This window comes from Streptomyces sp. NPDC032091, assembly GCF_055580265.1.
In genome coordinates this window covers 56,028-105,159 of record NZ_JBVILR010000008.1, presented here as the reverse complement: position 1 = coordinate 105,159, position 49,132 = coordinate 56,028, and the positions used below count along the sequence as shown (strand labels likewise).

Sequence of the window (49,132 nt, the reverse complement as noted above, 5' to 3'; positions counted from 1 at the left end):
GTGGCCTAAAGAAAATTGTCTTGTTTGTTGTCTCGCACACCGGAGACATCCTTTCCCGCAGGGAAGGAAAAAAGGGGGGGCCCCACCCCCTTTGGGGGGGGGGCGGCCCACCGCCGTGTGGAGACGGCTACCAGCGATACCAGCGGCCGCTGCCGCCCTTGGGACGGGCGACGAAACCGACCAGCCACAGCACCAGCACCGCGATGGCGACCCACCAGAGGATCTTCACCGCGAAGCCGGCACCGAAGAGGATCAGAGCGAGCAGAAGAACGAGAAGCAGGGGAACCATGGTTATCAACCTCCGAGCCGTCATGTGCCCGTCCGCCTGCCGTCCATGCGCGCGAATTTTATGCGTTTCTTACGGCCGTCACAGGGCAGTCGAGACGGCCGCTTCGGCCGCGGGTACGACACCCGCCGGTATGCACCGGCTGCCGTCGCGCCCAGCCGCTGAAGTGGGGATACTGCCGCTCGTGTTGATGCCAGGCCGACGGCCGACTGGCGGAGGGGTCCGGACGTGCGGGAGCGGCTCGACGCCGTCCGGCACCACCAGCTGTTCTTCGGCGGGATGCACTACCGCAGAAGACCGACGCCCCCGGCCCGGCAGTGGGGAGGACGGCGATGTTGATGTGGGACCGCGGCCGGTTCGGGCCGGCCAGCCGCCTGGAGTACGAGTCGGCCGACGGGCACGTCGGCGAGGTCGGCGGGTTCGTGTGGCGGGGCGACGTGCCGTAGCCCACTCCTGCGTGCTGTGCGGGACACATCGGCGCTTGACCTCAAGCGAGCTTGAGTTTCCAGGCTCCTTTCAGGGCTGCGGGAACCGAGATCGACATCGGACGGTCGGTGCTGATGCTGGGCGAGGCCGGCGTCGACGAGGCGGAGACCGCTTCCTTCGCCGCGCCGCGGTGGCGGCCGGTCGCTCGCACCGACGAGGCCCCGCTCCAGCGCAACGACGCCCTGCGGGCCCTGTCCGCCCTGCCCGCCGACCCCGCGCACCCCGCGCGCTGGTCCTGCCCGACCGCGGGCTGCGGACAGGGCGTTAGCCCTTCTTCTTCAGGTTCTCCAGGAGATCCTGGGCCTTGTCGACGGCCGTGTCGATCGTGGCGCTGTGCTTGCCGTCGGTCTTCTGGTCGACGATGTCGCCGACCTTCTCCAGTCCGGCGGCGATCGCGTCGCCGTGCGACTGGGCGATTTCCTCGGCCTTGTCCTTGAGGTTTTTCAAGGCGTCGAACATGGTGGACCCGTCCCCTCCGGTGGATTGCTGTAAGGGCATGATTCCACGTCCCGTCCGGAAGCGGGCAGCCAGGGAGCATCCGGACATAGGCCCGAAAGGCGACGACGGACGGCCCGCCGCGCGCACGGGAGTGCGCGCGTTCAGCAGTCTCGAATGGCGCAGGGGACCTTCGTAGGCGCCAGGCAGGTAACCGGCCTTGTGGCGGATCGCCAAGCGCCCGGGGGTGTCCCCGCGGACCGCCCGGAGGGTGGCCACCGAGCTGATGGACCGGCTGAGCGCCTGCAGCCGCTTCGAGTTCGGCGTCCGCGCGGTCCAGAAGGGCTGGCTGGCAGGCCGCGCAGCTCTGGCCCGTTGTCGCACTCCCGCCCCTTGGCGGCGATGCCGGGCGCGCCGAGCGAACACTTTTTTGTACAGGCCGGGTTCGGGCGCCCGGATGGCGTGGTCGCAGCCATCGCAGTGTTGCAGCGGATCGCCGATCAGTGCGGCGGCGCGAACTCGCCCGCCTGGGCCGCTGGAACCCCTACCAGCCCTGACCACCTCCGGGACCGGTGAACTGCCGGGCCTTCTCCGTACGGGTGTGGGCGAAAGGGCAGAGGTCCGGGGGTGGTCAGAGCCGTGTCAGACGGCCGGAGCATCAGCGATGCGGTAGCCCACCCCGGGCGTCGTCGCGATGACCGGCGGGCTGCCCAGCTTGCGGCGCAACCGGCTGACGGTGACGGTCACCGTGTTGGTGAAAGGGTCGGCGTTCTCGTCCCACACCTGTTCCAGGAGGGTCTCGGTGCTCAGGAATCCGGGACTGGCGCGCAGCAGCGCCTCCAGCACGGCGAACTCCTTGACGGACAGCTCCAGCGGACGGCCGTCCCGCAGGGCGGTCCGGCGTACGGGGTCGAGTTCGAGGCCGGCGGCACGCAGTGCGCGGGCCCGGGCGGCCGGCCTGCGGCGGCCGAGGGACCGGATGCGCAGGACCAGCTCGGGGAAGTGGAAGGGCTTGCCGAGGTAGTCGTCGGCGCCGAGGGTCAGCCCGCTGACCCGGTCGCCGGGAGCCCCAGCCGCGGTCAGCATCAGCACCATCGCGCGGTCGTCCCGCTCGGTGATCATCTGGCAGAGCGTGTCGCCGTGAACGCCGGGCAGGTCGCGGTCGAGCACCACCACGTCGTACGCGTTCAGATCGAGCTTCGCCGCGGCGACCAGCCCATCGTGCGCGACGTCGACGGCCATCCCCTGATCCCGCAGTCCCTCGGCCACGACCTCGGCCAGCGACCGCGCGTCCTCCACCACCAGAACTCTCACCGCGTCACCGTTTCGAACCCACAGTCGGCAGCCGACGGCAGCGCCACCGCGACGCGCAGACCACCCTCCGGCCGGGCCACGAGGGCCAAGTGGCCGCCGTGCGCCTCGACTATCGCCGCGACGATCGACAACCCCAGGCCGGAACTCCCCTCCGACGCCGTCCGGTCGGCGCCGAGCCGCTCGAACGGCAGCGTCAGCCGATCCACCCGGTCCTGGTCGAGGACAGGTCCACCGGTCTCGACGACCACAAGCGCCTCCGCGGCAGTGGGTTCGGCGGAGATCCGGATCCAGCCGTTCTCCTCGTTGTGCATGATCGCGTTGTCGACCACGTTCTCCACCATCCGGGACAGCAGCGCCGCGCTGCCCCGCGTCCAGACGTCCGCCCGCACCTCGTCCTCGACGGTCAGCCCCTTGGCGGCGATGCCGGCGGCCCGGACGGACAGCGCCTCGCGCGCCAGCACGCCGAGCGGTACGGGGGCCCGGTCGGGCAGGGTGCCGTGCTGCGCCCGGGCGAGGACGAGGAGGCCGTCGAGCAGGTGGTCCACCCGGTCGAGCTCGGGCCGCAGTCGGCCGGCGAGCGCGATCGTCTGGGCCGCCGGCTCCGGTTTGGCCACGGCGACGTCCAGCGACGCCCGTATCGTCGCCAGCGGCGTGCGCAGTTCGTGCGAGGCGTTGCCGACGAACCGGCGCTGAGCGACGAACGAGGCTTCGAGACGTCCGAGGAGACCGTCGACCGTGTCGGCGAGCTCCTTGACCTCGTCGGCGGGGCCGGCCACGGCCAGCCGCTGGTGCAGGTTCTCGGCGGAGATCCGCCGTGTCGCCGCGGTGATCAGCCGCAACGGGCGCAGGACTCGGCCGGCCAGGACCCTGCCGAGCAGGACCGAGACGCCGGCCATCACCACCAGCGCCGTCAACGAACCGACCGGCAGCCGATGGTTCTGCTGCGCCTGCACGTCCGAGAGCTGCCTCGTCAGGTCCCGGATCCGCTGCTCGGCGGAGGCGAGGCCGCCGGGTCCGTTCGTCGGGTCCTGTTCCGGGGCGAGCGCGGTCACCCGGGTGCCGGACATCAGGTAGGTCAGGGCGAGCAGCACGGTTCCGGACGCGAGGAACCCCGCAGCGTACAAGATCGTGAACCGGCGGCGGACGGTCCCGCCCCGCAGTCTGCCCCTGCCCATGGTCAACCACCCTTTCGTGTGCGGCCGGACCCAGCATGCCCGGCGGTACCTAACAGCGATGTGACGGCCGCCGTTCGGACCCTGTCATGGCCGGGCCCGTAGACCGGAAGCATGTTTCCGACCAACGAACAACTCCGATACGAGTGGAACGAGTTCCGGCGCGTGGGCCGACTGGCCGCGATGGCCGTCGCGGCCCTGGCCGTTGTCGCCCTGGGCCTGCTCTACGCATGCGGCAACCACGCCTCGTGCGGCGGCCCCTGCCCGGCCGAACCGACCGGGCCGGAGGGCTCCCTCGTCAACGACCGGTTCTCCTTTCTGCACCGTGACATGAGCGCCGACGGCAGCATCACGGTGCGGCTGACGTCCATGGCGGGGACGATCACCTACCCGCCGCCGAACCACGATCAGATCGTCCCGGGTCTGGTGCCGTGGGCGAAGGCCGGGATCATCATCAAGGACGGTGTCCGCCCCGGCTCCTCCTACGCGGCGCTGATGGCCACCGGCGGCCACGGCGTGCGGATGCAGTACGACTACCGCCACGACATCGCCGGCAGCGGCAGCCGCAGCGGCAGTGGCAGGGGAAGCGCGGGAGAGCCGCCGCGCTGGCTGCGGCTGACCCGCTCGGGCGACATCGTCACCGGCCACGAGTCCGCCGACGGCAGGAAATGGACGAAGGTCGCCACCGTGCGGCTGTCCGGGCTTCCCGAGACCGTGCAGGTGGGTCTGTTCGCCACTTCCCCCGGTGACCTGACCCTGCGGCGGACCGGCCTGGGCGGCGACACGGAACAGGTGCGCTGGACGCAGGCCGGCGGCACCTTCGACCACGTCGCCCTCCAGGGCACAGCACCCGGGGGCTGGAGCGACGACGGCGTCGGCGAGCGGAACCGGACGGACTGGGAGAAGTACCACCTGGCGTCCGGGGCGGTGGAGAAGAACGGCACGATCACCGTCACCGGTACCGGCGACATCGGGCCGGCGGGCGCCGAGGGCGGCGCCCGCCCGGTGGAGGCCACCCTGGGTGGCCTGCCACTGGCGCTGGTCGTCGTACTCGTGGTCGCGGTCCGGTTCGCCACCACCGGCCACCGGGCCGGCCCCGCGCGCGGCGCACCCGTCACCCGCCGCCGACTCGCTGCGAAGGCGGTCGTCGTGGCAGCCGCCACGTTCGTGACCGCTCTCCTCTCCATCGGCGTGGTGATCCCGGTGGGCGTGACGATCCTCAAGGGCAACGGGATTCCCGTCATCGGGATGTCCGCCCTCACGGGAACACGGGTCGTCGTCGGTACGGCCGCCGCCCTCGCCCTCGCCGCCGTGCTCGCCCTCGCGCTCGGCTCCCTCCTACGGCGCGCCTGGCTCGCGACGCCCGTCGCCGTCCTGTCGATCGCGGTCCCTTACGTCGTGACTTCCGTCCCGCTGCTGGCTGACGGCCTGTCGCAGTGGCTCCTGCGGCTCACTCCCGCCGCCGGCTTCGCCGTTCAACAGACCCTCGCCGAATACCCGCAGGTCATCGCGCATTACGTCCCCTCCGCGGGATACTTCCCGCTTCCGTGGTGGGCCGGGTCCGCCGTGCTGTGCGCGTATGTGGCCCTGCTCCTGGGGCTCGCTCTGAACCGCCTGCCGCGCGACGAAGGGACCGGCCGGCCGGTGGACTGGAGGTGACCCCTGACGGCGCGAGAGATCCATCGAACGGTTGACTGTGCTCAAGGTTTCCCCGGTCACAGCCGCCGCACAGGCTCTCTCGGAGCTGCGCACGGTTCTCGAACGCGACCGGATCGGCACGCCCTCCGGTTGAGGCGTCTTTCCGACGGCAAGGTACGGGGGCGTGAACCGGTGGATCCGACGTGGGAGGACACGTTCCCATCGACCGGCCCACGGCTTTCACCGGGCGGGGGCGGGGGCGGGGTCCGGCCGGGATGTCACGTCGAGGTCGCCCTCGGCGTCAGCCTGGGCCTGCAGAGCGGTGGAAACCCCCTCCCCGGTGCCTTCAGCAACCCACTCCCGCAGCCGACTGTGGGCACCCTGCCAACAGGTGTGGGAACACGTGCACCGGAGAAGGAGCGCGGATACGCTGACCGCTTGGCGCTCACCGTACTCGGGTCCTGCCAGAGACCGGGCCCGCAGTCCTGGGCATCCTCCCAGCGGCGGTGAGGGCAACCCCCGGGACGGTCGGGGGGTGGGGCGGATGGTCCGGGGCGTACCCGCGCGACGACAGTGGGCCCCATGAACATGCACAAGGCCCTGCTCGCCGTTCTGCTTCTCCCGTTCGGCGCCACTCTGGCCGCCGCCCCGGCTGTCTCCGCCGCCCCCCTGCCCACTGCCGCCACCGTTTCGGCTCCAGCCGGCAACGCATCATCCGCCGACCTGCAGGAGGTCGCGGCCGCCACGTTCCGCTCACCCGAGGCAGCCCTCGGCCGGGTGGCCCACCCCCTGAACAGCACCGAGCCCCGGAGCGACCTGTCCGACCTCCGCCCGTTCGGCCGGATGGTCGGCGACGCCCGAGTGGTGGGCGTGGGCGAGGCCACACACAGCTCGCACGAGTTCCTCACCGTCAAGCACCGCCTTTTCCGCCACCTGGTGGAGGAGAAGGGCTTCAGGGCCTTCGCGCTCGAAGCCCCGTGGAGCACCGGACTGCGGCTCGACGCCTACCTCCTGCGCGGCGAGGGCGACCTGAAGCGGATCATGGACGAGGAGTTCCAGGGCACCTACCGTTTCTGGAACAACGCCGAGTACCGCGATCTGCTCCAGTGGATGCGCGCCTACAACGTCAAGCACCCGAAGGATCCGGTCCGCTTCGTCGGCGACGACGGCGGGTTCGCCGGCGCCGAGCTGTACGACAAGGTGAACGCCTACGCGGCCGTGGCCCGCCCCGAACTCGCTCCCCAGCTCACCGAGCTGTACCGGGGCCTGAGGCCCGCCATCGACGCGGAAACGTACGTCAACGACTACCTGGCCAAGCCGCTGGCAGAACGCAAGGAACTGGCGAAGCGGACCGGCCGGGCCGTGGAACTGCTCACGCAACGGCCCAGCACGGGCGCCGACGCCGACGTGCACGCCTGGGCCGTCCAGCACGCCAGCGCCATCCACCAGATGACCACGCTCTACGCCTTCGACTGGGACGACCCCCAGGACATCACCAACGCCATGCTCCACCGCGACCGGATCATGGCCGACAACGTCACCTGGTGGCAGCAGCGGACCGGTGACAGGATCATGCTCGCCGCCCACAACAGCCACATCGCCCTCACCACCTACGTCCCCGACAGGTACCCGACAGTCCAAGGCGGTTTCCTCCGCCGGCAGCTGGGCGCCGGCTACCTCAGCGTCGGCCTCACCTTCGGCCAGGGCTCGTTCAACGCCTTCGGCCACGACGGCGAAGTCCACCGCTACACCACCGGCCCGGCCGCACCCGGCACTGCCGAGCACACCCTCGACCGGGTCCGCTACCGCGACTTCATGGTCGACCTGCGCAACGCTCCGGCACCGGCCGGCACCTGGCTCGCCGAACCCCGCACCGTCAAGAACATCGGCGCCACCTACCCAGGGATCGCCGACACCCCAAAGATCCGGCTCGCGCAGACGCACGACATCGTGATCCACCTCCAGCAGATCCAAGCGGCCCGCCTGCTCAAGTAGACCGCGCCTCGCGCGCCTCACCCGGTTCGCCACAACTGTCAGCCGACGCGGCAGGACATACGCGGGCCCCGGGCGCACGGTGACAACAGCGCGACCGCAGCGGGGATCCATCTCACACGTGGGGTGTCTCATGTGGCTCTGGACGTGACATATACCTCGCGTGGGGGATGGCACGCGGGGCAGGCCTTGACCGGGGTGGTCGTGGGTGTGCGACGCTCGATGGACGAAGAGACGGCCGGTGCCTGCTGCCCGCGGGTGCCGGTCCGGGTTCCGGGCATCGCCCCCATCACGGGCATTCGGTCCCCGCCATCGCTGCCGGGCATCCGTTGTGACGGATGCTTCGGCTGCCTTCGGGCTCATGACCCCCTGGATTGGGGGCGCCCCCCATGACCACCGCCAGCACCCGCATCGACGGCGACACGGCCGTCATCACACCCACCGGCGACATCGACTTCCACACCCTGCCGGCTCTGCTGTCCGCAGGCCGACACCTGCCCGCCTCCATCACCCGCGTCGAGTGGGACTTCCAGCACGTGTCGTTCATGGCCGTCGCCGGACTGCACCTCCTGCACCACCAGCGCACGTCATGCCGCGAGCTGCAGCGGACCTTGACCGTGACCGGTATGAACAGCCAGCTCCACCGCCTGCTGATGACGGCCGTGGACGCGATCCCCGAGGAATCCTGGAGCGACTTCCTTGCGGCCCCATGCCTCGCGACCGACTGAACCAGCACCTGGAGACGTCCCGCTCAACTGCTGGCCGAGACGAGCAACGCCAGCGACGCGAGACCTACGACGCCCCTCCGGCCGCTCAGCTCCTGAGCCACGCCACAGACGCTTGAGGAGTGGGCACAGCGGCCGCCCCGCTGCGCGGGCTGCGCACCGGGAACCGGACCGGTCCCGTGGGACCCCACGGTCCTTTCGCGGGCGCCGGCCCGGGGCCCAACCGCCACCTGTCCGCCTACCGGGACGACTGCGCCGCAGCGCTGCGTTCGGGACTACCGGCGCATCGTCCGCGGCGACTCCGACTACCGCAGCCAAGTCCGCCGCTACACCTGATCGGAGTCGAGGCGACAGCGCCCCGGTGCCGTTCATGCCCGCGCGCTGTCAGGAAAGTCCCGACCATACCGCGGTACGGCGCTTGGTGAAGTAGTCCGCGTCCCTGGGCCGGCCCGGGTCGTGGCCCAGGGGACGGGGGGCCGGTTCCAGGTGGGGTATGTACTTCGAGCAGTGGATGTACGCCTCCTGGACCGTGAGGTGAACCCACAGCTGGGGCCCCCGCCCCGGTGCGACGTCGGTGGGCAGGCCGGGATGGACCCGGCGCAGCTCCACGTCGTCGTAGAGCCGGGCGACGCCGTTGACGTGCAGTCCCACGTGGTGGTGGGTGAAGTCCACGAAGAGCATGCCCAGGTGCGGGTTCTCGCTGACGTTGCCGGCGCTGGCGAGCACACCGTTCCCACGGAACTCGGGGTAGGCGAGCGTCCGGTAGTCGATGACGTGGACGAATCCCGGCGGCCCGGCGCGGAAACTGGCGTCGCACTCGCCGCGGGCATCGGCGGTCGCCAGGAACACCATGCTCTGGTCGCCGATGAACTCCCGCATCTCGTCCGTCAGATGGGAGCGTACCTGCTGGTCGTAGAAGCGGGCGGCGCGTTCGGCCGTACCCAGCTGCTGCTGCAACCGGCGCTCACCGGCCGAACCGGACGACGGTGGAGGGAAGATCACGGGGCTGCTCCTGGGGGAATGACGGGGATCCGGCTCAGCGGGCGGACAGGACGGGGGTCTCGAACGGGTCGTGATGGATACGGTCGGGCAACGTACCGTGGCGGGTCAGCGTTTCGCTGGCGGATGTGACCATTGCCGCCGGTCCGCTGAGGAACACGTCGTGCTGGTACCACGGCCCGTACTCGGCCAGCACCTTCGGAAGCGATCCCCGGATGCCGGGGATGTGTTCGTGGGAGACCGCGCCCCGCAGGGTCAGCCAGTGGTGCCGCTGGACCATCCGCAGCATGTCGTCCACCCCGTACAGTTCGTCGCCGGTGCGGGCGCCGAGGAACAGGCTCACCTCGTGGTGTCCTCCGCGACGGGCGACCTCCTGGATGAGGGCGCGGATCGGGGCGAGCCCCGTACCGCCGGCGACGCAGAGCAGGTCCTTGTGTACGGCCGCGTCCAGGACCATGTCGCCCATCGGGGGGCCCAGTCGCAGCACGTCGCCCACCGCGGCCCGGTGTACCAGCGCCTCGCTGACCGAGCCGCCGGGCACCGCGCGGACATGGAAGGTCAGGGTGCCGTCGGCGCGGGGGGCGTTGGCGGGGGAGTAGTAGCGCCACAGCTTCGGCCACCATGGCGTCTCCATGCTCACGTACTGCCCGGCCTGGTACGCGTAGGGCAGGTGGGGGCGCACGGTGATCTCGGCGATGCCGTGTCCGCGGGGGAGGTGGTGCACCACCGTGGCGGGCCAGACGGCGGGCCGTACGGCCTCGTCCTCCTCGGCGGCGCTGATCATTACCTGGGAGACCACGCCGTACGCCTTCGTCCACGCGTCGGCGATGTCCTGCGTCCAGGCGGGGCCCGCATAGCGGGCGAGAGAGTCCAGGAGGCACTCGCCCACCGCCGGGAAGTGCGCCGCCAGGGTGCCGAACTTGCGGTGGTCGCGGCCGAGGTGCCCGCAGAAGCGGATGAGGTTCGCCGGGTCGTCGACCACGTCGACGATGTGCAGGAGCGCGCGCAGGAGGCGACCGCGCTGGGCGTCCATCCCGGGCGGGAACAGCGGACGTACTTGCGGATAGCGGGCGAACAGGATGGCGTAGAAGTAGACCGTCATCTCTGCGGCCACGGGGGCGACCGCTGCCGCCGAAGCCTTCACCAGGTGTATCTCGTGTTCCGACAAAGGCGGTTCGGATACCCGGGGCGGCGCAGCGGCGGGGGCGCGATCGTGGGCCGGTTCTTCCATGGGCTCGTGGGCGGGCGGATTGCTGGGGCGGCCGATCCGGAACCTCAAGGGACGAGCGCTCCTCCGCTCGCTCGCCGAACGGGTCTCCATATCGGGACGGAAGGGTGGGTGTCGTGTCGGGAGAGCATGAGTCCTCATCGGGTAGGGGCGTCGGTCATAGAAGCGGATGGAATGCTTCCGGACCGCCCATGATCTTTGAACAGATTGCCGATCGGGGGAAGGGTCGTATCCGCTAGAACTCGTGCCCAGATCTTGTCGCATCATGTGGGCGGGTCATGGGGTTCGGGCGAGGAATTCGGGGAATACGAGGTGGCCGCCGCCGGGGAGTAGGGAGTGCAGGGCCTTCTCTGCCGTGATCTCCGGCTCCAGACCCCGTGCGGGCGTGTCCGGGCGCCCCGCCATCCGACCGCCAGGCCTCGAACGCCGCGTTGGTCGCCGTGACGACGGCCGCCCCTCACGTCGCTGACCTCATGCATGCCCAGGGGTGAGCACTTCCTGAGCCGGCCGAGCCGGACGAGGGGTCACGACAGTGATGTCACGCGTCCACAGCACGTACCTGCGGTGTCTGGCGGCCCACCCGTTGGGTGGGCGGCGAGTGCTGCTGTGGCTGCGGATCCAGAGGCTCTCCTGCGACAACGGCTCGTGCTCCCGCCGGACCACGGCCGAGCAGGTGCCGGGCCCGACCGCGCGGTACAGGCGTCGAACCCCGGTGCTTGGTCTCCTGGCTCGCCGAGCAACCCAGGATCAAGGTCATCTGCCGGGACCGCTGCAGCACCTTCAGTCAGGCCGCCGCCCGCGCGGCGCCCGACGCGATCGAGGGAGCAGATCGCTGCGGCGTTGCCGGTAGGCGAGGGGCCGGAATGCGCGTGACGAAAAGCACGAGGTATCACCGCAAAGCTCGCAGCCACGCAACGCTCGCAGTCAGGGTTTGAGGAAGTGGCGGGCGTCTTCCGGACTGGATCGACAATCTTCAACCCTGGTGGTCGAATGGCCAAACGATTTCCCTTGCCGCGTTCGAGTGAATGGGGTGTCGAGAGCAGAGCTGACATGTAAACGTTGAGCCGCCCGAACATCCTTCATGAGGAGCGGATGCCTCTATGAAAACCAGCAACGTGCTCTCAGGCTTCGCCAGGATCGCCCTCAGCGTCGGCACAGCGGCCGTACTCGCCACCGGTTTGGCCACCAACGCGCAGGCCGCCACGGGGACTATCCGATATTTCGACGTCAATCAAAACGAGTTCCGGATTGCCAATCCGCCGGACAACGTCTGTCTCGCCCTCCAGGTCCGGGCGGACCTGATCGAAAACGAGACAAACAAGAGGATGACCATCTACCTCGGCACGACCTGCGCGACCCGTGTCACCACGATCGGCCCCGGTGAGGGGCGGGCCCACATCGGCGGCCCGCAGTCGGTCCGGATCATCGGTTGAACTGACACATGCAGGCGGCTGCTCGCACGTGGCCACGGCATCCCCATCCCGAACAAGGTGCGATGTGCGGGTCCGTGGCAGCGGCTGGGGTCAGTGACAGCGAGTCAGGCACAGAAGTTTTCGCCGGCGGAGCGACCAGGCCTGTTGCGCCCACCGACAGGAAGACGGTACCTGGCTACGCTGCACTGACTTCGAGTGGCGTGTGTCTTTGACGGGTGGTGCCACGCTGCCCCCCACACACCGGCACACGAATGAAGGCCCCGGGGTCACGACGTCCTGGGGCCTCCACTTCGCTGACTTCCCAGCTCAACGACGGGTGCGGTGGCGCGTATCACGCCCAGCTCCGGGAGCGAGGCGAGCTGTCGCCTCGGCTCCTGGTGTGGGAGACGCGCCGGGCTTCGCGATCACCCGATCCGCTTCGCCGTCGACCGTGATCTCCTCCCCGTGCGCGCGGGGCACACAGGTCCGCGCCTCCCCGCGCGACCCACTGTCTACTGCCCGAGGTGTCCCTGCGAGACCTGCCGGAGGGCCGGAACATCGTCCGCTTCGTGCTGCAGCGCCGCCGGGCTGCCGACTTCCGCGCCGCAGCCCCTGCACCCAGCTGCGCACGACCTCGGCCTCGACCTGCGCGGCCCCGACGCGCAGTTCGTCAACCGCACCCGCGCCCACTGGCACCACCGCATCCGACGGGTGCCGCGCGTGGTGGCCGCTGCCCGCCACCTGGCCGCCCACCTGCCCCTCGCCATCGCCACCGCCAACGACGGCCGCCTCGTCCGCACCGCACTCTCCCTCACCGGCCTCGGCGGGTTGCTCTTCCCCACCGCTATGACGCCTACCACCACGCTGCCCAAGGCACGCTGTGGGGCCGGTGCTTAAGGGCGCAGGCCTGCCTGTCTGAGCGCCACCCGGGACAGGTCGTCGATGACCTGCTCGTCCCGCTGGCGCCAGCCATCGGCGAGGCCCCCCGGCGGGAGGGAGACCGCGGCGAGGGCTTTTACCGGCCCGGTCAGAGCACGGAGGGCAAGCAGGTCGGCACCGCCGGGAGAGTCGCGGAGGCCTTGGAGGAGAGCGCTGCGCCGGATCCAGCGCACCCGTGGGGGGAGCCACATCACCAGCACGAACAGCACCGAGATGACGATCAGGGCGAACGCGGTGAGGTTGGCCATCCGTCCTGCGACGTCCTGCATGGACTGCCCGGCATCGGAGAGTCCGCTGCTGGCCTCGGCTGCCGACTGGAGCGGCTTCTTGAGGATGCCGCCGACCAGCGGAACGTTCGAGGCCGCGTTCCCTGCATCGCCGAGGCCGGAAGCCAGACTGCCGCCCGCGTCCTTCACCTGCCGCCCCGGCTCGGCCAGCAGCATGATCCCGTCGTGGACGACCAGAGCGAACCTCACCGCGGCCGCCAACAGGACCACAGCGATGAGATCGGCGAGGATCTGCCGGCAGCGACGTGCTCGTGTCTGGGCGTAAAGGCGCATCAGGGCTCTCCTGTTCCGGCGGCATCGAAGGACAAGACCGGTCTCCAACCGGGTGGGGCCATCCGTCCCGGACGGCAAGCCACAACCCGCCACCCGACCGTACGCGGGCACCCTCCGATCCATAACCTGCGGCACACCGGCGCGACTTAGTGGCCGGATCGCGACGGTGTCGGGCTTCCGGGGGCATCCGGCGCAGGTGGCCGTGCCGGCTCATCGTGGACAGCTGCCCGTGTCGGCCCAGTGCTTATCGCTCGGCCCGGACCGGGGCCGCGCGAATTTCGGACATCCGTGCGATGTGCCGGTGGGGAATCTACCTACCCATCTACCACTTCCGAGGCGGTACGCAAGCCGGAGCACCCTGGCGGGGCAGGCAGTACTCCGCCTGGAGTTCGTCCACGCCGATCGCGCGGGCGCGCACACGATGGCCGCCGCCGTCGACCTTGCCCCCCTGCGCCTATGACGTACCTCACCTTCGCCGCTGTCACAGTCGGCAGGGCTCCGGTGTCTTAAGGACACCAGCAGGCAATGACAAAGACAAAGGAATCCCCGATGAACGCTCGTCTGAACGTCTTCACCAGTCCGGTCGCCGCCAAGGCGTGGAAGCACATCATCGCGGCGGGCAAGGCCCTCGGTGACTCGACCCTGCCGGCCGCGACGCGCGAACTCGTAATGCTCCGCGCCAGCCAGATCAACGGCTGCGCCGGATGCATCGACATGCACACCAAGGACGCCACCGCCGCCGGGGAGACCCCCGTACGCCTCCACCTGGTCGCAGCCTGGCGGGAGGCCACCGTCTTCACCGAAGCCGAACGCGCCGCTCTCGAACTGGCCGAAGAGGCCACCCGCATCGCCGACGCCGCCGGGGGCGTCCCCGACGAGGTCTGGGCGAACGCCGCCAAGCACTACGACGAAGACCAGCTCGCCGCCCTGGTGACCCTGATAGCCGTCATCAACGCCTTCAACCGCCTGAACGTCACCGTTCAGCAGCCCGCCGGCCACTACCAGCCCGGCCAGCACTGAAGACTGCCGCCCCGAGGGCGGGTTCCACTGCATGCAGCGTGCCGCGTCCCGAGGCGGGAAGGTGTGCGGCCCCGGCGTCGAAGACCTCGCCCGGAGCTGACGCACGACGCCTCCGGCCCGCGCGCCCCCACCGGCACGGCCGGCCCGGCACCGCGCCACCCGCCACGGCGTATACGCGTGTATGCCGGCCGATGCCTGCGCACGTCGGCGACCCATCTCCAAGGCCCCGGCCCCAGCGCATCTACGGCGCACGATCAACTGACCGCGAGAACCGGGGCGATGACGGCCCCGACTCCCCGGCCCAGGGGCATGGCGGCATCGCTCGCGATGCCCGCCCCCCTGGCCGGCCCGTCGCCCGCGACCGCGGCACCGGCCGTTCGGCGCCGAAGAGTCCGTCGCGGGTCACGGTCGTGCGCGACGTCGACTCCGACGGACGCTGGCCCCCCGCCCGCGAAGTCGGCCGCCACCGCCTGACGGCGACGGCCGTGACGGGCCACGCGTCCCGCAGCGGCTACGCGCATGCGCCGGCGGCCGGTTCCCATCGGTGCGGGAACCGGCCGCCGGCGCGTGGCGTGGGCTGTCGTCGGGGGTCAGGCGTGGCTGTGGTGGGAGTGGCGGTTGCCGGTGAGCAGGCGGTAGAGGGCCAGCAGGATGACGGAGCCGACGATCGCGGCGATCCAGGTGGAGAGGTCGAAGAAGCCGTCGATGGAGTCGACGCCGAAGATCACCTTGCCGAGCCAGCCGCCGAGCAGCCCGCCGGCGATGCCGATGAGGGTGGTGATGATGATGCCGCCCGGGTCCTTGCCAGGCATGAGGGCCTTGGCGATGAGACCGGCCAGCAGTCCGATGAGGATCCACGCGATGATGCCCATGATGTGCCTCCGCCCATCCGATGTGAGGTAACGGTCGTTGCCGCTGTCACCCTCGCTCGTGCGCGCTCACCGCGATTTCAAATGCACCGGGCCGGCACCGTCCGCCACTGCTGCGAAGGCCGGGCGCGAACCGACGGACCTGGCAGCGCCACCACGGCTCCGGCCGCATCTGGCGCAGGAGGCGTCAAGACGCCTGCTGGACGGCCGGGTGCAACCGAAGCCAGGGGCGTCTCGTGCCAGCCCGCGCAACCAGGCATGCGCGCTGTCCCCGTCGTGCGCTGATGCCATGACAGGTACACCGGCGCCGACGGCAGTTCGAGGGCGGGGGCAGGGCAATCAGGCCGAGGTCGCCGACCGGGCGGCGTGCCGTGGCTTCGGGAATGCCGACCACCGGATCGCAGTCGCGCGCGAACGCGGCCGCCTTCGTGGGCGCCGTCGCCACCACGCGGCGGCTCAGGCCAGTCGGCCAGGGCTGCGTCGAGAGCGTTGCCCAGCTTTCCGCGTCGCGAGACGGTGACGTGCTGGCCGTGGCGTACCGCCGCGCGGTGAGGGTGCCGGCGAGGGTGAGGGGGCGGCCCCGCCGCACGACGACGACCAGGCGGGTCTCACCTGCCTGCTCGGTACGGATGTCCGGCGCGCCGGGGCGGCTGGCGTCCGCCTTCCGGTCTACCTCGCCGCGCCGCAACTCGTGCGCCTCGACGCTCGACCGGAACGTCTCACCGCGCTCCGCGGGAAGCTGCGGGGCGAGATCCTCATCGATGTCTCCAACGCCACCGCCGACGACCTCGACGGCCTGCTGGAAGACCTCCTCCACCTCGGCTCCAGCCTCGCCGAGCGCCTTCAGGAAACGCTCCCGGCGACCCGCGTCGTCAAGACGCTCATCACCGTGCTCTCCCGGTGATGACCGCGCCGGCCACTCTCACGCACCCGCCCACCGCGTTCCTCTCCGGCGAGGACCCCGAGGCCAAGCGGACCGTCCACGCCCTGCTGACCGGCGTCGGCTGAACAAAGGAGCGGATCACCGACCTCGGCGGGATCCGGACAGCCGGGCGACGGAGGCCGCGTCCTGTTCGTCCCCCACGTCATGCGAGCCGGCGGATTCCCGCCCTTCGCGCTCACCGTCGCCGCTGACCTGCGTACACCGTCCGGAGCGGTGGCGACGAAACCGGGGGTGTGCGTCCCGTCTGGCGGGGCAGGCGAGGGGGCGGCGACGGGAGGGACCGCATGGTCCGCCCGGGAGCCCGCAGTAATCGAACGACAGCGAGAAGAGGAGTCCGCCCATGACCGACGCCACGCAGGCCACCGCACCGCACACCGTGCCCGGACTGGACCCGATGGAGGCCGAGCGGGTCGTGGACGTTCTGCAGGCGCGGCTGCACGCCCTCAACGACCTGGCCCTCACCCTGAAGCACGTCCACTGGAACGTCGTCGGCCCGCACTTCATCGCCGTGCACGAGATGCTCGACCCGCAGGTGGAGGCCGTCCGGGAGATGGCCGACACCACGGCGGAGCGCATGGCCGCCCTCGGCGGAGTTCCGATCGGCACGCCGGGCGCCCTCGTCGCGGGGCGCACCTGGGACGACTACGAAGTGGGACGCGCCGACGCCGTCGCACACCTCGGCGCGCTGGACCTGGTCTACACCGGCGTCATCGAGGACCACAGGGCCGCCATGAAGACGGCCGGGGACATCGACCCGGTGACGGAGGACATGCTGATCGGGCATCTGGCGAAGCTGGAGCAGTTCCAGTGGTTCGTCCGCGCCCACCTGGAGAGCGGCAGCGGCCGCCTCAGCACGTCCGGCGCGCACACGCTCAGCGACGCCGCCGGCCAGGCCGCCCGGGCGTCGGCCGGGGGCGCATGACCGCGTCCCCGCACGGGAGGGCGTACGGAGGCCGTGCCGGCTGCTCCCGGGCCGGCCCGGCCTTCGGCCGAAGCCCTACGGGACGGCTCGGGAGCCGACCCTGGGGTACTCGTCCGGCGCGGACGCGCGCCGCGCCCTTACGCGGCATTCACCACATGGCGGGATCCCCGCAGAACGACTGGAGCCGGACGATGAGCACCGATTGAGGACCCAGCACCGCCCCCCGAGGATGACGAGCACGAGGCGGCGTACCGTGCGGCGGCGCGGACATCCTGGGCTGGGTGGGCATGTGCAGCCGGGCGGCGGGGAGCCCGTGTTCCCGGTGGGGGAGTTCGCGCGCCGGAACTGTGTGCTGCTGGTGGGCGAAAGCGGCAGCCTGTGCTGACTGGCCTGGGCAGACTCGTGCTCGACCGGAGCCCGCTGGAGCCCCGCCCGGCCGTCCCCGCGGAAGCCTGTTGGGGACCCGGTGAGGCCTCCCGTCCCCTTCTGCACGACCAGAACCCTGCCCCAGGCCCATTTTTGGAGCGCGGCCTACTCCCCGGACGAACGCCTGGTAGTGCCCTTCCGGGAGCCGGCCTGGTCGAACTGTGGAACGGACAGATCACGCAACGGATCACGACGATGTTCAGCAGCGTCTCGCGCGGTGGCGGGAGGGGGGGCCAAGACCTCGGCGAGGTGGGCGATGCCCGATGCGGTGGGCATCAAGGGCCTGGCCCACTCCCACGGCCTCCACCTCGGCTCATCACCTCCAGTGAGCCCGCCGGGGGCGCACGATGGGACGTGCGCCCCTGGCAGGCGGGGATCAGTCGGCGCGGCCTGCGACGTGGCCGCGGCGCAGCGGGGTGCGGGCGGCGGCCATCACGGCTACCCGCGCCCACCGCGCGCGGCGGGAGCGGCGCGGCGGCGGGCCGTAGGGCGACTGCCAGGCCGGCCGGTCGGCGGCGCGGCGGCCGCCGTCGGCGTTCCAGGGCCGTCCGGCCCGGCGGAGGTGGTGGTGGGAGGCGGGTACGACGACCCGGGGCATGGACACAGAAATGCACCGTTTCCAGTGAGAGGACCGCAGCAGAAAGGGGCACGCCGCACAGGTGCGACGCGCGACGGATCAGCGCTCGGGGTGTCTCACTTGGTGTACAACGGCTTGTCCTTGCCGGAGGGGCTGCGGGCTGGAGCACCCTAAGGGTGCCGAGGAGGGCGGTTCCACCGGTTTTCGTCGCGCCCACGCCGGGCTGCCGCGGCCCCCGCTGCCAAGGCGGCCGTCAGGCCGACCACAGCACAGGTTTCCGGCCCGTGGTGTCGATCTTCACGGGTTAGGATCCCGGCACGTTGGGTGGCGGGGGAACGGCAGGGGGAGACATGGGCGAGGACATCGACGCTGCGAACAAGGGCGGCCGCGCGTGGGGACAGGCGGTCGCAGCCCTGGTACTGGTGCCGGCGCTGGCGGCGGCCCTGTGGGGGTGGGGGGAGGGCGAAGGGAGCTACGACCGGCGCAAGCCGCCCACCTGTGCGGACGCGGACACCGCGAAGACGACCGGGCACGTATCCGGCCGGGAACTGTGCGAGGCCCTCTACCGCCCCGGACTCGACGGTCTGCTGGGCGTACCGGGCCGGGAGGTGCAGACGGTGAGCGGCGGCAGCAGGTCGTTTCAGCCCGGCGGCACGGGCGAGGCGATCGTCACGCCCACCGCCAAGGTGGAGTTCGAGGGGTACACGGTGACGCTGGACGCCAGCTATGGCGGCCTCCCTGTGGCCCGCACCGCCGGGATGATGGGAGATGTCGTGCCGGGACGCACCGTGCTGGGCCGCCCGGCGGCCCTGTATTCGGACCGGACCCTGCAGATCCGGTTCCGGCTCGACGGAAGCGACTCCTCCAGCGGGCCGGGCGTGCCGGCGCGGGTCCTGTCGGTGGCCAAGGAGGCGAAGGACCAGGGCGATTCGTTCGAACTGAGCGTCTGGCGGACCGACGGCGGCCTCCTGGACGATGCGGCGCTGCTGCGCGTCGCGGAGAAGGTCCTGCCAGCCGTCCCGGGGTGGTCCCCAGCCGCTTGATGAGAAGGCCGGGCAGGCTGGCTGCCGCACACCTGGGAACGCCCGATCCGCGGCCCCTCTATGCCGCGCCGCCAAGACGCCGTGCCACCCGCGCGGGATTGCAGGGCGGACACTGGCCCGTGCTGGGCCCGGGAAGTCGGGGGACGGCTTCCCGGGCCTGCGTCGCGGTACCGCGGGGGAGCGGTATGCATGCCGTGCGACACCAGGAGGAACGATTCCCCAGCCGGAAAGTCACGCCCTCCGCTGCATCGCGCCGTCGGGCTCCCGCACTCCTGGCCGCGCCTTCCCCGGGAGCCGGACCTTGGCGAGGCGCCGCGCAACGGTCACCGGCGCCGCCGCGTGAGCCCGGTAGGCACGTGCCGCTATGCGCCGGTGCGGGGGTTCGGTGGAGGGCCGAGGATTTCGATGTGGTGGCGGGCTGCGGCGTGGCCGAGCGTCGCGGGATCGAACGGCCCAGGGGCGGGGAGGTGACGCTCGCGGGCCGGGGTGCCTACGTCCCTGGCGAAATCCTCGAATCCGGACGGTGTCGTGATCTGCAGACAGCGGAGGGGTTGCCCAGAGCCGACGACGAACGTGTGGGGCAGGCCCACCGGCAGGAGCACGAAGTCACCCGGACCGGCCGCCAGCTCCTCGCCGTCGCACTGGAAGCGGGCCGTGCCCGACAGCACGTAGAACATCTCGTCCTCCTCCAGGTGACGGTGGAGGGGTGGGGCGAAGCCGGCCGGGTTGAGGAATTCCGCCACGGTGAGCCGGCCTCGGGTCTGCGTGCGCCCGGCCTTGACGGTGACGAGGCTCCCGAGGAACCACAGCGCCTGGCCCTCGTCTCGTGTCAGGACGTAGGGACGGTTGACGGATGTCATGGCCGCCTCCAGATTGGATAGACCAGCGTCTAGTGAATATGACGGTAGTATGTCGGTTCATGGGCGTCAACAGCGGACCGGCCGACGGCGGACGACGCCGATACGACTCGCCGCTGCGCGAGCAGCGGGCCCGGCAGACCAGGCAGGCGATCGTCGCGGCGGCGAACCGGCTCTTCGTCCTCCGCGGCTACGCGGCCACCTCCTTCGCCGACATCGCCGCGGACGCCGGGGTAGCGCGGCCGACGGTCTTCGCCGCCTTCGGCTCCAAGGCCGCGTTGCTTCGCGAGGTGGTCGACCAGGCGCTGGCGGGCGACGACGAGCCTGTGCCAGTGGCCGAGCGCCCCTGGTTCCGGCCCGTGCGGGAAGCGCGGACCCGGCGGGCGGTCCTGACCGCCTATGCCGAGGTCTGCCGCGTCATCGGCGGGCGCGCCGCGGAGGTCTTCGAGGTGGTGCGCCGGGCCGCTGACGAAGGCCCCGAGGTGGCGGACCTGTGGGAGACGATGCAACGCAACCGGCGCGCGGAAGCCACCATGGTCATCGATCTCATCGAGGGGCTCGGCGTCGGGCCGCACGGCCCTGACCGCCGGCGCGCCGTGGACGTCGTATGGGTGTTCAACGACCCTTCCCATTACCGGTCCCTGGTCCGAGCGTGCGGCTGGAGCGAGCAGGAGTACACCACCTGGATCGCCGACCAGATGGACCACGCTCTCGGCCTCGACGACTCGTAGCGCGGCGCAAGGCGTCCGCCCTGGTGCTGTGACCGCACCGGTCCGCCGGGTCCATGGTCAACTCGTATGGGTTCTCCCCAGCGGTCTTGAGCCACCGCCCAGGAACCGGCCATTCGCCAGGGGAACCGACTCGTGGTGACGTCTCAGACCGAAGCGCGCAAGCGGATCGAGCGCATGCGCGAGCGTTGGCAGAACGAGCCGGGTAGGTCGATTCGGTGCCCCCGGGGTTCGGGGGTCCGGGCGCCGTTGGCAGCTGGCCCCAGCTCTGAGGCCTCCGGGAGACCGGCGGACCCCGGACGGCTGGCACGGGTGGGGTCACGGCGGTGTCCCGGCGGCCGTCCGGCAGCCCTGCGGCGGCCCTCACCGGCGGCACCTGCGCCTGGGCGGCCGCCGGTGCGGTTACCGGATACCGGTTACCGGCTCTGAGCGCAGGGTGCGATCCGCTCAGCGGCCCAGGGCGGTGTCCCGCCGGTAGCCGGTGACTGCGTTCGGGCCGGACGGGCGCAGTGCGTGGCGCGTCCCGGTGCGTGCTGAGCCCACGTACGCGTGACCTGGCGCGCCGGCTCGGACGGGCCGACGAGTCGGTGGCGGGCGACCGTCGGGTAGCCGGCGACGTCGTCGGGGCGGCGCCGTGACCACGGCATTCGCGTCTCCGGCCGGCTGGGTGAAGGCCCCCACTGAGTTCCGCGCGCTGCGCCGGGCGCGTGCACCGCCTATCCGACGCTGCTGCTGCACACCCGCACACGGCGCCGGCCGGACGGGCGGTGAGGCCTCCACGGCTTCCTTCCCCCCAACCATGGCCTGCCCTCGCAAGGAGAACCGTCATGAGCAACGCCAAGAACGCCGTCCTGACCGCCGCCGGCGAGCTGTTCGGAAAGAAGGACCCGAGCGCGGTGGACCGCTGGGTCGCCGCCGACTACCGCCAGCACAGCGCCCTGGCCGCCGACGGCCCCGAAGCTCTGCGCCGGCTGGTCGCTGGCCTACCGGAGGGCTTCCGCTACGAGGGCGCCCGGGTGCTCGCTGACGGCGACCTGGTCGCCCTGCACGGCACCTACCACGGCTTCGGCCCCGACCCGCTGGTCGCCTTCGACATCTTCCGCATCGACGCCGACGGCAAGCTCGCCGAGCACTGGGACGCCCTGACCCCGCTGGTCAAGAACACCGCCTCCGGCCGCTCGCAGACCGACGGCCCCATCGAGCCGACCGACCTGGACAAGACCGAGGCCAACCGCGCCCTGGTCCTGGAGTTCGCCGAGAAGGTCCTCAAGGGCGCCGACTATTCCGTCCTGACCGACTACATCTCGACCGAGACCTACCACCAGCACAACCCGGAAGCGGCCGACGGTCTCGACGGCTTCGGCGCCGCCGCCGCGCAGTGGGCCGAGCAGGGCAAGAGCCTGGTCTACAAAACCACCCACAAGGCCATCGCCGAAGGCGACTTCGTCCTGCTCCAGTCCGAGGGCGAGTTCGGCGTCCCCGTCGCGTACTACGACCTCTTCCGCGTCCAGGGCGGCAAGATCGTCGAACACTGGGACGTCATCACCCCTGTGCCCGCCGAGCTCCCGCACTCCAACGGCCTGTTCTGACACCGGGCCGACACCGGGAAGGGAAGCCTGGTGAGTGAGCTTGCGGCGGAGTGCGGGCCGGCGGAACTTCTGCCGTGGTACAAAAAGCAGCTGGCCGCCGAAACGGATTCCGAGAAGCGTGCAGAACTGCAGGAGATGCGGGACTGGGTGGCGGCCGGCAACTCGTTCGACTCCCGGTGGTCGGCGCTGCAGGCAGAGCTCTTCCCCGCTCCGCACCGCACACCGAGCCCCGCTACGCCGACCTGACAGCGGCGCAGCAACAGCTGCTGCGCGATCTCAGCGGCCGGCACGCCTGGCTCATCCGCTCGTCCGCCGACCGGCTGCGGGACCTCGGCCTTCCGCACACGCAGGAAGCCCTGCAGTCCTTCGTCGAAGCGCGCCGCGCCGCCTCATCAACATGCGCCTGGCCGACGCCGAACGCCTGTGGAACACCACCGAGACCGGCGACGCCGTCGTGGTCTGGGGCCACAAACCCGGTACGGGCTGAAACGGACCCGCGTCCCCATCGGAGGTCAAGCACCGCATCGCATGTTCAGCCCGGCTGCGGGACGAGCCGGTCGGGGCCGCCGAGCCAGGGATGGTACGCACCGTCGGCGCCGACGGTCAGGCCGAACCGGCCAAAACCGGATTCGCCGGCGAGTTCCCCACGCCGGTAGGCGGCTTCGACCTCGCTCCTCAGGCATCGGGGCCCGTGCTCCCACAGGTGAAGCGGTCCTCGTCGCGGCCGTCCCAGTCGACGGCAGCCCACGCGGTGGCGTCGGGGGCGCGATCCACAGCCGCCAGGCGACGCCCGGCACCTCGGGGCCGTCGTGCCAGGTCCACCACACGTCCCCGAGCTGGAGCCCGATCCTCGAGCCCGTGCGCTGCGCGCGCATCAGTCCGGCAGTCCGCTGCTCGGCCGCCATGGGGCCTCGCCACCAGTGCTGGAACTCCTCGTGGCCGTGATGGGGTGCGACGCCGGGGTGCTGGTTCAGGCGCTGGCCTCCCGCAGCCTGGGCGGGTCGCGGTGCCGGTGTCGCCACGTTGCCCGGAGCAGCTCGCAGTGTTCCTGGAGCAGGGTCCGGCCGCGCACGGCTGGGTGGAGGGGCAGGTATGGGCCGCGGCGAGTGTGGCCTCGCTGATCGGCCGGACTCGTGGCAGACCACGTACGTCCTTCCCTCGTGATGCCGTTCGCGGCGAACCAGAGGTCGCGCGAGGACCGCTTCGAGCCACTCTGCAGCTCTGTTCGCCGGCTCCGCAGGGCTTCCTGCGGAGCTGAAGGTGACCGCACTCGCGGTCTGCCGGATGGTGAAGTCCTGGATATGGAGTTCGCCGCCACGGACGACGGAGCCGTCAAGGTGGGCCCCCACCGTCAGAACTCCCTGGTTGCGTTGCGGGTCACCGATGCTCCCGGCTAGCCCGCCAGCCAGGTCGGAAACAGCAGTCCGTCTCCCGGCCACAACCCAGGCCGGCTCCGAAGCCCCGGCGAGTCGTCCGCTGGATCATGATGAACCCACAGCACCTCGCTGCCGCGGACGCTGTGGCCCGTCACATCCACGACTTCGCCGAGATGCTCCACCACCTCCGCGGAGGCCAGCTTCCCGACTGGATGGACCGAGTCCAGGCTGACGACCTTCCCGCCCTGGACTTCCTGGTCAGCGGCATGCGACGCGATTCCCTACAGAGCCGCATGACGTGAAACATCCACCACCCCCTTCAGATGTGGGAAGTGAGGCCGGTGTCGGGGTCGTGGGAGATCAGCGTAGGTAGCTCCGGGGTATACCGGACGACCTCGGCGGTCAGCAGGGCGCGTCGTCGACTGGCCGTCGCAACCTCGACCAGAAACCGCAGCACGGCGGCCACCCCCGCACCGTCAAGCACGTGCTCGGGCCAGACGGAGAACTCGATCTCCTCCTCGTCGTAGGGCAGAGCGAAGAACCACACGGCGCCGAAGCGGGCCCGGAAGGCGAAGCCCGTCCCCTCGCCTTCCGGCTCGTCTGCCCAGGCGCGGAAGAGGTCGGCGGGGGCGGGATGCACTGGGTCGAGCCGGGGGTAGGGGTGCTCCACCTCGATCTCGTCGGCTACGACACGCAGCCGTTCGAGGACCGCGATCCAATCGACGCGGGTCGTGTCGAGGACCCGAATGTCCCTCAGGCTGCCATCGAGATGGAAGACATCGCACATCCACGGCTCGGGCAGGCACCGCGCCCGGGTACCGCGCTCATCGGCGTGGGCGTCCTCGTGCGTCAACTCGCCCCGTCCCATTCTTTTGTTCCCTCCCATGGCACCAAGGTAAAAGGGTCGCCACGGTGCAGAAGGCCCTGCCCAGCCGGTTCAGCGATGGGTGATCCTATGCTCCAGGGGCTGCGACGTCACAAGATCCCCGGCAGAGCCGAGTTACTTGATCGTTGACATGCCGGTCTCCGGCTCTACCTGTCACGACCGCCACTGTCCCAAAGCCCTGCGCAGGTCACGCCGAATCCTGTAGCAACGCCTGTTTTCGGTCTCTGCAGTCGCCGCGTGGCCATCGAAGATGAGAATCCCGCGCGACATCACTGCGATGCTCAGAGAGCAGACCAGTGCCTGTAAGGCAGCGCGTGACGCCATCGCTGCCGGCGGCGAGGTCATGCTCTACGACGGACAGCCGCCACAGTGGCTGGTCCTTGATATCGCTGCCACCCGGACAGTGGTCGTAGCCGGCCCGGCTCCCCGCCTCGGATACCGTGGTGCTCTACGGGGTGTCATAACGGATGTGACGCCCCCACCGGAGGTAGTCAGCGTATGAGTTCAAAGCGCAGCAAGAATCCAGCCCTACCCGTACTTGACGACGCGTTCCGACTCGCGTCGGTCAAGGACGCCGAAGAGTCCGCCCGTGACTTGGCCGCGCGGCTGGCCACCACCGAGCTGCGCCGCGTTTCCCACCCGGGCCGGGTCACTTGGGAGCCCATCGATCAGGCGGAGCCCGTTCCGGTCCCGCCGACTGTGGTCGACGGTGATGGGGATCTGTGGCTGCGGGACCGGGGCACTGGCACCTGGACGATGCCCGAGTTCAACCCGAAGGAGTTCCCGGCCCGCTGTGGCGAGGTTCTGACGTGGAGCCAGCTTGCCTGCGAGTTCGGCCCGCTGACCGCTCTGGCCGACGACCGCCGCATCGGCGGCGGTCGTCGTCGCTGACCGCGCAGCTTTCTGGGATGGCCGCGCCCCTAAGCGCCCGTTACGGGTAGCTGGGAGCTCCAGCTCACCGCCGAGCTCGACGATGGCGGTGAGCAAGTGAGCGTGGTGGTGGCGTGTGACGGCCCCGCGCAGCGTGGTGCGGGGCCTGGCGCCACTCGATGTCCTCGGTGTGGTCGGCGTCGTTGGACCAGCCGGGTAGTGGTCGGCCTTCAGTTGCCGTGGTGAGCGGGCGGTCCAGCTCGCCGATCGACTGCTGCCAGTCGGCCGACTGCCCGCGGGGCCGCGCACCAGCGCGTCGACGCTGGCCGCCTGGCCGGCGCCGAAGGCCCGCGCTTCGGGGGGCCGCCTCGGCGAGGGCGCCTTCGGCGACACCCCCTGAGCAGGGACAACGGGGGTGTTGGCGACTTGGCCGCTGGCCAAACCGTTCAGCAGAGCGTGCTCAATTCCGCGGGAGCATTGACGACGCCGTCGTAGCGGACCCGACGCCACCCCTGTTGTTCCGCAGTGGCCGCCCAGCAGGCGGTGGCAGGCCGTCGGGGCTACCCGCCCCGGCAGCGCCACGCGAGCAAGCCCAAGGGGAGCATGGGCAGGCCGCAGGCGTCGGGAGCCAGTATCTGTCACCGCGGCCTGAGAATTTGACGGATCTCGCGGGAAGAGTTTCTGGCGCAACGCAGTCGGCGGAAAATTATGAGGTACACAAGCCGCTGCGGCGTGCTACTGTCGATCTCGGTTGCAGTTTTGGTACCCAAGAACTTCAGGCGCCTTCAAATCGGAATTCACTCCGGTGAAAGCGCTTTATATTCCCGGTCGTCTACCGGGTGGGGCATCATCGCGGCGACACGGCGTCCGCACAGTGTAGACGCCGATGCATTGCCCCAAAGGAGATATGGCATGGCTGCTGGTACCGTGAAGTGGTTCAACGCGGAAAAGGGCTTCGGCTTCATCGAGCAGGACGGTGGCGGCCCTGACGTGTTCGCCCACTACTCGAACATCGCCGCCCAGGGCTTCCGTGAGCTGAACGAGGGTCAGAAGGTGAACTTCGACATCGCGCAGGGCCAGAAGGGCCCGACGGCCGAGAACATCGTTCCCGCCTGACGCTGACGCGCGTTCCGCAGCTGGGGCCCGCATCCCTTGGGGTGCGGGCCCCAGCTGCATGCATTTCCCGCGGTGCGTTCCCCCGCGGTAGTGAGCATGGAGGCACTCGGCCGATCGGCTCTCTCGGAGCCGTACCTGAGTGGATTGTTTTTCGGTTGCCGCGCCTCTATGGCGCCCCCTTTTCGGCGTCTGAGCCTGTACAGACTTCCTGTCCGCCGGCTCCGCTTCGCATTCAATTCGGCCCCTTCTCGCAATTCCTTGCGCCGCTCCTACGCTGAGGGAATTCCTTGATGCGTGCCGTATCAAGGAAGGTTCCGTATGAACCCCGCACGTACGAATGAGCGCTCCTCCCGCACCCGCAGCCGCACCGACGGCCCCGCTTTCGGCAGTGGCACCGCCGCCGGTTCGGGTCGGGGCAGCCGTTTCGGCTCGTCGGCCTCGATCCGTTCCGGAGGTCCGAGCCGTTCGGGCGGCTATGGCCGCCGGCCCGCCGCGGTCCAGGGTGAGTTCGCACCGCCGAAGACGATCACTCCCGCTCTGCCCGCCGTCGAGGCCTTCGCCGACCTCGACATGCCGGCCCAGCTGCTGGCCACCCTCGGCACGCAGGGCATGACCGTGCCCTTCCCGATCCAGGGCGCCACCCTCCCCAACACTCTCGCGGGCCGCGACGTCCTCGGCCGCGGCCGTACCGGCTCCGGCAAGACCCTCGCGTTCGGCCTGGCCCTGCTGGCCCGCACCGCCGGGCAGCGTGCCGAGCCCCGCCAGCCGCTCGCGCTCGTCCTCGTCCCCACCCGCGAGCTGGCCCAGCAGGTGACCGATGCACTCACCCCGTACGCCCGCGCCGTGAAGCTGCGTCTGACCACGGCCGTCGGCGGCATGTCGATCGGCAGGCAGGCCGGCGCACTGCGCGCAGGCGTGGAGGTCGTAGTGGCCACGCCCGGCCGGCTGAAGGACCTCATCGACCGTGGCGACTGCCGGTTGAACCAGGTCGCGATCACTGTCCTGGACGAGGCCGACCAGATGGCCGACATGGGGTTCATGCCCCAGGTCACCGCGCTGCTCGACCAGGTCCGTCCCGAGGGCCAGCGGATGCTGTTCTCCGCGACCCTGGACCGCAACGTCGACCTTCTCGTGCGCCGGTATCTAACGGATCCGGTCGTGCACTCGGTGGACCCCTCGCAGGGTGCGGTGACCACGATGGAGCACCACGTCCTGTACGTCCACGGCGCCGACAAGCAGCGCATGACGACGGAGATCGCCGCCCGTGACGGCCGAGTGATCATGTTCCTCGACACCAAGCACGCCGTGGACCGGCTGACGCAGGACCTCCTCGACAGCGGGGTCCGCGCCGCGGCCCTGCACGGAGGCAAGTCCCAGCCGCAGCGCACCCGGACCCTGGCCCAGTTCAAGACCGGCCACGTCACCGTCCTGGTCGCCACGAACGTCGCCGCCCGCGGCATCCACGTCGACAACCTCGACCTCGTCGTGAACGTGGACCCGCCGACCGACCACAAGGACTACCTCCACCGCGGTGGGCGTACCGCCCGCGCCGGGGAGTCCGGCAGTGTCGTCACCCTGGTCACCCCCAACCAGCGCCGCGAGATGGCTCGCCTGATGACGGCCGCGGGTATCACTGCGCAGACCACCCAGGTCCGTTCGGGCGACGCGGCTCTGACCCGGATCACCGGCGCCCAGGCACCCTCCGGCATTCCGGTCACCATCACCGCACCGGTGTCCGAGCGCCCCAAGCGCACCACGGCCTCCCGTGGCCGCCGCGGGCATGCTTCGGCCGCCCGGCGCGCGAGTGCGCGGCGGTCCGCCCCCGACGCGGCGGCCTGAGACCAGCGTGATCCGGAAACTGACCCATCTCTGCAGGAGGCACCTTTCTCTGCAGGAGGCACCTTTTGACGCTGGTCCAGATGCAGCCCCGCCCGGTGGGCAACGACCCCGCGCACCGGACGGCGCATGACGCCATGACAGCCGCCGGACTGCAGGTCTGCGACGACATGACGGTCGAAGTGGCCCTGTCCGTCATGAACAGCGCCCCTACGGGACATCTGCTCGTCTGCGACAACGACGGCGTGTGCACCGGGCTGGTCACTCAGGCCCAGCTGACCACCATCCGTGACAGCGACGCGTACACGGACCGGGTCCGGCTGCGCGAGATCCTGGGCGGCCGCGCGCCGTTCGCCTCACCCACGACCACGGTGGCCGAAGCCGAACACGCGATGCGCTACCGCCGGCTCGACGCCCTGCCCGTCATCGACGAGCAAGGCAGCGCTCTGGGCGTCCTCGCCCTCGCCCGCTGATCCACCTGACCGTGGTCGGACCGTTCCCCTCTTCTCCCTGTGAGGCACCATGCGCTGCGTCATCGCCCGCTTCCCGTTCGACCTCACCAAGGCGGGCGTCCTGGAATCCATGAAGGGCGTCAAGCCCGAGCAGGTCATCGGCGAGTCCGTGATCATCGGCCGCCGCACCTACCCCGTCAAGCAGGTCGGTCAGGTCATCACCCGTCAGGACCGCCGCGACTTCAGCGCCGGCGAAGTCCTGCGGGCCATGGCCAAGCTCGGCTTCACCTGCCGCGACCTGCCCCGGGCCGCCCCCGTGCCCGCGCCCGCCCTCAGTCCCCTCCAGCAGGCCTCCGCCCTGCTCGGCATCCCCGCGACCGCCTGACCAGTGAGTCCGGCGCATGCCGCCACCCGAACAACGAAGAGGGCCCGAACGGCACGCGCCGCTCGGGCCCTTTCGCGCGCCGCAGTCGTCGAGGACACACTCGGGTGATCGAGAGCAAGCCGGCCACACCCGGTCCGTGCCGTGAGCTTGCACGGGCCTTCAACCGACTTCACTTTCCAGGGCCGTTCGGTGTCGCCCACCTCGCCCATGGCACCTGCCTCGTCCCGGACCTCGGCCTGCGCCCGGGTGATCGCCTCCTGATCCATACGGACGGCACGCAGGAACGCGAGGCCGAAGCGGTAGACCTGCCCGGCCTGCCTGCGCAAGAGTGCCGCCGAGCACCCGCGCGAGGCCGTACGCGCTCTGGCGGGTGCGGTCGCGTCTACGGCGGGCACCCGCCCAGGCACAGGACGATGCCACCGTCCTGTGCCTGGACTGGCACGGCCCCCGCCCCCGGCCCCGCCCACGCATCTGACCCCCGGCCCCCGAAGCGGGGGCGGCGGACAAGCCCGACCCGTTCTGAAGGCCGTCTGCCGACCCGATCCGACCTGTCTGTACGGGCTTCCGAGTACCTCCCTCACAGCTATCCCAAAATCAGATCATCCGATGGATGAACGGAGAAGTTGAGGCGCCATCAGGATCGCCCGGACGCCACGCGAGTCCGGGTACCGCAGGACATCTTGAGTGAGGTGGTCTCCGGTCAGGCAACCGCGATCCCCGCACCCCCGGCAGCAGTCAGGCCAGGCACGCGGAAACAGTAGGCCGGCGCAGTACCAGGGTCGGCAGATGGTGTAGCAGTTCCTTCGGGGCCCTGGTGCCACAGGCACCAGGGCCCCTCCGTATGTTTCCCGGAGAAGTGCAATCACAGCAGACGACTCCTACGGCCGACTCGACGACGACGATTACCCCGCCTACACGATGGTCCGGGCCGCAGAAATGCTCGGCACCACGCAGGGCTTCCTCCGCGCCATCGGCGAAGCCCGCCTCATCACCCCGCTGCGCTCCGCCGGCGGCCACCGCCGCTACTCCCGCCACCAACTGCGCATCGCCGCCCGCGCCCGTGAACTCGTCGACGGGGGCACCCCGATCGAGGCGGCGCCGCATCATCATCCTCGAAGACCAGCTCGCCGAGGCCCAGCGCATCAACGCCGAATACCGCCTCAACACCGACTCGCCGAATCCGAAGGCCGCGGCCTGAAGCAAGCTGCGCCTGCCGGTCCCCGGCAGGCCTGCGCGAACCTGGCCCTCCAAGGCGTGACGGGTACTCGTTCCTCTGGTGACAGCCCGTTGTCGGCGTGAAGCGTCTGTGTCAGCTGTCGTGGTTCGGATTTTCCCCTTGCCCAGGCCTTTGGCGTGGGTGTTTTGCTGTGCTGTGCCGGAGGAACCAGGGCGATCACCTCCGCCTCCCGCACGGTGTGGGAGGCGTCCGTCGACTGGAGGGCATGGATATGGCTACGGGAACTGTGAAGTGGTTCAACGCGGAGAAGGGCTTCGGCTTCATCGCCCAGGACGGCGGCGGCCCGGACGTCTTCGCCCACTACTCGGCGATCAACTCCACCGGGTTTCGTGAGCTCCGGGAGGGCCAGACGGTGACGTTCGACATCACGCAGGGCCAGAAGGGCCCCCAGGCCGAGAACATCAACCTGGCCTGACCTCCCGGCCGGCCCGCAGGCACCGCGGTGGGCGCGCTTCCCGCCCGCCGAAACGCGGTGCCTCGAACGACGCGGGCAGCCCCGGAGACGGTCGGCTTCGCCTGGTGGGGGCCGGTCACCTGTGACCGACCCCCACCGAGCAGCAGCGCGTCGGGCCTCCCCGCCGGCCGCCCCGAGCGCTCCCGGACGCAATCGCATTGCGGTGCGCACCGCCGAACAGGCGTAGCGGGGGGCATGGGTTTCCCGACCGACGGCAGGCGACCACCCTATGGACCTGCCCGCAGCCGACGGCACCCCCGCCTCCGGCCGCTGCCCGGACAGCGGCACGGCCATCGACGTCACACCGGCCTCCGCCCGCCGCAGCGTCGGTGAGCTGCTGGAACGCTCCGATCAGGCGTTCCTGCCGCGGCCCGACTTCCGCTGTCAGCCCGGTGCCCTGAATGCCGCCGTGACGCAGGCGGCGATTCATTCGACCATCTGTGTGGGTGGCTACAGTTCCTCGATCCGTCCCTCGACGAGCTACACCAACGCTCTGAAGGTCAAGCAGATCGCCGAGTACGGCTACGCCGACACCTCCACCGCCGACTGCGAGGTGGACCACCTCATCCCCCTCAGCCTCGGCGGTAACCCCACCAGCCCGCAGAACCTGTGGCCTGAACCCCGCTCCCAGGCGGGCGGTTCCACCGCCGTCGACAAGGACACCGTCGGGTTCAAGCTCTACCAGGCGGTCTGCGCCGGAACCGTCCAGCTCGCACCGGCCCAGCGTGCCATCGCCACGACTGGACCACCGCCCTGGCCGCCGTCGCCATCAACTGACCTCGGCCGCGCGTGGCCCGGACAGCCGGGACTGTCGGCCGTTCCTTTGGCAGCGCCGGGTTTCGGGGACTTCGGTGCGCTGGCTGACCCCGCTGCCGGCTGCCCTCTCAGGGCGGGCAGCGGCTCCGGGTTGGGGGCCAGGGCTGTTCACGAGTACCGCTGGCCTGGTGCCGCACGGGTACCTGGAGATCGCTTCCCGGCTTCAGTTGATCGCGTCCCGACTGGCCGGGTCAGTCCCACCAGAATTCCCAGCAGTAGGTGCCGACGAGGCGCTCAGCGTACGCCGCCAGGGTCTGGGGCCAGGGGCCCTGCCAGATGTTGTCGGGGCAGAAGGCGAAGTGCTCGGCCGCGACGACCAGAGCGTCTTCCTTGTTCGTCGGGGGCGCGGCGACGCTCAGGTGGAGGGTGTCCGAGCCGACGGCGACCACGCACGCGCCGAAACGCCGTTCCCAGTCGCTCACGACGGCTGAGAACGTGGCGGTGTCGTTGTCCCAGTTGGCGGGTCCGTCCCAGCCGGCGAGCGCGAGGGCGTCGGCACCGGAAGGCGCGGCGACCAGGCCCAGACGCGACCGCGGCCGGCTCAGGACGAAGTGGTCTGCGTACTCGGCGGCCAGCCGGTTGGCATCGGTCGCGTGTTCCCGGCTGGGCGCGAGGCCCGGCCAGGTCTGACCGAAGGGGGCAGTGACGGCCAGTCTCTCGTCGGGCGACAGCGCGTCGTCGTCCTCATCGATCGAGGTGTACGCCGTCCACCATTTCGCTAGCAGATCGGCCGGGTCGTGATCGCCGGGTGACGACATCCGCTCGGGGAAGAGCTCGCCTGCGCCCCAGGGGCGGAACTCGCCGTCATCCGGGTCACGTGAGTCGAGGAGCAAGGGCCACAAACCGGTGCGGGGGTGCTCCGCGCGGATCCGCTCCCACATCTCCGCAGGTACGGCGCCGTCACTCAGCCACAGAGCCTGGACGTCTCCGTCGCCTTCGTCGGACGTGACCAATCGGCCGGGCGGGAGGAGGACGGCAACGGTCGACAGCAGCTCAGGGTTCACGAGCGGATGCTAGCCGCGGGCTCTGACATGCCCGCGATCGCACTGCGCGTTCTGTGCCTGGCGGTGGGCGGCCGGGAGTGGTCTGGTCTCGCCTGGGGGTGCCGTTGCCGATCCTGCAGCCGAGGGTGACGGCTTCGGCGGTCGGGCATCTGGTGAAGGCCGGCCTGCTGGTCTACCTCGGCGGCGAGACGCAGTTCCCCGACGTCCACCCGGACCAGGTGGCCGCCCTGGCCCGCCGCCGGGATCTGCCCGCCCTCCTCGACCGGCATGTGCCGCCGGGCCCGGACCAGGCCGCGCGCCGACTCGGCGTCCGAAGGGTGGACTTCGACCAGGTGGTCAGGCTTGGATGGCTGTCGCCGGTCGGCTCGGTGGAGGTCGACTACAAGCGGCAGGGCGGGGTGACCTCGGTCCCTCTCTGCGACGCCCGGGAGGTCGCGCTTCTGGAGGTGGTCCACCCGTTGGTGGACTGGCGTGCCGTGCGCACGGTCCGGCCGGGGACCCGCTCCCCGCTCGCCGCCCACGAACCCGTCGCTCCGGGCGGTGATCGGGTGTTCTTGGCGGGAGTGGCGCGGATCGCCGGGGTGGTAGGGCGGCAGTAGCGTGCTGGCGCCGCCGCCACCCCGACTTCCCGAACCCGGTGGGCGGTACGGACGCGCACCCGCAGTTCGACAGCCGCGCCGTGGTGGCCTGGCTCCTGGCCCACGACAAGATCGAAGTACCCACAGGGCCGACGGTGGCCTACCTGACGCTGGCCGGGACCGGGGGAGCCGCGCACCGGTTCCGCCTCGATGACCCGTGGCTCACCCTGGCCGACGATCCGGCCGGCGAAGACTCGTTGTCGGGCTGGTCCACCGACGAGGACGCCGACGCGCTGGCCGGCCTCGCGGCGGGGGAGGCGGGGGCGTCGGTGCGCCGGTTGACCGCGCCCGGGGTGGGGCCGTTGGCGGTGTTGGGCGACGTGCGGGTGATCGACCGGTTCCGGTCGGGGTCGGGTGGTCTGCGGCTGACGCTGGCCTGGCCGGCCGTCCTGCGCGGCACCGCCGCCGAAGGGCCGAGGGGCGGCCTGGTCCGCCACGGCGTCGCCTACGCCGCCCCCACCCAGGCGTGCGGCTGCGCAGGGCACGACTGCGGCGGCGTGGTCCCGGTCTCCTGGTGCCCCGAACACGGTGACGCGGCCGGGCCGGTGATGGAGTGGCACCCCGGCGGCGGCCTGCGCTGCACGGCTCTGGCTCGGCGCCGTGGCCGTGTCGAGGTGGAGGTCGGACGCGCCGGCTGACCGCACGGGCTCCTGACGTCAGCGGCTGCTCACCACACGGAGGGGAAGCAGCGGTTCATCCACTCGTGGGGTGCCTCGCTGCCGTCTCATCCGCCCATGGGGCAGCCGGGTTCCACCTCGATGAAGTCCAGCGACGCACCGGGGTGGGCCTGGTCGAGGTGGGCGCGGGCCGCTGCGTAGAGGTGCTCCAGGGACCCGTCCAGGGCAACGGCGGGGCCACGGCGTAGGCACAGACCACAACGGGCGTGGAGGAAGGCGCTGTCATCGACGGGGAACAGGTGCGAGATCACGGCCTGCCTGGCTTCGTTCACGAGAACGGGCTCTGGCTCGGCTTCTGTGGTGAGGCCCGCGCCGGGGGCGCAGGGCCTTCGGGCTTGGGATCCAAGTTGCTGGTCAGTGACCGGGCGTCATTGAGCTGCCGGAGTGGTCGATCACGTTGCCGTTAGAGCAGTTGTTCTTGTGGTCGCCGGTCCAGTCGCTCAGGGCGGGGACGACGGCGAGTTCCTGGATGCACACGTCGGCGGCGGACAGGGCCGCAGCGGCCAGCAGGCCACAAGTGATGATCTTTCGCATACCGTATGAACGCCTCCTCGTCTGAGAGCAGTGCGTAGGTCACGCGGCGAAAGGCCGAATGTGGAAGGGGCCGGGCGGCTGTCGAACGCCTGGGCCGGCACCACAGAAGTTGAGCCAGAGCCCGTTCTGGCGGACAAAGCCAGCCCACTGACCACGCAGCGAAGCCCACCAGGCGCCGATGACTCGGGGCCGCTTTCGCGCACAGGGCTCGGCCAGGCCCAGTCGACGCCCAGCTTCGCGAGCGAGGCGAGCTGGTCAGCGGTGAGCTCGTCCTGCCGGCTCTTGGTGTTGGAGACCCACACGCCGAGCTTGACGACTACCGGCTCCGCCTCGCCCTCGACCGTGATCTCCTCGCCGTGGGCACGGGGCACCGGCCGGTCCGCGCCTTCCCGCTCCACCCCTTGCGTGAGGGCCGTCAGGCCCCGCTGGAACGCCTGCTGCGCCTTGGTCGACCCCCTTCGCCCCGCGACTGCCCGCAGGAGCGGGAGACGGCGCCTGGTCGGGCTCCACGCCCAGCGCGGTCAGCCGCGCCTGCTGCTCGGGCAACAGCCGCGCCCAGGTAGCCGGCTGCTTCTGCTGCTGGAGCCACCGTCCGATGTCGTCGCCGTCCCACAGCACGCCGGGAGCGATGTCGGGCAGCTGTCCGTGGCGTCGACCAGGTCCGCCAGCACGCGGTAGTGCCGCTGCCAGTCCAGGGGCCAGGGGCGGACACGTGCGTGGTGTCGTCCCCGGGGTGTGCGCCGCGCGGTCGGCGGTCCTGTTGCGGCTCTCTGCCTGAGAGCGGACAACTGCCCGGCGGCAGCGTCCAGCGTGCCCGGCGCCGGGATGGCGTGCAGGCGCACCGTGAAGTCGACGGCGGCCAGGCCAGCCCGTTCGTCACGGCCCGGGCCGGTATGGGGTCCAGGCTGTGGCCGGACTTGCCCCTCTCCTCGACATCGGCGCGAGGCCGGTTGCGGGTCCACGGTGAGCGGGAAGCAGACCGGCCACGCGCCGGCGTTGCTGACCTCACGGGTCTCTTCCAGGCGGCCGGACCCGCAAAGCCGTCCGCCATGCCGTGTCCACGAGTTCGTGACGAGCCATTGACAGTGGCTTCGGCTGGAGGCAGTCTCATCTCCACACGGTTGGCTAAACGATTAGGCAAGCCGTTATCGACCAATCTGAGAAGGTTCAAGGATGCGCCGGATCGGGATCAAGGACGTGGCTGCAGCGGCAGGTGTGTCGACCGCGACCGTCTCGCATGTCCTGAACCGGGTCGAGGGCAAGCGGATCAGCGAAGAGACGCGTCAGCGCGTCTGGAAGGCTGCCGATGAGCTCGGGTACGCGCCCAACGGACTGGCTCGCGGGCTGAGGATGCAGCGGTCGCAGACCATCGGCTTCGTCAGCGACCAGATCGCCACCACCCCCCACGCGGGCCGGATGATCCTGGGAGCCCAGGAGGCCGCCGCGGCCGAGGGTGTCGTTCTGTTGCTGGTCAACACCAGCGGGGATGCGGAACTGGAACGCACAAGCATCGACATGCTGCTCCAGCGGCAGGTGGACGGCGTCGTGTACGCGGCCATGTACCACCGCATCGTGGAACTGCCCGGCGCCCTGCACGCCACGCCGACCGTGCTGCTCGACGCGGGCTCGGCCGACCCTGCCGTCCCCTCGGTGGTACCCGATGAGGTCCAGGGTGGCTACGCGGCGGTGCGCGAACTGACCGATCACGGCCATCGCCGGATCGGAGTAACCGTGCAGACTGTCGACCTTCCCGCCCGGCGGGGCCGCCTGGAGGGCTACCGCAAGGCGCTGGCGGAAGTCGGCGTCGCCTACGACCCGTCGCTGGTCGCTGCCGAGACGGCGGTGCCGTTCAACACGGTCGGCGGTGACGTGGAGGCGGGTTACCGGGCCGCGCGACGGCTGCTGACGGCGGAGCAGCGCCCCACGGCGTTGTTCTGCTTCAACGACCGGATGGCCGCTGGTGCTTACCGAGCTGCTGCTGAGCTGGAGCTGTCCATCCCCGGTGACCTGTCGGTCATGGGGTTCGACAACCAGGAGCTGGTCTGCGAGTCGGTTTACCCGCAGCTGAGCACGGTTCAGCTGCCGCACTACGAGATGGGGGCACGGGCTGTGGCTCGGTTGTTCGCTCTCACGAAGTCTCCGGGCCGGCCACCGGGTCCGGACATGGAGGAATTGCTGCCTTGCCCGCTGGTGGCGCGGGCATCGGTCGCTTCGCCGCCCCGACTCTGACCCCGGGACGGCGAAGCACTTCACACCGTGACAGGCGACCGTTGCGACCGGTCGTCGGTCCTGTCAGTACATGGAACACAGTGAGGGTACACAGATGCCGCCTGAGATTTTCGATGAGCGGTCCAGGCGGCGTTCCCGCCTGATGTCCGACAGCGCCTCGGGGTACTGAGCCGCGCTCTTCCCGCCGTCCCTGTGCCGGCGCTTCAAATCGCCTTCCCACCCTTCGCGGTCGGCATCACGCCGTGCCGGTCCTCCCATGCTCTGCCTTGAGGGCTGGCAGCGGTTGCCGGGATCAGGCGTTTTCACCGAGTCCCCCGAGGGGATCGTGGCCGGCTGCGTCCGGCGCCCGTCGTCCTCGCAAGCTCTGCTGCACATACCGAAAGGCACGCGTGTGTCCACCGCGCCCTGCGATCCGTACCGGCCGATCGCGCATCTGCGCCCGCCCCGGAACTGGATCAACGACCCCAACGGGCTGGTCTTCCATGACGGCCACTATCACGTCTTCTACCAGTACAACCCCTCTGGCGCGACGCACGCGAATATGCACTGGGGTCACTTCCGCAGCCCCGACCTGCTGAGCTGGGAACCGCTGCCGATCGCCCTCCTCCCGACCCCCGGTGGCGTGGACGCGGACGGGTGCTTCTCCGGCAACGCCGTCTCCGACGGCGACCGCCTCGTCGTCTTCTACTCCGCGAACCGCTGGGACCGCTCGGCCCAGCACCAGCCGGTCACCACCGCCACCTCTCTCGACGGCGGCCGGACCTTCACCCCGCTAAACGACCTGGTCATCCCCGCATGGCCCGACGACTGCACGATGTACCGCGACCCGTATGTGTGGCGTGACGGAGAGCGGTGGCGGATGCTGGTCGGCGCCGCCCTCGCGGACGGCCGGGGCGCGGCCCTGCTGTACGAGTCGGCGGACCTGGGGAGCTGGACCTATCTGGGCCCCTTCGAGGGGCGCGAGCAGGAGCCGGTCGGCGGAACCGGTCTGCACACCGGCGAGGGCTGGGAGTGCCCCCAGTACCTTCCGCCGCAGTCCGGACACCGCGGTGCCCTGATCTTCAGTGCCTGGAACGACCACGACGGCGACCGCTGCGTCACAGCCCTGATCGGCGAGGACAAAGGGGACGCCCTCGAAGCCGGCCGGCCTGTTCTCGTCGACTACGGACCGGACTGCTACGCGCCCGCTCTCCTGCGTGCACCGGGCGGCCGATGGCTACTGTGGGGCTGGTCCGCAGAGGCCCGCGAGGAAAGCTGGGCGGTCGCCGACGGATGGGCTGGGGTGCTCACGTTGCCTCGCGAGGTCCAGGTCGGCGGCGACGGTACAATCCAGCAGCAGCCGGCGGCTGAACTGCTCGCCCTGCGAGGCGAGCACGCCGTCCATGCCTCGGGCGAGATGCACGGCCCGGATCCGGTGGATCTCGGTTCCATCGGCCGCGCCTTCGACCTGGTGGCCCGCCTGGAGCCCGCCGAAGGGGCCGGTCTGCGACTGCTCACCACCCCCGACGGCTCCGAATTCCTCGACATCCGCTGTGACGCCGCCACCGGCGAGCTGGTCGTGCACCGGGACCACGCCTCGCTGGACGCCCGCGCACGGGCCGGTTCCTACCGGATGCCCTGCCCGGCCGGCCGGCCGGTCGAGTTGCGTGTGGTCGTCGACCACTCCGTCGCCGAAGTCTTCCTGACCTCCACCGGTCAGGTCCTCACCCTGCGCTTCTACCCAACCGGCGACGGCCCGTGGCGCTTGCAGGCCCGCAGCGCACGGGACACACGCCTGGGCTACACCGTCGATGCCTGGAACCTGCGCCCACTGGTCGTCAAGGAGCCGAGCGCCGATACCGGACTCCTGCGGGAGCAGTCCCCCTGACGGATCGTCGTCACGCCGCCGTGGCCACAGCCTGGGGCGATCCCGAATCCCTATGCACCTGTGCACCACCCACCCTCACCCGCACCGACACCGGAGGAACCCACCATGAACACGCCCAGCAGGAGATCACGCCGGACAGCCTGTACGGCCCTGGCCCTCACCCTGCCTCTGGCGGCGCTGGCCGCCTGCGGGGGCGGCGGCAACACCGACACCTCCGCCAAGGAGGGCAGCGGAACCGGCACCATCACCGTCTGGGCCCACCAGGGCCAGGCCAGTGAGTCGAGCGCCCTGCAGAACGCGGTGAAGTCGTTCAACTCCTCCCAGAACAAGGTCCAGGTCAAGCTGACCCTGATCCCGGACACCGACTACACCAAGACCCTCACCGCGACCGACGCCTCCAAGATGCCGGACGTGATGGAGCTCGACGGTCCGACCATGGCGAACTTCGTCTACAACAAGAAGCTCACCGCGATCGACGACTACGTTTCCGTCAAGACCATGGCCAACGCCACGGACGCCATCAAGGCCCAGGGCGAGATCAACGGCAAGTACTACGGCCTGGGCATGTACGACTCCGGGCTCGGTATCTACGGCAACAAGAAACTTCTGGACGCGGCCGGGATCAAGTACCCCACGGGGCTGTCCGACGACTGGACCGCGGCCGAGTTCACAGCCGCCGTCACGAACCTCGCCGCCAAGGACTCCGACGGCAAGAGCCTGGACCTCCAGGAGAGCGGCGGCTACGCCAACGAATGGGGCACCTACAGCTTCGCCCCGATCATCTGGTCGGCCGGCGGCTCGCTGCTGAAGAACGGCAAGGCGGAAGGCGCCCTGAACACCCCGGCGGTGGCGTCGGCGCTGAAGACGTTCCAGGGCTGGAAGAAGTACACCGACCCCAACACCGACGGCAACGCCTTCGCCAAGGGCCGCGTTGCCCTGAGCTGGGTCGGCCACTGGATGTACCCCACCTACAGCAAGGCCCTCGGCGACGACCTGGTCGTCCTGCCGCTGCCCGACTTCGGCAACGGCCCCAAGACCGGTCAGGGCTCCTGGCAGTGGGGCATCGGCGCCAACACCAAGAACGGCAAGGCCGCCGGCGCCTTCCTCGACTCCCTCCTCAACGACACCAACGTCACCGCGATGACCACAGCCAACGGCGCCCCTCCCGGGACCGCGTCCGTGCTCGCCAGGAGCGACCTGTACAAGCAGGGCGGCCCGCTGCAGCTCTTCGCCGACCAGCTCGCCAAGCCCTGCGGCGACTCCCCGAGCGACAAGCCCTGCGTCGCCGTGACCCGCCCGGTCACCGCCGGATACCCCACGGTCACCGCCAAGTTCAGCCAGGCGCTGGCCGACATCTACGGCGGGGCCGACCCGGAGACCGCCCTCGAAAAGGCCGTCCGCGCCATCGACCAGGACTTCTCGGACAACGACGGCTACAAGCTGCCGTAGCCGGCGGTCAGTCGCCATAGCCGGCATCCAGCAGCCGGGAGAGAGGACCCTACCGTGACCACCGTGAGCCCCGCACCCGCCGCCCCCGCAGGCAGGAAACCGCCCCCGCCATCAACCTCCCGGACTCGCAAACGACCCGGGCGCAGCAACCGCGACTGGCTGCACGGACTACTGATGTCCGCGCCCGCCCTCGGCGGACTGATCGCCTTCGTCGGCGTACCTTTCGTCTATGCGGTCGTGCTCTCCTTCTACAAAGTCCGCCTCGGCTCGCCGCTGCCGCCCCGCTTCTTCGGCATCGAGCAGTACCGGCGCCTGTTCACCGACCCCGACATGTCCGGCCCGTTCCTGCGGGCCCTGCTGAACAACCTCACGTTCACCGTGGTCGTGGTCCCCGTACAGACCAGCCTCGCGCTGGCACTCGCGATCCTGCTCAACCGCAAACTCAAGGCCATCGGCGTCTTCCGGTCGCTGTTCTTCCTGCCGGTCGTCTTCCCCATGGCCCTGGTCGCCGTCATCTGGCGGCTCATCCTCACCCGCAGCGGCGACGGCCTGCTCAACTCCGCGCTCGATGCGGTGAGTTTCGGCAACTGGGGCGCCTTCGACTGGCTCGGCGAAGGTCTGACCGCTATGGCCTCGATCATCGTGCTGTCCATCTGGCAGGGTGTCGGCTTCCAGATGGTCATCCTCCTCGCAGGACTCCAGCAGATCCCCGGCGAGCTCTACGAGGCCGCCGAACTCGACCGGGCCTCCCGCTGGCAGCAGTTCCGCCACGTCACCCTGCCCGGCATCCGCGGCACCCTCGCCTTCGTCGCCATGCTCACCTCGGTGCTGTCCTTCCGCGTCTTCGACCAGGTCTACGTCCTCGTCAAGGGCGGCGGACTCGACGAGGACGCCACCCGCACCGTGATGTACCAGGCCGTCACCACCGCCTTCGACCAGAACAACATCGGCCAGGCATCCGCGATCACCGTCGTCTTCTTCCTGATCGTCGTCGCCCTGACCCTCATCCAGCGCCGCGTCGTCCGCACCGGCCAAGAGGACTGATCCCCATGGACCAGACCCGAAACTCCCTGCGCCGTTTCCTCGACTACGCCGTCCTGAGCGTGCTGTCCTTCATTTTCGTCCTGCCCGTCCTCTACCTGATCCTCGGCAGCTTCAAGCCCTCCGACGAAGTCCTCAGCGGCCTCACCGGCTTCCTGCCCACCCACCTCTCCTTCGACAACTACAGCGCCGTCCTGGACAGCTTCGACTCCGACGCCACCGGCTACTTCTGGCGCTTCATGGGCATCTCCCTGCTGCTGTCCACCGTCGTCGTCCTCGGCAGCCTGATCGTCAACTCCATGGCCGCCTATGGGCTGACCCGCCTGCGCTGGAAAGGCCAGGGCGCCGTCTTCGCCCTCATCCTGCTGCTGATGCTGGTCCCGTTCGAAGCGGTGGCCGTGCCGCTGTTCTACATGTTCAACAATCAGCGCAACACCATCTACATGCAGGCGATCCCCTTCCTCGCCAACGCCTTCTCCATCTACCAGTTCGCCACCTTCTTCCGGGCCATCCCGCCCAGCATCGAAGAGGCAGCCCGCATCGACGGCGCCGGCCCCTGGCGCACCTTCTTCGGGATCATCGTCCCGATGTCGAAGCCGGTCTTCGCCTCGGTCGCCATCCTGACCTTCCTCACCCAGTGGGGCTCCTTCCTCTGGCCCGTCCTCATGGTCTCCGATCCCTCGGTCCGCCCCCTGCCGCTGGAAATGAGCGTCTTCCAGGGACAGACGCCCGTCGACTGGGGCCAGGTCCTCGCCTTCGGCGTCCTGCTCGTCCTGCCCGTCCTGATCGTCTTCGCGTTCTTCCAGCGGTGGTTCGTCCAGAGCGTCGCCAGCTCCGCCGTCAAGGGCTGACCCACCGACCGAGCACCCGGACCTGCGTGCGCACCTCGGCAGAAAGACACTTCATGAGCACGGCCACCTGCGGCATCACCGTCATCGGCGAATGCGTCGCCGACGCCTTCACAGACGCTTCCCACTCCGTCCCCGCCCAACTCGCCTTGAACGTCCTCCCCGGCGGCGGCCCCGCCAACACGGCCGTCGCCCTAGCCCGGCTCGGCACTCCCACCCGCTTCCTTGCCCGCATCTCCCACGACGTCTTCGGCGAGCTGCTCTCACGCTGCTGCGACTTGAACGGACGGCCCTCACCACCTCGACCACGTCAACGCACATGTTCCGCTCACCCGGCTCGCCCGGAACGCGTCGCCGCACCAGCTGTAGCCTTCGAGCAGGCTGCCGCGGACCATGTCGATCGTGATTACGGCCGGGCAGCGCGGGGACTCGCCGCAGTTCGAACCCGTCCGGAGAAGGTCCGCGTGCTCCGCATCGGTCCGGGCCGGCCACGCGTCCGGCCCGATCCGGTGCGGGCGGACAAGGCGTACGCCGCCTGAAGGAACCGCGCCTACCTGCGCCGACGCGGGATCCGCTGCACCATCCCGGACAAGGCCGACCATGGCGCGCAGCCGCCGAAAGCTCGGCGCCCGCGGCGGCCGGCCACTGCATTTCGACCCGGTCGACTACCGTGAGGGCCACGCGGTCGAGTGTGGGATCAACCGCCTCAAGCGGCACCGGGCCGTGGCCACCCGCTACGACAAACTCGCGGTCCGCTATGAGGCCACCGTCCTCGTAGCAGCCATCAACGAGTTTGGCTGTGTTCAGCACATGTCCCTAGAGCTCGTAGTCCTGGGCCAGCTCGTCCCAGCGAATGCGGCGAAGAGCAAGATCAGCCTTTTCGCCCGACGGGACATCCGGGGTGGCCTGGAACCAGGCCACGATGAGAGCGGAGCGGTGCAGCACTGCGTCGAGTTCAGGATCGACCGCTGTAGAGCCGAAAACACCGATGCAAGCCACGGAAGGCAGCACCTCTACGGGGCCGAAGGCGCCAGCGGTCTGGTCCGGGTACTCGCGGGGGGTGGAACGAGATGAACCGGCGCGAAGGAGAACGCATGCTCGGCCTGTCGCAGGAGGCCGCTGACCTTCATGTCGTTGATGCGCCGGAACGGATAGCCCTCCAGCATCCCCCCATAGGTCGTGGACATCCGCAGCTCGGTGAGCTCGATCGAACGACCGGACGAGAGGACCATGTGGCTCAGCGACATGCCGACACCCTACGTGCTTGATCCGCTTCCGATACACGCTGTAGAAGTGCGTCGTCAGCTGGTGTCGTAGGGCTGCTCTGGGACGGTCTTCCGACCAGGCCGCCGCGCCCGCCGAGCCGGCCGCGCCCGCGCACCAGCGGCAGGCCGCCGCGTCCGCCAGGGGCCCGGGCCGTGCCCGGCCGCGTGCTCGGGGCCGGTGGCCGGGCGGGCCGCGCGGGCTGTGGCCCGATCCGGGAGGAGTGCGGTGGGCTGGTGGGTGTCGTCCTGCTCGGGATGGGCCGGGAGGCAGGACCCGTAGGCTGGGCATCCCGGAAGACGCCCCGCGAGCGATCACGTGGCCGCGGGGAGAGATGGTCGGGCACCCCTTCCCTTGCCTTCTTGCCCCGTCTCAGCCGGCCGCTGACGCAGTACCCGGAGCGCCGTGTCCTCACCTGACGGTAGGCGGATGAAAGGCTGGAGGCATGGCCTTTCGAGCTCGGCTGGACGTCTGGCGGTTCTGGAAGCAGGAGCGCGCGTCCACGCTGCTGGTGATCCCGCTCGGGCTGATCGTTGCCGTCTGCGTAGTGGATGTACTGGCTCCGCCACACATCCATCTCGGGCCACTGCTCGTGGCAGCACCCGCGATCACGGTGGCCTTCGGCGGCGCCCGTACGACGGCGGGCATGGGGGTGCTCGCGGTAGCGGCGCAGGTATTGATCGGCGTGCTCAGGGGGGTCTTCGATACCGCCAACATCCAGGCTCAGATCGCTGCCCTGATCGTCGTGTCGGCCGCCTGTGTCACCGTCTGTGTGGTGCGGGACCGGCGCGAGCAGCAGCTGCACCAGGTGCGGTCGGTGGCCGAGGCGGCCCAAAGAGTGCTGTTGCAGCCACTGCCCCCGCGCGCCGGCCCGCTGCAGATCGCCGGCCTGTACATCCCCGCCGAGGCGGAGGCCGAGCTGGGCGGAGACCTGTACGCGGCCGCACGCACCGCCCACCACAGCACCCGGCTGCTCATCGGCGATGTGCGAGGTAGCGGATTGGGCGCCATCAGCAAGACCGCCCTGCTGCTCGGAGCCTTCCGCGCAGCCGCCCACCGGCAGGCCACCCTTCCCCGTCTCGCCGTCCACCTGGACGCCGCGTTCCGTTGGGACACCGGACAGTGGCGGCCACCAACAGAACAGGACACCACCGAGGACTTCGCCACCGCCCTGCTGCTGGACATCCCCGACCACGATCCGGTCGTCCACCTCATCAGCTGCGGTCACCCACCGCCGCTCATCCTCCGCGGAAACCGGCTCATCCCGCTCGTGGCCGAGGCCAGCCATGTTCCGATCGGATTCGGAGGGACTTTCGGCCTCGCCGATTACACCGTCCAGACGTTCCCGTTCGAGGCCGGCGACCTGCTGCTCCTCTACACCGACGGCGTCATCGAGGCGCGCGACAGCGACGGAGGCTTCTACCCGTTCACCGAGCGCGCGCCACAGTGGACCACGGACGACCCGGACGAACTCCTGCGCCGTCTCCAGGCCGACCTGCTGTCCCACGTCGACGCGCACCTCGACGACGACGCGGCGGTCGTCGCGATCCGCCGCAAGACGTCCGCCTCTCCGCCATCCGGCCCGGCCCTCTGAACGAGGGTGACGCGCCGTGTGACACAGGCGGCCACAACAGCGTTTCGCCAGCCACGCGGGCCGCATCCGACGGCCGTGCGCAGCGCGGGCTCGCGACGGCAACTCCCACGCGGCAGTCGGCCGCTGTCATCGTTCCCCGAGCCTCGCGCCCCACCTCGTCGCCTACTGTCGCGCCCCACCTCCGCCGAAAACATCCCCTGGGACACCTTCGCCGTCACCTCCGACATCTCCCAGACGTACGGGCGGCAGTTCATCGGCGACTACGAGGACCGCCCGCCTGCCGCTTCACCCCCAGGCGGTCTTCCTGCGCCCGAGGGCGGCGTCGAGTGCCTCGTGGTCGACCACCAGGCTGCGCCAGGCCGACGCTCGCCGATTCCACAGCCCCCCACCCCCCACCCCGCACCTGCTGCGGCCCGGGGCGGGAACACCATGGGGCCCAACCGGCAGCACAGTGTCGTGCGCGGGTTCGTTGGTCTCGCCCTCGCGGGTCGGCCCGGATCCCGACCTGGCCCACGTCGTCGGCGCGCCGACCAGCCGCACAACGGTCCTGCGGCTGATCGACGCACTTCCCGATCCGGAAGTGTGCCTGCCCCCTCGTCGAGTGTCGGCGTCGACGAGTACGCCACCCGCGAAAGCCGGGACTGCGGCCTCGTCCTCGTGGACGTCGAGACCCGCCGGCCGGTCGACCTGCTGCCCGCCTGGACCAAGGTGCGCTGCCGTTCGCCGAGCACGTCAACCCACTTACCCGCGACCGCAACTACACCACGCACCTGATCGCCGGCGTCCTTGCCGACGTGGACCGCGACCGACGCGCGGCACGGTCCGCCCCGGCCGCCCCGGCGGCCCGGCCGCACCGGTCAGCCCCGGTTGCCCAGGTCCAGCCGGTCGAGCAGCCCGGCGGCCGCGAACGCGGCGACCAGTTCGTCACGCCCCTCGGTGAAGTGGCCCCAACTGTCGTAGTGGACGGGAATCACCCGGCGCGCATCGAGGATCCGGGAGGCTTCCGCCGCCTGCGCGCTGTCGAGGACGAGCAGCCCGCCGTCGAAGAGCTGGGGGAAGCGCGGCGCCCCCGCGAACAGGACGGCGGTGTCCACCGGGCCGAACCGCGCGGCGATCTCCTTGACCAGGTCGACGGAGGCGTTGTCGCCGCTGACGTAGACCGTCGGCAGGCCCTCCCCAGTGAGGACGAAACCGACGACCTGACCGGTGAACGGCTCGACCTCCTCGCGCGTGCCAGGCCCGTGCAGGGCGGGCACGCCCGTGACCGTGATCGTGCCGCCGCCGGGGCGGTCGAGGCCGACGGACTCCCAGTCGGCGAGCCCCTTGGCACCGGGCCCGAGGCGCTGCCCGCCCCCTGGCGTGGTCAGGGTCAGGGGGACGTCGGCGAGCAGGGCCCGGCCGGACTCGTCGAGGTTGTCGGGGTGTTCGTCGTGGGAGAGCAGGACCACGTCGATGCGGCCGAGGTCGGCCGGTGCGGCGGAAGCGGCGGCCGTCTTGGTCAGTCGCCGGCCGCTCGGCATGGGGTACTCGCGAGGCGCGTCGAAGGTGGGATCGGTCAGGAACCGCAGGCCGCCGTATTCGAAGAGGGCGGTCGGGCCGCCGAACACGCGGACGGGGATCTGCTCGACGGGCGTGCTGGTGTCAACCATCAGAACCTCACGGATAGATTGTGGGTTATCCGTGATGATCATAGGGGCGTCTCACGGATGGACGCAATGGGTACCATGAGAACCATGAGTGAGATCCCGGCCGCCGAATCCGCGCCACCGCCCGCACCGGGAGCCCAGGACCATCTCGCCCTCGACTTCGTCAACAGCGCCATCGCGCTGCCCGGGGGACAGTTCATCGATTACCTCGGCACGCCCGACAGCGCGAACCGGTGGCTCACCGCACATGGCCTCGCGCCGGCCGACGCGGGGGTCCGGGACATGTGCGCGGCGCAGCTGCGCTCGATGCGAGAGCACCTCCGGACGCTGTTCGCCGCCCGCGCCGACGGGCTGCCCGCCCTTCCCGCGGCGCTGTCCGCCGTCAACGACGCGATGAGCAAGGCCCCCACGGCCGCCCTGCTGTACTGGGACGAGAAGAACGGCCCCTACCGAGTGGCGCCCTGCCCGACCAACGAGATCCTCGACCGCGCCCTTGCGACCCTCGCCGCCGACGCGGCCGATCTCCTCACCGGACCCGACGCCGACCGCCTCACCGCCTGCGGGTCGAGCCCCTGCAACCGCTACCTCCTGCGCAACGGCCGCCGCCACTGGTGCTCCACCCGCTGCGGCGACCGCGCCCGGGCCGCCCGCGCGTACGCCCGGCGCACCCAGCCCCAGGCGACAACGCGCTGACGGGGCCGCAACGACGAACCCGGGCTCCGGACGGTGATGCCGTCCGGAGCGTCGAAGAACAGGACCCGACGATCGTGATGTCCGGGTCTCCGGGCGTCCACTGGCCGGCCGCGATGAGCCGTTCGGCCACGGCTCGTAGCTGGGCAGCGGTGACCGCGGTCGAATCGTCCTCGGGCCCGAGCCGGATCACGTCCAGGATCCCGTAGACGTGGCAGAACAGCCGGTCCGCCGAGCATGGCGCGTCCGATCGCAGCCACGGCGACACATCGACCGCCAGAACCAGACGACCACCATCGAAACGCGGCAGGGGCATGTCGGCCAGCAAGGACCGCAACCTGTCGACGTTGATCCGGCCATGGTTGAGGGCTCCGTACAACGCTCCGTGCCCACGACGGTGCCGGGCACCAGCGTCAGGTCCACCAGCGAGACCACCGGCCCGTCGACGCACAGCAGTGCGTCCGTCAGCTCGAACAACTCGTCGCGCCGGGCGGTCAGACACTCGTAGAACTCGGCCCGGAAGCGTGACGCTTCCGCGTACGCTTCCCTCCGGACAGCATCAGGTAGCAGACTCACCCTCACGGCCTTCGTCTTGGTCACGTGCACCTTGGTCGGAGCACATGATCAGACGAAGGCCACCGCCACGCCCGGCGAATCCCCAGGTGAGCGACCCAGTTCGAGATGTCGTTCGAGACCGGATGTCACAGCGACCCAGACATGCCGAAGCGAGTACGACCGACCGGACTCAACAGCGCGTCCCTCTGCTCACCAATCGATCTCTCCGTCCTCGTCTACGGAGGGATGGGCGACGGAGTCGAGCCGGCCGGTCCGATCGTGGTGTTCCATGGCCTCGGCCACCTCGTGGAGCCAGGTTCCAAGGCTCGGCCACCCCAGGAAGTAGGCGTGGTCGGCGTGCGGGGCGCGACCGAGATGGTCAAGCCACAAGCCCGGGCCCGCGTCGATGAAGTGCTCATCGCCATGGCCGCCGGCGAAGGGGATCCACTGCGTTCCCCACCACGGAGTCTCCTGCTCGTCTGGGTCGTCCTCGCCCTCCCAGATCTGCATGCGCCGCTGTCTCACGTCGGCGATTGCATCCGTGGAGTACAGCGGGCCGCACGGCAGGATGCCGAGATAGGACGAATCCCCGTCGTGGCATAGCAGTGATGCGCGCAGGTCGGTGGGAAGACCTACGCCCAACGCGACTTCGAGCTGGTCGATGGCATGTGGCGATGCCGGAGGAGCAAGCTCTGCGAGTCGAGCGGGCGCATGCCGAGCCAACCATGTGTCGATGCGCTGCCAGGATGTGGCAACGGGCGGAATCACCGGCGTGATGCCGATAAGAGGCGGCTCGATCATGAGCCGAAGCATCTCACCCGAGGCCAGCCCCAGGCTGCGAGGTGCGGGCTAAGGGGCGCTTCTCATGTGCCTGGGCGGGCTGATAGACAAAGAACAAGTTGAGTACCTGTTTCTGAACCCGGAAGCCGCAGGCCACCCCGCCAGTGTCCGGATCGCGGAGTTCGCGGAAGCGTTTGCCGAACGGTCACTGTGACCGTTCGGCAAACGGAACTGCAGGGGCGTGCGGAGCGGGCGGGACGTTCCCCACCGGGAACTCGACCCGGAGGCTGGGGGCGGGGAAGGTCGGTGGACCGGACCACCCTGATCATTCTCACGGTGGTGGCCACTAACAGGGCCCATAACCCACCTGCTACCAAGCTACCGGCTCTGCTTGCGCGGGGCTCAGCACTGGCTGCGCTAGGCCGCCGTGGGTGACGAGGACCTCGGCCAGGACCAGCGCACCCCGAGCCCGCCCCGTTCTGCGACCCCGAGTCGGCACTGCGCCAGGCGCTGGCCGACCGGTCCACCGAGTACGGGTAGATCAGCCTGCCCACCAACTACCTGGCCGAGCACCGCGCGCTGTTGGCGGCTCAGTTGGCCGGGCCGCACACCTCTGCGCTGAAGGGCCCCCACAAACGCGCCTTCAGGGTTATACCCGGGCCGTCGTACACCCAGGGCGACTGGCTGGGGCTGGCGGTCGGGCCGTACGCCCACCCGCCGGTGCTCAAG

At 70.2% G+C, this 49,132-nt stretch carries 44 protein-coding genes and 8 pseudogenes (1 of these 52 running past the window's edge); 32 read left to right on the top strand and 20 right to left on the bottom strand.

Annotated elements, in window-relative coordinates; translation table 11 throughout:
* Window positions 1-127: 127 nt before the first annotated feature.
* Both ACZ5NJ_RS15435 and ACZ5NJ_RS15430 read right to left on the bottom strand, forming a co-directional pair.
* The gene (locus tag ACZ5NJ_RS15435) at window positions 128-313 is read right to left on the bottom strand and encodes a hydrophobic protein (RefSeq protein WP_468765356.1); all 186 of its coding nucleotides are present in this window, start codon (window positions 311-313) and stop codon (window positions 128-130) included.
* Window positions 314-1,036: 723 nt separating this feature from the next.
* Complete coding sequence (locus ACZ5NJ_RS15430) at window positions 1,037-1,231, bottom strand: antitoxin (RefSeq protein ID WP_468765355.1); 195 nt, start codon at window positions 1,229-1,231, stop codon at window positions 1,037-1,039.
* 205 nt (window positions 1,232-1,436) lie between these two features.
* Here ACZ5NJ_RS15430 and ACZ5NJ_RS15425 point away from each other — a divergent pair.
* A pseudogene (locus tag ACZ5NJ_RS15425) lies at window positions 1,437-1,559 on the top strand (helix-turn-helix transcriptional regulator); the annotation flags it as partial.
* A gap of 290 nt (window positions 1,560-1,849) precedes the next feature.
* Here ACZ5NJ_RS15425 and ACZ5NJ_RS15420 read toward each other — a convergent pair.
* Entirely contained in the window at window positions 1,850-2,521 is a 672-nt protein-coding gene (locus ACZ5NJ_RS15420; protein WP_468765354.1) for a response regulator transcription factor, read from the bottom strand.
* Window positions 2,518-3,696 carry a sensor histidine kinase gene (locus ACZ5NJ_RS15415; protein ID WP_468765353.1) on the bottom strand — a complete coding sequence of 393 codons (1,179 nt, stop codon included), beginning with the start codon at window positions 3,694-3,696 and terminating at the stop codon, window positions 2,518-2,520. Before ACZ5NJ_RS15415 ends, ACZ5NJ_RS15420 begins: the two co-directional genes overlap by 4 nt.
* 111 nt (window positions 3,697-3,807) lie before the next feature.
* On the opposite strand from ACZ5NJ_RS15415, the gene ACZ5NJ_RS15410 reads away from it, so the two are divergent.
* From ACZ5NJ_RS15410 to ACZ5NJ_RS15400, 3 genes are all read left to right on the top strand, one after another.
* Window positions 3,808-5,352, top strand: coding sequence for a hypothetical protein (locus ACZ5NJ_RS15410; RefSeq protein WP_468765352.1), 1,545 nt, complete (start codon window positions 3,808-3,810; stop codon window positions 5,350-5,352).
* Window positions 5,353-5,913: 561 nt separating this feature from the next.
* Window positions 5,914-7,326, top strand: a complete 1,413-nt coding sequence (locus tag ACZ5NJ_RS15405) for an erythromycin esterase family protein (RefSeq protein ID WP_468765351.1) — start codon at window positions 5,914-5,916, stop codon at window positions 7,324-7,326.
* A 386-nt stretch (window positions 7,327-7,712) separates the two neighbouring features.
* Complete coding sequence (locus ACZ5NJ_RS15400) at window positions 7,713-8,051, top strand: STAS domain-containing protein (protein WP_468765350.1); 339 nt, start codon at window positions 7,713-7,715, stop codon at window positions 8,049-8,051.
* A 381-nt stretch (window positions 8,052-8,432) separates the two neighbouring features.
* On the opposite strand, the gene ACZ5NJ_RS15395 is transcribed toward ACZ5NJ_RS15400, so the two are convergent.
* Both ACZ5NJ_RS15395 and ACZ5NJ_RS15390 read right to left on the bottom strand, forming a co-directional pair.
* A complete protein-coding gene (locus tag ACZ5NJ_RS15395) occupies window positions 8,433-9,050 on the bottom strand; it encodes a pyridoxamine 5'-phosphate oxidase family protein (protein ID WP_468765349.1) in 618 nt (205 codons plus the stop codon).
* A gap of 34 nt (window positions 9,051-9,084) precedes the next feature.
* The gene (locus tag ACZ5NJ_RS15390) at window positions 9,085-10,191 is read right to left on the bottom strand and encodes a globin domain-containing protein (RefSeq protein ID WP_468765348.1); all 1,107 of its coding nucleotides are present in this window, start codon (window positions 10,189-10,191) and stop codon (window positions 9,085-9,087) included.
* 1,184 nt (window positions 10,192-11,375) lie between these two features.
* Between ACZ5NJ_RS15390 and ACZ5NJ_RS15385 the strand changes: the two genes are divergently transcribed.
* Window positions 11,376-11,708, top strand: a complete 333-nt coding sequence (locus tag ACZ5NJ_RS15385) for a hypothetical protein (RefSeq protein ID WP_468765347.1) — start codon at window positions 11,376-11,378, stop codon at window positions 11,706-11,708.
* Between the two features lie 699 nt (window positions 11,709-12,407).
* Window positions 12,408-12,584, top strand: a complete 177-nt coding sequence (locus ACZ5NJ_RS15380) for a hypothetical protein (protein ID WP_468765346.1) — start codon at window positions 12,408-12,410, stop codon at window positions 12,582-12,584.
* On the opposite strand, the gene ACZ5NJ_RS15375 is transcribed toward ACZ5NJ_RS15380, so the two are convergent.
* Complete coding sequence (locus ACZ5NJ_RS15375; protein WP_468765345.1) at window positions 12,581-13,186, bottom strand: hypothetical protein; 606 nt, start codon at window positions 13,184-13,186, stop codon at window positions 12,581-12,583. The genes ACZ5NJ_RS15380 and ACZ5NJ_RS15375 overlap by 4 nt on opposite strands.
* A 549-nt stretch (window positions 13,187-13,735) precedes the next feature.
* On the opposite strand from ACZ5NJ_RS15375, the gene ACZ5NJ_RS15370 reads away from it, so the two are divergent.
* Entirely contained in the window at window positions 13,736-14,206 is a 471-nt protein-coding gene (locus tag ACZ5NJ_RS15370; protein ID WP_468765344.1) for a carboxymuconolactone decarboxylase family protein, read from the top strand.
* Between the two features lie 590 nt (window positions 14,207-14,796).
* Here ACZ5NJ_RS15370 and ACZ5NJ_RS15365 read toward each other — a convergent pair.
* Together ACZ5NJ_RS15365 and ACZ5NJ_RS15360 are read right to left on the bottom strand one after the other, a co-directional pair.
* Complete coding sequence (locus ACZ5NJ_RS15365) at window positions 14,797-15,078, bottom strand: GlsB/YeaQ/YmgE family stress response membrane protein (protein ID WP_468765343.1); 282 nt, start codon at window positions 15,076-15,078, stop codon at window positions 14,797-14,799.
* Between the two features lie 225 nt (window positions 15,079-15,303).
* Window positions 15,304-15,784: pseudogene (locus tag ACZ5NJ_RS15360) on the bottom strand (LysR substrate-binding domain-containing protein); the annotation flags it as partial.
* On the opposite strand from ACZ5NJ_RS15360, the gene ACZ5NJ_RS15355 reads away from it, so the two are divergent.
* Window positions 15,767-15,979 carry a hypothetical protein gene (locus tag ACZ5NJ_RS15355; protein ID WP_468765564.1) on the top strand — a complete coding sequence of 71 codons (213 nt, stop codon included), beginning with the start codon at window positions 15,767-15,769 and terminating at the stop codon, window positions 15,977-15,979. The pseudogene ACZ5NJ_RS15360 and the gene ACZ5NJ_RS15355 sit on opposite strands and share 18 nt — an antisense overlap.
* Before the next feature lie 379 nt (window positions 15,980-16,358).
* Window positions 16,359-16,940 (top strand): Dps family protein, encoded by a 582-nt coding sequence (locus ACZ5NJ_RS15350; protein WP_468765342.1) that lies wholly within the window; start codon window positions 16,359-16,361, stop codon window positions 16,938-16,940.
* Window positions 16,941-17,742: 802 nt separating this feature from the next.
* On the opposite strand, the gene ACZ5NJ_RS15345 is transcribed toward ACZ5NJ_RS15350, so the two are convergent.
* Window positions 17,743-17,970 carry a hypothetical protein gene (locus tag ACZ5NJ_RS15345; protein WP_468765341.1) on the bottom strand — a complete coding sequence of 76 codons (228 nt, stop codon included), beginning with the start codon at window positions 17,968-17,970 and terminating at the stop codon, window positions 17,743-17,745.
* 323 nt (window positions 17,971-18,293) lie between these two features.
* On the opposite strand from ACZ5NJ_RS15345, the gene ACZ5NJ_RS15340 reads away from it, so the two are divergent.
* Entirely contained in the window at window positions 18,294-18,986 is a 693-nt protein-coding gene (locus ACZ5NJ_RS15340; RefSeq protein ID WP_468765340.1) for a DUF6215 domain-containing protein, read from the top strand.
* Between the two features lie 362 nt (window positions 18,987-19,348).
* On the opposite strand, the gene ACZ5NJ_RS15335 is transcribed toward ACZ5NJ_RS15340, so the two are convergent.
* Window positions 19,349-19,846 carry a cupin domain-containing protein gene (locus ACZ5NJ_RS15335; RefSeq protein ID WP_468765339.1) on the bottom strand — a complete coding sequence of 166 codons (498 nt, stop codon included), beginning with the start codon at window positions 19,844-19,846 and terminating at the stop codon, window positions 19,349-19,351.
* A 59-nt stretch (window positions 19,847-19,905) separates the two neighbouring features.
* On the opposite strand from ACZ5NJ_RS15335, the gene ACZ5NJ_RS15330 reads away from it, so the two are divergent.
* The 4 genes and pseudogenes from ACZ5NJ_RS15330 to ACZ5NJ_RS15315 all read left to right on the top strand — a co-directional run.
* Window positions 19,906-20,574, top strand: a complete 669-nt coding sequence (locus ACZ5NJ_RS15330; protein WP_468765338.1) for a TetR/AcrR family transcriptional regulator — start codon at window positions 19,906-19,908, stop codon at window positions 20,572-20,574.
* An 824-nt stretch (window positions 20,575-21,398) separates the two neighbouring features.
* The gene (locus ACZ5NJ_RS15325) at window positions 21,399-22,160 is read left to right on the top strand and encodes a nuclear transport factor 2 family protein (protein ID WP_468765337.1); all 762 of its coding nucleotides are present in this window, start codon (window positions 21,399-21,401) and stop codon (window positions 22,158-22,160) included.
* Window positions 22,161-22,190: 30 nt separating this feature from the next.
* A complete protein-coding gene (locus ACZ5NJ_RS15320; RefSeq protein ID WP_468765336.1) occupies window positions 22,191-22,406 on the top strand; it encodes a hypothetical protein in 216 nt (71 codons plus the stop codon).
* 722 nt (window positions 22,407-23,128) lie between these two features.
* A pseudogene (locus ACZ5NJ_RS15315) lies at window positions 23,129-23,289 on the top strand (IS630 family transposase); the annotation flags it as partial.
* 566 nt (window positions 23,290-23,855) lie between these two features.
* Here ACZ5NJ_RS15315 and ACZ5NJ_RS15310 read toward each other — a convergent pair.
* Window positions 23,856-24,404, bottom strand: coding sequence for a hypothetical protein (locus ACZ5NJ_RS15310; protein WP_468765335.1), 549 nt, complete (start codon window positions 24,402-24,404; stop codon window positions 23,856-23,858).
* A gap of 516 nt (window positions 24,405-24,920) precedes the next feature.
* Here ACZ5NJ_RS15310 and ACZ5NJ_RS15305 point away from each other — a divergent pair.
* The 7 genes and pseudogenes from ACZ5NJ_RS15305 (at window position 24,921) to ACZ5NJ_RS15275 (ending at window position 30,733) form a co-directional block, all read left to right on the top strand.
* On the top strand, window positions 24,921-25,313 hold the full coding sequence (locus ACZ5NJ_RS15305; protein WP_468765334.1) for a hypothetical protein: 393 nt from the start codon (window positions 24,921-24,923) through the stop codon (window positions 25,311-25,313).
* A gap of 891 nt (window positions 25,314-26,204) precedes the next feature.
* Window positions 26,205-26,408 carry a cold-shock protein gene (locus ACZ5NJ_RS15300; protein WP_007261735.1) on the top strand — a complete coding sequence of 68 codons (204 nt, stop codon included), beginning with the start codon at window positions 26,205-26,207 and terminating at the stop codon, window positions 26,406-26,408.
* Between the two features lie 318 nt (window positions 26,409-26,726).
* Complete coding sequence (locus ACZ5NJ_RS15295; RefSeq protein WP_468765333.1) at window positions 26,727-28,247, top strand: DEAD/DEAH box helicase; 1,521 nt, start codon at window positions 26,727-26,729, stop codon at window positions 28,245-28,247.
* A gap of 65 nt (window positions 28,248-28,312) precedes the next feature.
* Window positions 28,313-28,717: a CBS domain-containing protein gene (locus ACZ5NJ_RS15290; protein ID WP_468765332.1), complete on the top strand. Its 405-nt coding sequence runs from the start codon at window positions 28,313-28,315 to the stop codon at window positions 28,715-28,717.
* Between the two features lie 49 nt (window positions 28,718-28,766).
* Window positions 28,767-29,081 carry an SCO5918 family protein gene (locus ACZ5NJ_RS15285; RefSeq protein WP_468765331.1) on the top strand — a complete coding sequence of 105 codons (315 nt, stop codon included), beginning with the start codon at window positions 28,767-28,769 and terminating at the stop codon, window positions 29,079-29,081.
* 861 nt (window positions 29,082-29,942) lie between these two features.
* Window positions 29,943-30,279 (top strand): annotated as a pseudogene (locus ACZ5NJ_RS15280) (MerR family transcriptional regulator).
* Between the two features lie 250 nt (window positions 30,280-30,529).
* A complete protein-coding gene (locus ACZ5NJ_RS15275) occupies window positions 30,530-30,733 on the top strand; it encodes a cold-shock protein (RefSeq protein ID WP_468765330.1) in 204 nt (67 codons plus the stop codon).
* Window positions 30,734-31,779: 1,046 nt separating this feature from the next.
* Here the strand turns inward: ACZ5NJ_RS15275 and ACZ5NJ_RS15270 are convergent.
* Window positions 31,780-32,592, bottom strand: coding sequence for a DUF4253 domain-containing protein (locus ACZ5NJ_RS15270; RefSeq protein WP_468765329.1), 813 nt, complete (start codon window positions 32,590-32,592; stop codon window positions 31,780-31,782).
* Window positions 32,593-32,717: 125 nt separating this feature from the next.
* Between ACZ5NJ_RS15270 and ACZ5NJ_RS15265 the strand changes: the two genes are divergently transcribed.
* Complete coding sequence (locus ACZ5NJ_RS15265; RefSeq protein ID WP_468765328.1) at window positions 32,718-33,191, top strand: hypothetical protein; 474 nt, start codon at window positions 32,718-32,720, stop codon at window positions 33,189-33,191.
* Between the two features lie 38 nt (window positions 33,192-33,229).
* Window positions 33,230-33,868 carry a hypothetical protein gene (locus ACZ5NJ_RS15260; protein ID WP_468765327.1) on the top strand — a complete coding sequence of 213 codons (639 nt, stop codon included), beginning with the start codon at window positions 33,230-33,232 and terminating at the stop codon, window positions 33,866-33,868.
* A gap of 86 nt (window positions 33,869-33,954) precedes the next feature.
* Here the strand turns inward: ACZ5NJ_RS15260 and ACZ5NJ_RS15255 are convergent, their stop codons facing one another.
* Together ACZ5NJ_RS15255 and ACZ5NJ_RS15250 are read right to left on the bottom strand one after the other, a co-directional pair.
* On the bottom strand, window positions 33,955-34,179 hold the full coding sequence (locus tag ACZ5NJ_RS15255) for a hypothetical protein (protein WP_468765326.1): 225 nt from the start codon (window positions 34,177-34,179) through the stop codon (window positions 33,955-33,957).
* Window positions 34,180-34,261: 82 nt separating this feature from the next.
* Window positions 34,262-34,441: a hypothetical protein gene (locus ACZ5NJ_RS15250; RefSeq protein ID WP_468765325.1), complete on the bottom strand. Its 180-nt coding sequence runs from the start codon at window positions 34,439-34,441 to the stop codon at window positions 34,262-34,264.
* Between the two features lie 1,173 nt (window positions 34,442-35,614).
* Between ACZ5NJ_RS15250 and ACZ5NJ_RS15245 the strand changes: the two genes are divergently transcribed.
* The 7 genes and pseudogenes from ACZ5NJ_RS15245 to ACZ5NJ_RS15215 all read left to right on the top strand — a co-directional run.
* On the top strand, window positions 35,615-36,670 hold the full coding sequence (locus ACZ5NJ_RS15245) for a LacI family DNA-binding transcriptional regulator (protein WP_468765324.1): 1,056 nt from the start codon (window positions 35,615-35,617) through the stop codon (window positions 36,668-36,670).
* A gap of 391 nt (window positions 36,671-37,061) precedes the next feature.
* Window positions 37,062-38,537: a glycoside hydrolase family 32 protein gene (locus tag ACZ5NJ_RS15240; protein WP_468765323.1), complete on the top strand. Its 1,476-nt coding sequence runs from the start codon at window positions 37,062-37,064 to the stop codon at window positions 38,535-38,537.
* A 105-nt stretch (window positions 38,538-38,642) separates the two neighbouring features.
* Window positions 38,643-39,986, top strand: coding sequence for an ABC transporter substrate-binding protein (locus tag ACZ5NJ_RS15235; RefSeq protein WP_468765322.1), 1,344 nt, complete (start codon window positions 38,643-38,645; stop codon window positions 39,984-39,986).
* Window positions 39,987-40,040: 54 nt separating this feature from the next.
* Window positions 40,041-41,030 (top strand): carbohydrate ABC transporter permease, encoded by a 990-nt coding sequence (locus ACZ5NJ_RS15230; RefSeq protein ID WP_468765321.1) that lies wholly within the window; start codon window positions 40,041-40,043, stop codon window positions 41,028-41,030.
* Window positions 41,031-41,035: 5 nt separating this feature from the next.
* The gene (locus ACZ5NJ_RS15225; RefSeq protein WP_468765320.1) at window positions 41,036-41,878 is read left to right on the top strand and encodes a carbohydrate ABC transporter permease; all 843 of its coding nucleotides are present in this window, start codon (window positions 41,036-41,038) and stop codon (window positions 41,876-41,878) included.
* A 53-nt stretch (window positions 41,879-41,931) separates the two neighbouring features.
* Window positions 41,932-42,162: pseudogene (locus ACZ5NJ_RS15220) on the top strand (PfkB family carbohydrate kinase); the annotation flags it as partial.
* A gap of 100 nt (window positions 42,163-42,262) precedes the next feature.
* Window positions 42,263-42,670: pseudogene (locus ACZ5NJ_RS15215) on the top strand (transposase); the annotation flags it as partial.
* A 21-nt stretch (window positions 42,671-42,691) separates the two neighbouring features.
* Here the strand turns inward: ACZ5NJ_RS15215 and ACZ5NJ_RS15210 are convergent.
* Window positions 42,692-43,122 (bottom strand): annotated as a pseudogene (locus ACZ5NJ_RS15210) (hypothetical protein).
* 461 nt (window positions 43,123-43,583) lie between these two features.
* On the opposite strand from ACZ5NJ_RS15210, the gene ACZ5NJ_RS15205 reads away from it, so the two are divergent.
* Window positions 43,584-44,732: a PP2C family protein-serine/threonine phosphatase gene (locus ACZ5NJ_RS15205; protein WP_468765319.1), complete on the top strand. Its 1,149-nt coding sequence runs from the start codon at window positions 43,584-43,586 to the stop codon at window positions 44,730-44,732.
* An 857-nt stretch (window positions 44,733-45,589) separates the two neighbouring features.
* Here the strand turns inward: ACZ5NJ_RS15205 and ACZ5NJ_RS15200 are convergent.
* Window positions 45,590-46,381 carry an MBL fold metallo-hydrolase gene (locus ACZ5NJ_RS15200; protein WP_468765318.1) on the bottom strand — a complete coding sequence of 264 codons (792 nt, stop codon included), beginning with the start codon at window positions 46,379-46,381 and terminating at the stop codon, window positions 45,590-45,592.
* A gap of 84 nt (window positions 46,382-46,465) precedes the next feature.
* Between ACZ5NJ_RS15200 and ACZ5NJ_RS15195 the strand changes: the two genes are divergently transcribed.
* On the top strand, window positions 46,466-47,071 hold the full coding sequence (locus ACZ5NJ_RS15195; protein WP_468765317.1) for a CGNR zinc finger domain-containing protein: 606 nt from the start codon (window positions 46,466-46,468) through the stop codon (window positions 47,069-47,071).
* A gap of 67 nt (window positions 47,072-47,138) precedes the next feature.
* On the opposite strand, the pseudogene ACZ5NJ_RS15190 reads toward ACZ5NJ_RS15195, so the two are convergent.
* From ACZ5NJ_RS15190 to ACZ5NJ_RS15180, 3 genes and pseudogenes are all read right to left on the bottom strand, one after another.
* Window positions 47,139-47,644: pseudogene (locus tag ACZ5NJ_RS15190) on the bottom strand (transposase); the annotation flags it as partial.
* Between the two features lie 189 nt (window positions 47,645-47,833).
* Complete coding sequence (locus ACZ5NJ_RS15185) at window positions 47,834-48,424, bottom strand: SMI1/KNR4 family protein (RefSeq protein ID WP_468765316.1); 591 nt, start codon at window positions 48,422-48,424, stop codon at window positions 47,834-47,836.
* A gap of 569 nt (window positions 48,425-48,993) precedes the next feature.
* Window positions 48,994-49,132 carry the end of a hypothetical protein gene (locus tag ACZ5NJ_RS15180; protein ID WP_468765315.1) on the bottom strand. The gene runs 230 nt beyond the window's last position, so 139 of the gene's 369 nt are visible here — the last part of the coding sequence; its start codon lies off the right edge, out of view; it ends in the stop codon at window positions 48,994-48,996.

Excerpts from the sequence above, each read along its gene's own strand:
- ACZ5NJ_RS15435 (WP_468765356.1), bottom strand. The coding sequence starts at position 313 with ATGACGGCTCGGAGGTTGATAACCATGGTTCCCCTGCTTCTCGTTCTT.
- ACZ5NJ_RS15430 (WP_468765355.1), bottom strand. The coding sequence starts at position 1,231 with ATGTTCGACGCCTTGAAAAACCTCAAGGACAAGGCCGAGGAAATCGCC.
- ACZ5NJ_RS15415 (WP_468765353.1), bottom strand. The coding sequence starts at position 3,696 with ATGGGCAGGGGCAGACTGCGGGGCGGGACCGTCCGCCGCCGGTTCACG.
- ACZ5NJ_RS15410 (WP_468765352.1), top strand. The coding sequence starts at position 3,808 with ATGTTTCCGACCAACGAACAACTCCGATACGAGTGGAACGAGTTCCGG.
- ACZ5NJ_RS15405 (WP_468765351.1), top strand. The coding sequence starts at position 5,914 with ATGAACATGCACAAGGCCCTGCTCGCCGTTCTGCTTCTCCCGTTCGGC.
- ACZ5NJ_RS15400 (WP_468765350.1), top strand. The coding sequence starts at position 7,713 with ATGACCACCGCCAGCACCCGCATCGACGGCGACACGGCCGTCATCACA.
- ACZ5NJ_RS15385 (WP_468765347.1), top strand. The coding sequence starts at position 11,376 with ATGAAAACCAGCAACGTGCTCTCAGGCTTCGCCAGGATCGCCCTCAGC.
- ACZ5NJ_RS15375 (WP_468765345.1), bottom strand. The coding sequence starts at position 13,186 with ATGCGCCTTTACGCCCAGACACGAGCACGTCGCTGCCGGCAGATCCTC.
- ACZ5NJ_RS15370 (WP_468765344.1), top strand. The coding sequence starts at position 13,736 with ATGAACGCTCGTCTGAACGTCTTCACCAGTCCGGTCGCCGCCAAGGCG.
- ACZ5NJ_RS15365 (WP_468765343.1), bottom strand. The coding sequence starts at position 15,078 with ATGGGCATCATCGCGTGGATCCTCATCGGACTGCTGGCCGGTCTCATC.
- ACZ5NJ_RS15350 (WP_468765342.1), top strand. The coding sequence starts at position 16,359 with ATGACCGACGCCACGCAGGCCACCGCACCGCACACCGTGCCCGGACTG.
- ACZ5NJ_RS15340 (WP_468765340.1), top strand. The coding sequence starts at position 18,294 with ATGGGCGAGGACATCGACGCTGCGAACAAGGGCGGCCGCGCGTGGGGA.
- ACZ5NJ_RS15335 (WP_468765339.1), bottom strand. The coding sequence starts at position 19,846 with ATGACATCCGTCAACCGTCCCTACGTCCTGACACGAGACGAGGGCCAG.
- ACZ5NJ_RS15330 (WP_468765338.1), top strand. The coding sequence starts at position 19,906 with ATGGGCGTCAACAGCGGACCGGCCGACGGCGGACGACGCCGATACGAC.
- ACZ5NJ_RS15325 (WP_468765337.1), top strand. The coding sequence starts at position 21,399 with ATGAGCAACGCCAAGAACGCCGTCCTGACCGCCGCCGGCGAGCTGTTC.
- ACZ5NJ_RS15310 (WP_468765335.1), bottom strand. The coding sequence starts at position 24,404 with ATGGGACGGGGCGAGTTGACGCACGAGGACGCCCACGCCGATGAGCGC.
- ACZ5NJ_RS15305 (WP_468765334.1), top strand. The coding sequence starts at position 24,921 with ATGAGTTCAAAGCGCAGCAAGAATCCAGCCCTACCCGTACTTGACGAC.
- ACZ5NJ_RS15300 (WP_007261735.1), top strand. The coding sequence starts at position 26,205 with ATGGCTGCTGGTACCGTGAAGTGGTTCAACGCGGAAAAGGGCTTCGGC.
- ACZ5NJ_RS15295 (WP_468765333.1), top strand. The coding sequence starts at position 26,727 with ATGAACCCCGCACGTACGAATGAGCGCTCCTCCCGCACCCGCAGCCGC.
- ACZ5NJ_RS15285 (WP_468765331.1), top strand. The coding sequence starts at position 28,767 with ATGCGCTGCGTCATCGCCCGCTTCCCGTTCGACCTCACCAAGGCGGGC.
- ACZ5NJ_RS15275 (WP_468765330.1), top strand. The coding sequence starts at position 30,530 with ATGGCTACGGGAACTGTGAAGTGGTTCAACGCGGAGAAGGGCTTCGGC.
- ACZ5NJ_RS15250 (WP_468765325.1), bottom strand. The coding sequence starts at position 34,441 with ATGCGAAAGATCATCACTTGTGGCCTGCTGGCCGCTGCGGCCCTGTCC.
- ACZ5NJ_RS15245 (WP_468765324.1), top strand. The coding sequence starts at position 35,615 with ATGCGCCGGATCGGGATCAAGGACGTGGCTGCAGCGGCAGGTGTGTCG.
- ACZ5NJ_RS15235 (WP_468765322.1), top strand. The coding sequence starts at position 38,643 with ATGAACACGCCCAGCAGGAGATCACGCCGGACAGCCTGTACGGCCCTG.
- ACZ5NJ_RS15225 (WP_468765320.1), top strand. The coding sequence starts at position 41,036 with ATGGACCAGACCCGAAACTCCCTGCGCCGTTTCCTCGACTACGCCGTC.
- ACZ5NJ_RS15205 (WP_468765319.1), top strand. The coding sequence starts at position 43,584 with ATGGCCTTTCGAGCTCGGCTGGACGTCTGGCGGTTCTGGAAGCAGGAG.
- ACZ5NJ_RS15200 (WP_468765318.1), bottom strand. The coding sequence starts at position 46,381 with ATGGTTGACACCAGCACGCCCGTCGAGCAGATCCCCGTCCGCGTGTTC.
- ACZ5NJ_RS15195 (WP_468765317.1), top strand. The coding sequence starts at position 46,466 with ATGAGTGAGATCCCGGCCGCCGAATCCGCGCCACCGCCCGCACCGGGA.
- ACZ5NJ_RS15185 (WP_468765316.1), bottom strand. The coding sequence starts at position 48,424 with ATGATCGAGCCGCCTCTTATCGGCATCACGCCGGTGATTCCGCCCGTT.